This is a genomic window from Mediterraneibacter sp. HA8405 (genome assembly GCF_056148955.1).
In genome coordinates this window covers 2,361,868-2,419,538 of record NZ_CM148758.1, presented here as the reverse complement: position 1 = coordinate 2,419,538, position 57,671 = coordinate 2,361,868, and the positions used below count along the sequence as shown (strand labels likewise).

Genomic DNA, 57,671 nt, shown 5'->3' with positions numbered 1-57,671 from the left:
GAGCGGCTACGGGATTTGTACTTGAATTTCTTTTCTTTTCAGTCGATTATTCAAGAACAGAAAACGTTCAGTTTGAGGATGATGAATATTACTATTATGTAAAGGCGGTTCCGAAGGTCGGCGTGTCTGTTCCGGAGAAAAAGGTTAAGCATATTACGGAGAGACAGCCGGAAAGTATGGAGGGAGTTACAGAACAGGAACAGAATTTTTCTGCGGGGAGAATGCAGCAGCCCGGAGATGCTGCGGGGTATACCGGCACTGCGTCAGAAAGAAATACAGAGGAAATCCTTCTTACCAGAAGTCTGAGCAGAGAACTCGGACTGGATCAGACACATCAGAACGATAATAACGGACAATAGAAAATAAAGATTGTCCGGCGTGTCCCCGGAAAACGGATTTCTCCAAGCGGGGTTCCACAGAGGACTGTGTGAGTTAATAAGGCGGTGATACAGAATATGACGGACTGGATAAGAAGTTTATTCAGCAGATTTTCAAACGGCATGTATTTACCGGATATACAGATAAAGGATGTCGTTGAAATTCTGATTATAACAGTTATTGTATATGAAATTATGCTTTGGATAAAAAATACCAAGGCCTGGATGCTTCTGCGCGGAATTATCATGCTGGGACTGTTTATTTTACTGGCATGGATCTTTCAGATGCATACGATATTGTTTCTTGCGGGGCAGTGCATTAGTGTTCTTGCTACTGCTGCGGTTGTTGTGTTCCAGCCGGAGCTGCGGCGCGCCCTGGAAAAGCTGGGAGAAAAGAATCTTTTCAGCAATATTAATCTTTTTGACAGAAATAAAGAAAATCAGCGCTTTTCGGATGAGACAGCAGACGGAATCGTACGTGCATGTTTTGAAATGGGCAGTGTCTGTACAGGAGCCCTGATTGTAGTTGAGCAGGCGATCCAGCTCAGTGAGTATGAAATGACGGGAATTGAGCTGGACTGTAAAGTTTCTTCCCAGGTACTGATCAATATTTTTGAACACAATACGCCGCTTCATGACGGTGCGGTGATTATACGTGGCAACAGAATTACATCGGCAACCTGTTATCTGCCTTTATCAGATAATATGAGCATCAGCAAAGACCTGGGAACAAGGCACAGAGCCGCTCTCGGAATGAGTGAAGTGTGCGACGCTCTTGTAATTGTTGTTTCCGAGGAAACCGGAATGGTTTCCGTTGCAATGGGAGGGGCTCTTACCAGAGATATAAATGCAGAAGAACTGAGAAAATGGCTGAGCCGGATTCAGTATAGAAATTCTGAACCCAGGAAGTTTGCTATACGGAAAGGATGGCGCAGGACATGAAAAAATATAAATTTACCAGAAATCCTGGCCTGAAGCTTCTGGCATTTGTATTTGCAGCCTTCCTGTGGCTGATAGTAGTAAATATTGACAATCCGGTTTCAAGCGATACCTATCTGAATGTGCCGGTTACAATTGTTAATGAGGATATCATTACTCAGGAGGGAAATGTCTATCAGGTTGTAGGCGATCAGAGCGCAACTGTTACTGTATATGCAAAACGTCAGACTCTGCAGGATATTAATGCAGATGATATTGTTGCAACAGCAGATATTAGGGAAATGGACACAGACACCGGACTTGTTCCGATCAAGGTGACAATTCCGGAGTATGCGGGGGATTATGAGTCAGCAGATGCAAGCCCGAGAAATCTGCAGATCAGAGTAGAGAAAACAGGTAAAAAGGTACTCTCTCTGACTGTAGAGCATACGGGAACGCAGCGTAACGGATATATACTCGGTGATATGACTGTTAATCCGGAACAGGTTACTATAACCGGATCCGAGTCTATGATAGAAAGGGTGGACAGGGCGGTTGCCAGTATAAATATAGAAGGAATTTCTAAAGATTCAGATATTGAAGCTACACTGGTTCTTTATGATGCAGACGGCAATGAGGTGACAAACAGTCAGATCAGCAACAACCTGGGCGAAGACGGTATTACCGTACATGTTGAAGTACTGCCCTTTAAGACCGTGCCGGTTGTATTCAGTACATCCGGTACACCTGCTGAGGGATATCAGGTGACGGAGATAACCAGTGAACCTGAGACCGTACAGATCTGCGGAAAAAGTGAAGATCTTGCAGATGTGGCAGAAATAGTGGTCCCGGCCTCTCAACTGAGCGTTGAAGGTGCGAATGAAAGGATGGAAAAGACGGTAGATATTACGCCTTACCTTCCGGACGGGATTTCTCTGGTTGAGGAAAATGCGGGGAATGTGCTTGTTACAGTTGTAATCGAAGAGGAAGGAACCCGCTCGGTAGATTTTATGGTAAGTTCCATAAGAATTAATAATCTGGCGGAGAATCTGCAGGTGTCGTACGAACCGGACGCAGAGATTACCTTCCAGTTCAGCGGAAGCGATGAACTGCTCGATGTGCTTGATATTACCAATGCCGTGTCGGTGGATCTGTCCGGTTATACACAGCCCGGCACATATGATGTTCCGGTAGATGTCAACGTACCTAAGGGGATTACTTTGGTGAATAATGTGACGGTAAATCTTGTTTTGGAAGAAAAGCAGAATGAAACAGTCAGTGGTGCGGAAAACAGCAGCGGATAATTTCGGATATTCTTAAAAAATTGGAATAAGGAGTTGACATAGGATGATAAGCGGAAAGGTGACAATCAAGAATCCCACAGGCCTCCATCTGAGGCCGGCAGGTCTGTTCTGTAAGACTGCGATGGAATTTAAAAGTAAAATAACTGTGTACAAAAAAACACGATATGAAGATGTGACTGCAAATGCAAAAAGTGTACTCAGTGTGCTTGGCGCATGCATTAAAAGCGGCGATGAGATTCAGATTATCTGCGAAGGCGATGATGAAGAACAGGCACTTAAGACCATGATACGTCTGGTAGAAGACGGATTAGGCGAATAAGAGAGGGGAATACTATGAGCAAAGCAACACTTGTAATAATGGCTGCCGGGATGGGGTCCCGCTTCGGAGGAGGAATCAAACAGCTTGCCCCGGTAGGACCAGGCGGAGAGATTATCATGGATTACTCTATATATGATGCGATTGAAGCAGGGTTTGATAAAGTTGTATTTGTAATCCGGAGGGATCTGGAAGAAACGTTCCGTGAGGTGATTGGAAACCGGATTGAAAAACAGGTAGAAGTTGCCTATGCCTATCAGGAGACAGAAGATATTCCTGAAAAATACCAGAAGAAATTTGACGGCCGGACGAAGCCCTGGGGTACGGGCCAGGCTATTTTGTGCTGCAGAGATCTTATAGATACACCTTTCCTTGTTATCAATGCAGATGATTATTATGGAAAAGAAGCGTACAGAGAGGCGTATTCCTATTTGACAAGCGTACAGAATACTGATAAAATACAAATTTGTATGGTCAGCTTTGTGCTGAAAAATACACTGAGTGAGAATGGGGGAGTTACCCGCGGCATATGCCAGGTGGGAGAGGACGGCATGCTTGCCGGGATTACAGAAACCCATAATATAAAAAGAGAAGGTGACCACGCTGTGGCGGAGCATGACGGATACGTGAAAGTATTGGATCTGAACTCCCCGGTTTCCATGAATATGTGGGGGCTTACACCTGTGTTCTTTAACATATTGGAAGAAGAATTCGAAAAGTTCCTTTCAGAAACAGAAGAGGAGGATCTGAAAGCTGAATATTTACTTCCTGTATTAGTGGGACAGCTGCTTCAGGAGAATAAGATCTGTGTTAAAGTTCTGCGTTCGGAGGATGCGTGGTTTGGCGTAACATATAAAGAGGATCGGGAGACTGTTGTTTCTGAAGTTAACAAGCTGATAGAGAAGGGAATGTACCCTTCGGTTCTGTATTCATAATTCATAAGATAAGAAAAAGGAATTATTGCGATGTCTAAGAAAAGCAGAACAGCCGACAGGGCTGGAAGAAGACCGAAAAATACGAGAAGAAATTCCGGACGTTCAGAGCGCAACCGTTTTGGAATGTTCTGTATTATACTTCAGACAGTAGTCAGTCTGGCTTTCATGGGAGTTGTTGTACTTCTAGATATGCTACCCATGAGATATCTCGCTATGATAGGGCTGATTTTATTTTTCCTGTGGTGTATTACATTTACAAGCCAGATGGTCAGAAGAAAGAAAGGCACCCTGGGAAAACTGTTCAGTTTATTGATGGTATGTGTTCTTTCATTCGGTACATTTTATGTGGCCAGAGCCAATAATATTATCGCTATGATTACAGGAGGCAGTTATCAGATTGACAGGATGGTGGTTGCTGTCCGTTCTGATGATGCTGCTGAGGTGCTTGAAGATGCCATGGATTACAGCTTTGGCGTTCAGTTTGAGCGCGGCGGTGATAATATGCAGGCCGCGGTAACTGACATCCAGGAGGAATTAGGGACGGATATCAGCACTGTGGAATGTGCTTCTGTTCAGGATCAGGCTCAGGCGCTTGTCAACGGAGACGTTGATGCGATTATTTATAACAAAGCATATACAGAGCTGATGGACAGCGCAGTGCAGGGTTATAGCGATGACGTCCGTATTATATACGAGACGTCAATCAGAGTAGAACTGAATTTTGGAAATTCAGGAGACAGTTCATTGACAAAACAGCCCTTTACAGTATACATCAGCGGAATTGACGTGTACGGTGAAGTGACAGAGACAAGCCGGAGCGATGTGAATATTATTGCTGTTGTCAATCCGACAACGCATCAGGTTCTGCTCGTTACAACTCCGCGGGATTATTATGTGGAGATACCGGGCGTGTCCAAGGGACAAAACGATAAGCTTACCCATGCGGGGATTTATGGTATAGACGCCTCCATGGCAACACTGAGCCAGCTTTATGAGACAGATATTAATTATTATGTAAGGCTTAACTTTACTTCTCTGATTGATATTGTTGATATTCTGGGTGGAATAGACGTATATTCTGAAGTCGCGTTTACGACGGGAGATGAATCCGGCTGTATCGTAGATGTTCAGGAAGGATACAACCACTTTGACGGAGAGGAGGCACTTGCATTCTGCCGCGAGCGGCATAATCTGGCTGACGGGGATAATCAGCGTGGCAAAAATCAGCAGGCTGTCATTACGGCGATGATAAAGAAAATGCTTTCTCCGACTATGCTTTTGAAGGCAAACAGTATTCTGAATCAGGTGAGCAAGGATGTGGAGATGAATGTTTCGCAGTCGCAGATTAATTCACTGATCAGATATCAGCTTAATACAAATGCTAAATGGACGATTCAGTCTGTCGCGGCTGAAGGAACGGGCGCACAAGATTATTGCTATTCAGAACCTAACCAGCTTCTGTATGTTACAGTTCCGGATTATGACAGTGTGAACGGAATTATTGATCTGGTGAATGTAGTTGAGGAAGGCGGCACACTGGAAGATACGGAATCATTAAATTAGTTGTCGGTTAACGCTATATAGAATTTTATTGAATACTGTCGGACTAAATAAGTAGTTCGGCAGTATTTTTATGTTCTGAAAAGGGAAGGAATCGATTATTTAACATAAAATTAACATAACTCTAAATTGGATTCGATGAACAAATTCTCTGTATAACTATAATAGATATGGAAAAGATATTTACAGGGAAGGTGAGACAATGATAAAGGTGATGAGTATTTTCGGAACCCGCCCGGAAGCAATAAAAATGGCTCCGATTATACAGGAAATGGAACATCATAAAAAAGAGATAAAAAGTGTTATATGCGTGACAGCCCAGCACAGGGAAATGCTGGACTCGGTTCTGGAGACATTTCAGATTACACCGGATTATGATTTAAATATTATGAAAAAAGGACAGACACTTGATTCGGTAACGGGAACGATACTTCACGGACTTAACAGTATATTGGAAAAAGAAAAACCGGATATGGTGCTTGTTCATGGCGATACAACGACTACATTTGCTTCTGCTCTTTCCGCTTTCTATCACAAGATTCCGGTGGGGCATGTGGAAGCGGGGCTTCGGACGCATAACCTTTATTCACCTTATCCAGAAGAGGCTAACAGACAGATGGTAGGGGATATTGCGGAACTTCATTTTACCCCTACAATGCAGAGCCTGAAAAATCTGCTTCAGGAAAATAAGGATCCCGAAAAAATATATGTAACCGGAAATACTGCCATTGACGCACTTAAGACAACTGTAAAAAAAGAATATGACAGCCCGGTTCTTCAGTGGGCGGGAGACGGGAGAATTATTCTGCTGACCGCGCATAGAAGAGAAAACTGGGGTGCGCCTTTAAAAAGAATATTTACTGCAGTGAACAGAATTACAGAACAATATCCTGATGTCAGGGTAATCTATCCCTGCCATATGAATCCGGCTGTCCGGGGACTTGCTGATGAGATGTTCCGGGAAAACAATCAGGTGCGCGTGATTGAGCCGCTGGAAGTGACAGATTTCCATAATCTTATTAAAAAATCCTATCTTGTTCTTACAGACAGCGGCGGTATACAGGAGGAGGGTCCGAGTCTGGGCAAGCCTGTGCTTGTAGTCAGAGAAACGACAGAACGGCCGGAAGGCGTGGAAGCCGGAACGCTGAAGCTGGTAGGGACCTCTACAGATAATATTGTAAAACAGGTCAGCCGTCTGCTGGATGATGAAGTGGAATATGAACGGATGAGTAAAGCGGAAAACCCGTATGGGGACGGCCATGCGAGTGAGAGGATTGTTGATGCTATTCTCAGGTATTTCCGCAACAGAGTGCCGGAGGAAATTTCGGCATAGGAAAAAGGAGAAGAGACATGAAAAATACAAGTGTACTTGGAGTCCCTCTTTCGATGATAAATCGGCAGCAATTGCTTAGTGTAATAGAAGAAACCATTCAGTTACATCGCCGGATATCAATTGTTGCGATCAACGCACGAAAGATTGTGCGTATACACCGCAATCCGGAGATGAAAAGACTGATTATGGGATTCGACGTTTTCCTGGCGGACGGTTCATCTGTTGTTAAAGCTGCGGATTCGGCCGTCGAGCGTATTACAGGAATAGATCTGATGGAGGATATCTGCCGGTGTTCAAGAGAAATCGGAGCGAGGATTTTTTTCTATGGAGCATCAGAGAAAAATAATCTGGCCGCACAGAAAAAGCTGAAAGAGCTGTATCCTGAAATGATAATTGCAGGTTACTGCAACGGGTATGAAGATGCGGAGATTATGGACAAAATCCGGAGTTCGGGGGCTAATGTTGTATTTATCGCAAAAGGCACGCCGCTTCAGGAACAGTGGATCATGGAGCACGGGCAAGATACCGGCGCGAGTATCCTGCTGGGCGTGGGAGGTGCACTTGATGTTTTTGCCGGTCAGGTGAAAAGGGCGCCGGCATTTCTTCAGAATATCGGGATGGAATGGCTGTACCGGATGGTATGTGAGCCGAAGCGATTTAAGCAGATACCGGAACTCTTGGAATTCAGGAGGCTGGTAAAAAAGGAAAAAAAACAGGAATTTCAGAAGATAAATGGAGGCAGTGTATGCAGAGCAAAGAAATTACAGTAGTAGGACTTGGATATATCGGACTTCCGACAGCCGTGGTGATGGCGGGAGCCGGACATCATGTTAAAGGTTTTGATGCAAAGAAAGAAGTCTGCGAGAGCCTGCGCGGGGGCAGAATTCATATTGTGGAAAATCATCTTCAGGAAGCATTTACAGAGGTGAGAGAAAACGGATGTCTTGAGATTACAGACGAAATCTCCGCATCTGATATCTATGTTGTATGTGTTCCCACACCATTTCAGGAAGAAGAAAACGAGAAAGTGGCTGATCTTTCCTATGTAGAGTCGGCAGCAAAAGAAGTGGCAAAAGTACTCAAAAAAGGCGATCTGGTGATTCTCGAATCTACCGTTCCGCCTCATACTACTGCAATGATGACAAAGATCCTTGCAGAGGAAAGCGGACTTGAAAAAAGCGACTTTTATACAGCTCACTGTCCGGAGAGAGTTCTGCCGGGCAGGATTTTGTATGAACTCAAACACAATGACAGGATCATCGGGGCAGAAGATCCGAAAGCAGCCCAGATAACAAAAGAGCTTTATGAGACTTTTGTAGTGGAAGGACACTGCTACGTATGCGATGACGTGACTGCTGAGCTGTGTAAGCTTGCGGAGAATACATTCCGTGACATAAATATTGCATATGCAAATCAGCTTTCCATGTTATGTGAGAAGGCAGGAATTGATGTGTTCCGGCTGATCGAACTTGCAAACAAGCATCCGAGAGTGTCTATTCTCACCCCGGGACTCGGCGTGGGCGGTCACTGCCTGGCAGTGGATCCATGGTTTATTGTCGAGAAATACGGAGAGGATGCGACTCTGATCCGTACGGCGAGAGAAATCAATGAGAAAAAGCCTCTTTGGGTAAAGGATCAGGTATTAAAAGGAATCGGAAACGATAAGACGAAGAAAATCGGAATCCTCGGCATGGCATATAAACCGAATATTGACGATATGAGAGAGAGCCCTTCGCTGGCACTGGCAAAAGCTCTGGAGAGCGACGGATACAACGTATGCGGATGTGAGCCGAACAGTCACAGCAGTGAGATCAGCGGCATCCGTCTGCTTCCGCTCGACGAACTTCTGGACAGCTGCGATTACCTTGTAGTTGCACTGGCTCATGATGAATTTAAAAACGATGACGTGAAAAAGCGTATTATGGAAAAACCATACTATGACTGCATCGGATTTTTGAGGGGTTAATGGTATGGTAAGAAAGATACTTATATATGGTGACCTTGATCTGAATATCATAGACGGATCAAGTATCTGGCTGGTTAATCTGGCAAAGCTTCTTCTGGAAGACAAAGAAAATTATGTGGATATTCTGCTGAAGAAAAGAATACGCAATCATATTCTTGTCGGAGAGATTGTGAAGAGATACCGGATCAGACTTCTCTATGTGAAAGACTATATCGACCATATTACAGAGGTCGACAGCGGCAATATTGTGAAAGTGTTAAAGACCATCGACGAACTCCGGGATTATTCCTGTATGATTATCAGAGGAACTCAGGTAATGGAAAGTGTGGCCGGCTCCGGGATTATCGGGAAAGTGATTCCATATCTTACGGACTTCTGTCACGATAAAGACAAGATGCCGGATACACAGAAAAGCTTCTTAAAAGACCTGTACCGAAAGGTACAGGCATATTTTGTACAGACAGAAGCTATGAAACAATACTTAAAAGATGTACTTAACGTGGACGGAAGTAAATTCCATGTGCTTTATCCGGTCGTATTCCCGGGAAAGAAGCAGGAAAAACAGCCGAAAACGATCGTATATGCAGGCAAAATCGCAAAAGACTGGAATATACTGGAGCTGCTGGATATTATGGACCGTCTTAGGACAGAAGATCCGGCGATCCGGCTTCATTTCATAGGCAGCAAAGTGAACCGTGATCTTGCGGAACAGAAGCAGGAAATCTTCGGCAGGCTTAAGAACGCGGACAATATTATATTCCACGGAGCGCAGCCGCACAGTGAGACAGAGCGAATTACGAAAGGATGCTGTCTGGGCTATTCTTTCCGCAGCAGAGCTGTGGACCATGACAATTCGCTGGAAGTGTCTGTAAAACTTCTGGAATACTGCCACGGCGGTGTGCCGGTAGTACTCAGAAGAACAAAGATGCATATGGCGATCCTCGGGGAGGACTATCCGCTTTTTGTGGAATCAGAGGAAGAGTGTCTGGAAAAGATACTGACAGCTTTCCGTGACAGGGAAGTATGGGAAAAGGCGGAAGCATGTTTGTCCAGGTCTGCTGAAAAGTTCAGCGTAAAACATATATATGAAAATGTAAGAAAAGCGCTTCAGGTTTATCCGGAAAAAGATATGCGGCTTCTGGTCAGCGGTCATGACCTGAAGTTTTTAAAGCCGTTGTTTCCATATTTTAAATCGGAATTTGCCCTGGAGGTGCAGGAGCTGGACGAGTATATGGAGTTCTCGGCAAAAGAAGCAGCAGAATACCTGAAACGTGCAGACATTATCTGGTGCGAATGGCTCCTGACATCGGCACAGTGGTATTCAAATCATGCATATCCGCATCAGAGACTGTTCATCAGAGCACACCGGTTTGAGGTGGCGAGAAAATACGGAAATAATATAGACATTAACCGGGTTTCCAAAATAATTACAGTGTCTTATTACTGGTTTGAAGAGTTTACGAGACGTTTCCGCATTCCTGCTGAAAAGTGTACGATTGTCGACAATTTTATCGATACGAAGCGATATATAAAGGAGAAAACTCCTGACAGCCGTTTTCATCTGGCTCTGATCGGGGCTCTTCCGAAACGGAAAGGCCTGGACCGGGCAGTTGAGCTGCTGAAAATGCTCAAAGAGAAAGACCCGCGATACTGTCTTCATGTGCCGGGAAAGAGACCGGAAGAATTTCCGAACACATGGAATGTCCCGGAAGAGCGGGAATACTATGAGCAGGTTTACAGAAAAATAGAAGCGGAAGGTCTGACAGATTCTGTTACATTTGACGGCTGGGTTGAAATGACGGAATTTCTCCGAGGAATCGGATACGTGCTGTCTTTAAGTGATCCGAAGTTTCCGGAGAGTTTCCATGTGACGCCGTTTGAAGGAATGGCGTCAGGCGCTGTGACAGCAGCTCTTCGCTGGGACGGAATCGAATATATCTATCCGGAGGATGTTGTGATGGATACTCTGGAAGAAATCGCGGCATATATAGATCATCTTACAAATAGTTCGGACAGTTATGCGCAGGCAGCTGTAAAAGGGCAGAAATTTGTAAGAGATAATTATGATATTGCACCGGTGTGGGAGCAGATCAGATTACTACTGGAACTGGGAGGAGATTATGAAGAATTTTGTGATCAAACTGGTAAAGAATAATCCGGTTCTCTACCGGAGCGCCAAAAAAGTATACAGGACCTTCCAGCCGGCGAAGCCTACAGTGTACCGCAATAATGATTACAGTATCGTTTATCAGATATATTCTCCGGAGGAAATGAAAAAGGTCATCGCACATTACAACAGTTTTCGCCGGGAGAATACAAGGCTTGTGGTGCTGGTGAGAGGAAATACACTCAAGATGCATATTCTGGTGAGACAATATCCAGGAGTGATATTTTATTCGCTGGATTATTATAAGAGATATCAGAAAAGACTGTATATAAATAATATGATATTGACCGACTGCAGTCAGCAGGTGTCGGATATCATAGAATTATTATAGGAGAGATGACAATGCTGAAAAAAGTAGCAGCACATATTAAAAGATACAATCCTTATTCCATGTATGCCGCAAAATCAGAACTTAAAGGAGAGGTGGGAAGTTCATATCTGACGTGGATGTGGTGGATACTGGATCCGGTGTTGTTCATGCTTGTTTATGTATTCATCACAGTCGTTGTCTTCAGATCTCGGGGAGAATACCTGCCTGTTGTTGTGATTATCGGCCTTACAGTATGGAATTTTTTCAATAAAACTGTTATGGTTTCTGTAAAGATTGTTAATACATTCCGGGGGATCGTGAGTAAGATATATATTCCGAAATATATGCTGATCCTGGAAAAGCTGTATGTCAATGCTTTCAAGATGCTTATTTCATTCGGGATTGTGGCTGCTTTTGCAGTGGCATACCGGATACATCCGACGGTGAATCTGATCGGATGTATTCCTGTTATCCTGCTTGTTCTGCTTCTGACATTTGCGTGCAGTGTCCTGGTGGCACATTTTGGAGTGTATATCAACGACCTTTATAATGTGGTGCAGGTTATTCTGCGCTTTATGTTTTATCTGTCAGGTGTGTTCTATGATGTTAGTGACCGGCTGTCACAGACTACATTTCTTGGATTCAATGTGGGAAGAATGATGATCACGGTCAATCCGGTAGCATATGTAATTGATGAGCTGAGAAAGATTATTATATATGGACAGCCTCTCCGGTCAGAACTGTACATTTACTGGCTGCTTATTTCGTTCATTCTGCTCTTCGTGGGACTGAAGCTGATGTACCGGTTTGAAAACTCATATATAAAGGTAGTTTAAAGTAAGAATAATGAAGGATGGTAATGATTGAATGTGTGAAATTGCGATAGAAGTAAAAGATGTAAAAGTTGCATACCGGAGCATGAAATCCTTCTCCATCCGGAAAAGTTTCGGGAAGATCCGTCAGAGAAGGGATTATTATGAAGCACTTAAAGGGGTAAGCTTCGAAGTGCCGAAAGGTAAAATTGTAGGGATCATAGGGAAGAATGGAAGTGGAAAATCAACACTGCTGCGTACCATAGCCGGAGTTTTTTCTCCGGATGAAGGGACAGTCAATACATTCGGAAACCGCTTGTCGCTGCTGGCAATTGGAATTGGCTTCCAGGCAAACCTGAGTGGTCTTGAGAATATCTACTTATCAGGACTTCTGCTCGGATTTACGGAGAAAGAGATAAAAGAGAGGCTTCCGGAGATTATAGAATTTTCCGAACTTGGAGATTTTATATACAAGCCCGTGCAGACCTATTCCAGCGGCATGTATTCCAAACTGGCTTTTTCCATTACCGCGATTCTTGACACAGAGATTATACTGATCGATGAAGTATTAAGTGTTGGAGATATCAATTTCCGGGCAAAAAGTTATGAGAAGATGAAAGAGATTATAGAAGATAAAAATAAAACTGTAATGATCGTATCTCACAGTAATTCCAGCATACTGGAACTCTGCGATGAGGTAATTTGGATTCACGACGGTGTTGTAAAAGAATACGGACCGGCAGAACAGGTAGTGGAGGATTACGAGGGATTTATGAGGAGGTATCGGAAAAGACATGCGGCGGATGCAGGAGCAGGAAACAGTGATAAATAGAGAAGAACCGGGGGAGGAAAACAGGGAAAAGTGGAATAAGGAATTCAGTCTCGAAGAGAACATCGCCCGGATTTTTTCTCCCTTTGATGAAGCAGCTCTGCATCCTGAGACTCTGAAAGTGGATCTGGATAAAGAGCGGCATGCAAAGTTTCCGGATGCGTCAATTTTATCGGAAGAACCGAAAGAATTTTCCGTTGAGAAAGAGACAGAAAACCTTCCGGATACCCGTTTTTATACTCAGATCGGAAGTGCAAGGATCGAAGGATTTTTTCACCGGGGAAACATTCCTGCGTTATACGTAATGTTTGACGGAAGCCGTACACGAAAAGGGGGAAAGGCTCTTGCGCCTTTGCCGTCTTTTTCCAGATGGTCATGGTATAAAGATACAAATGCCAGTCTGGTATCGCTGGAGGATCCGATGTATTATACTTTTTCCGAGTGCACGTTGGGGTGGTATTATGGGACGAAAGACGAAGATTATCGGCAGTACTGTGCTCAGTGCATCGGAAGAATTGCGGAATTGCTGCATATAAAAAATGCAGATATCGTACTGTATGGATCGTCCGGAGGCGGTACAGCAGCCATAGGGGTATCCAGATATCTTCCGGGCTGTTCAGTGGTGGCGATTAATCCGCAACTTTTACTGGAAAAGTATCCTTATTCGGAAGATCTGGAAAGAATAATCGGTATAGGTATACGTGAAGCCAGTGATCTGTTTATACGAAATGATAATAGTAGAATTATCAGAGAAAATCCGGAGTCAGTGTATTTTTTGATTGAAAATGTCCGATCTGATGCTGATTATGTAACTCAGTTTCAGAATTTTTTTGAGCTATCTGGAATAAGCCCGGGATTTGGGATAGAAAAAAACGGGAACATTGTTACCTGGCTGTATGATGCACAGGGAGCACCAAGCGTACACTCTGCCGTTGAGAATACTGCGGTATTTAAGATGATTGATTTGTTGGTAAGGTGTGTGCGGGCAGATGGTGACGTTCATAAACTTAAAAATTTGTTTTATGTGATCAATGAATTCTGGTATGAAAGATACTCGCTTATGCGGACCAATTATTACCAGAAAAAGAAAGTTGAAGAACTGGAAACAGATAATGCAAGGATGAAAAATGAAATTGAAGGAATGAAGAAGGATCTGGAGTGGGGATGGATCAAAGTCGGGGTGAAGGCGAAAAGACTGTTTGGTAAAGTGAAAAGGAATGTGCAGAATTATGGCACCTTCAAAAAAAAGTAAAAAAAGAGCATGCTGCATAGGAAAAATTCTTCATGCGGCATGTTTTTTTGAAAAAACTTTCGAAATGTATCTTGCTGGATTAAATTGTGGAAACTTTTTCCGGTTGAATTGTATTATGGAAATTGATAAAATATAAAAATATTATTGATATGTGATATATTTTAAAAGGAGTATATAGGGTGTTCAGAAAAAGGTGGCAGAAGATAATCTGTTTATTATTGGCGTTTTTAATTGCCGGAACTAATATGCAGGGTGTGAAGGTCTATGCAGTAGAATCGAGTGTATCCAAAGGAAACATAACAGAAGAAAAGCCAGAAGATTCGGATGTAATCGCTGCCGAAAATGAAAAAGGCTTTGATAGGACAGAGAGCAGTCCTGAAGCAGGAGATCGCGCAAACAGTTGGCGGTATAAAGAAGGAGAACGGATACTTCAAAAATTTCGGTATATTCAGTATGACACATGGCCTACGAATATTGACGGGGCTGTTGCTTATGGTATTGATGTCAGTGAACACCAGGGAACCATCGACTGGTCAAAAGTAAAAGCTAACGGTGTCGATTATGCAATTGTGAGATGTGGTTATGGACAGGATTATGAAAGTCAGGACGATAAATATTGGAAGATTAATGCCGATGCATGTGTAAAATATGGTATTCCGTTCAGTACATATTTATATTCATATGCTGATACAGTAGAAAAAGCAAAGAGTGAAGCTAAGCATGTACTTCGGCTGATTAAGGGATATGATCTCTCATATCCTGTTTATTATGATCTTGAAGAGAGCAGCATTAGAAATAAATTAACCTCAACTGAGATTGCTGATGTAGCACAGGCTTTTTGCGATACTATTGAGTCTGCGGGCTACGAAGTGGCAATTTATGCTAATACAGACTGGTTTACAAATTATCTGACGGACAGCAGGTTTAATCAGTGGGATAAGTGGGTAGCACAGTACAATACAATATGTACATATGCAGGTAAATACAGTATGTGGCAGTGCTCGTCGCAGGGAAGCGTCAGTGGTATTAATGGATATGTAGACCTGAATATTGATCTGGGAGCAGGCTTAAGATCAAACGGGTTTTATCAAGCCCCCGATACTCAGGAATGGTATTATTATAAAAATGGAAAGCCAGATACCGATTGTACCGACATAATAAAAGGAACAGTGAACGGTGAATCTGCATGGTGGTATGTTGTTAACGGTAAGGTGACATTTACAGAAACAGTAGCAAAAAACAACAAGGGCTGGTGGCATATTCAGAATGGAAAAGTAAACTTTAATTCCAATACTGTTGCGAAGAACAGTAAGGGCTGGTGGGTGATCCGGAACGGCAAAGTGGATTTTACTTACACTGGTTTCGCTGAGAATAAAAATGGCTGGTGGTACTGCAAAGAAGGAAAAGTACAGTTTGGAGTGAATGATGTTATTAAGGGGACAGTTAATGGCGAGTATGCGTGGTGGCTTGTTACCGGAGGTAAAGTGACTTTTGATGAAACAGTAGCGAAGAATAGTAAGGGCTGGTGGGTGATCCGGAACGGTAAAGTGGATTTTGCTTACACTGGTTTCGCTGAGAATAAAAATGGCTGGTGGTACTGCAAAGAAGGAAAAGTACAGTTTGGAGTGAATGATGTTATTAAGGGGACAGTTAATGGCGAGTATGCGTGGTGGCTTGTTACCGGAGGTAAAGTGATTTTTGACGAAACAGTAGCGAAGAATAGTAAGGGCTGGTGGGTGATCCGGAACGGTAAAGTGGATTTTACTTACACTGGTTTCGCCGAGAATAAAAATGGCTGGTGGTACTGCAAAGAAGGCAAGGTTCAGTTTGGAGTGAACGACGTAATAAAAGGGACAGTGAAGGGCGAATCTGCATGGTGGTATGTGGTTAACGGCAAGGTGACATTTACGGAAACAGTAGCAAAGAACAGTAAAGGCTGGTGGCATATTCAGAATGGAAAAGTAAACTTTTATTCTAATACTGTTGCAAAGAACAGCAAGGGCTGGTGGGTGATCCGGAATGGTAAGGTGGATTTTACTTTCAATGGAATTGCCGGTAACAGCAAAGGCAAGTGGGTTTGTCAGAGTGGTAAAGTGAATTTTAAATATAACGGTACGTATAAAGAAGGAAATACTGTTTATAAAGTTAGCGGTGGAAAAGTGATTTCAAAAATATAAGTTCTGTTGATGTAAATTGGAGTATAGCCAGGAAATTTAATATGAAAAAAGATTGCTGAAAAAATCAGAAGAGATTTTATGAGTGGGGGAAATGTGATGATGGAGAAAAAGCAGCTTTCGTACGAAAACTTGTCAAAATACAGAAATGTTCTGATGGGGGTGCAAATTGTACTGATTATTGCCTTCCATTTTTCCGGGGATGCCTATTATGTGAGGGATTCCCGGATAATACAGCTATTCTATAAGTATATCCGAAGTTCAGGAGTTGATATGTTTTTACTTCTGTCCGGAATCGGGCTCTATTTCTCCTGGAAAAAAAGACCGGAGGCGAAGCGGTTCTATATAAAGCGATATACCCGTATATTGATTCCTTATTTTATTGTAGCCATTCCGTCCTGGCTGTGGCTTGATATTTTTTATGAACATCAGGGATGGGGAGCTTTTTTACAGGATCTTTTCTTTGTCACCTTCTTTACAGAAGGGGAGAGATGGTTTTGGTATATTGTGATGGCAGCGTTCTGCTACTGGGTATTCCCGCATATTTTTAATATCATTGAGTCAGCGGCGGACAGAGTTTCTGCACAGATGCGAATCCTTCTTTTGTGTGTTATGAGTACAGTTATACTTGTAATGCTTCAGCTGTATAATAATGAATTGTATAACTGTATCGGTATTGCACTTTTAAGAATACCGGCATTCCTTATAGGTGTATTGATTGGCAAGGCGGTATATGAAAAACAGAAAATCCTAAGAAGCCGTATCTATCTTACGGCAGTTCTGGCCATAATATTAGCATGGCCGCTTCAGTTTGTTGGTATAAAAATATTGGGTACCTATACACTGGCATATTTAAATTACGCGTTAATGATGCTTTTTATCCTGGTGCTGGAGTATCTGTCTGCCAGAAAGAGTCTGGGACAGAAGATTTGTAGAGTGATAACATCAGTTTTCGGCTGGTTCGGGAAATATACCCTTGAACTGTATTTGACACATGTGGCAGTGAGACTGGTAATGAAACGGTTTGAATTTCCGACATACCGGATTTCCGGTGAAGCATTGCTGGTGATTATTTCGATTATACTATCAATTATTATCAGCAGGATGACAGATTATATCCAGAAAAAAGTGGTGAAGTATTAAAATGATGACAGGAATTCCCCCTGATGTGATACATTGGTTTTCGTCAATACCAATGTATCACATCAGGGGGAATTCCTGTTTCCTTTTGTATTCCAATAGCTAAATTCCTGTTAATTTTATGTAAAACTTGAAAAGACATATATATTCGTTTATAATATTACAGGTTATAGGTATGTATCTGACATATACAGTTAAATTAGAAAAAGCAGGTAGATAAATACAAATGAACAGAGTAATCCGGGCGGGAATCGCTGTATTGAATGTGATATATACATTTATAAAGCTGTTTCCGACACAGAATAAGATTGTTATGCTGAGCAGGCAGAGCAATATTCCCTCGATGGAATTCAGAATGCTGAGAGACGAAATTTTAAAACAAGATGAAAAGATTAAGGTTGTCTTACTGAGCAAAATGCTGGGTGACAGTATAAGAAGTAAAGCAGGATACTGTTTGCATTTATTTACTCAGATGTATCATATTGCTACAGCTAAAGTAGTAATTCTGGATTCTTATTGTATTGCGGTAAGTGTCTTAAAACATAAGAAGAGCTTAAAAGTTATACAGATGTGGCATTCAATAGGAACAATGAAAAAATTCGGCTATTCGGCACTTGACACGGAAGAGGGAAGCGGTCATGATCTGGCATACACAATGAAAATGCATCGGAATTATGACTACATATTTGCCAGTTCTGAGGCCTATAAAGAAGATTTGGCCAAAGGATTTAACTATGGAACAGAAAAAATAATCACAATGCCGCTGCCGCGGGTTGATTTGTTAAAAAGCAGTGATTATTGTAAAAAAACAAGAGAACGGATATATTCAAAATATCCGATGTTAAAGGAGAAACCGGTTATTTTATACTGTCCCACATTCCGGAAGGATGAGAGAGACTTTGCCAGGGCACTGGACGGATTGGATAAAGCATTAAAAGGAAAAGAATATAATTTTGTGATAAAATTACATCCTCTGTCGAAGGTAGTTCCGCCTGAAGGAAGCTTTGTCGCAGAAGAATTTTCAAGTTTTGATATGCTATTTGTGGCGGATTATCTTATAAGTGATTATTCCTGCATAGTATATGAGGCGGCGGTGAAAAAAATACCTTTGTTTTTTTATAATTTTGATATGCAGATCTATGAGAAAAACCGAGGCCTGGCAATTGACTATTATCATGAACTTCCGGGAGTTATTTCAAAAGATCCGGAAGAAATTATCAGCGCAATAGAAAATCAGCAGTATGACATGGAGAAACTCCGGAAGTTTGCAGATAAATATATTGCACCTGTAAATAATGTTACAAAAGAAATTGTGAAATTTATATTTAAAATAAAAGAATAAAAGGAAGGTAATGTATCGTGAATAGAATTTTAGAGGAAGATTTGGATCAGATTATTGCAGATAATATTGCGTGGGACAAATTAAAAAATTCTGCAGTTCTGATTACCGGAGCAAGTGGAATGGTTGGCTCTTACATGATGTATGTGCTGATTCGTCTGAATGATATTTATAATTACAATATCAGAATTATCGCTATGGTCAGAAATGAACAAAAACTTCCTGAGGAGATCAGAAACAGAGAGGATGTTCAGGTTTTCGTGGGGGATGTGACGAACCCGATTGAAATTGAAGGGGATGTGACGTACATTATTCATGCGGCCAGTCCTGCAAGTCCGCTGATTATGCAGAATAAGCCGGTTGAAACAATAGCTGCAAATACAATAGGGACTTTCCATACATTAAGTCTGGCAAAAGAAAAAAACGCAGCAGGATATCTGTTTATTTCATCCAGAGAAATCTACGGACAGCCGGAAGAGGGACAGGAGTTCTTCTATGAGGATACATACGGCTTTGTTGATCAGCTGAATCCCCGGTCCTGTTATTCAGAAGGAAAGAAAGCAGCAGAGACAATGTGTGTGTGCTTTAAAGATGAATACGGATTAAATACAAAAATTGCGAGACTCGCCCATACATACGGTCCCGGAATGTCCATATACGATGGCAGAGTACAGGCTGATTTTCTGAAAAATGTCTATCACAATGAAGATATTGTGTTAAAAAGCGAAGGGACAGCTGTCCGCACTTACACCTATATAAGTGATGCTGTGGCAGCGCTGTACCGGATTCTGTTAAGCTCAGAAGATATTGTTTATAATATCGGAAATGAAGACGGAAAAGTTTCCATCAGAGAATTAGCAGAGACAATGGTAAGCATATATCCTGAAAAAGGTCTGAAATTAGTTTTTGACATTCCGGAAGGAGGAACAAAGGGAACGGCTCCATACACTCTGGGTATTCTGAGCAGTAAAAAACTCAGAAGTATCGGCTGGACACCGAAATATTCTGTCAAAGACGGATTTAAAAGAACACTGGAATACTTGGCAATTGAGAATATAGATTAAGAGGAATAAATTATGAGTAAAAATATAGGAATTATATTTGCAGGCGGAAGTGGAGCAAGAATGGGATCCGGTATACCAAAGCAGTTCCTGGAGGTGAACGGAAAACCTATTATTGTCCATACTCTGGATATTTTTGAAGAACATCCGGATATTGATGAGATTTATGTTGCCTGCCGGGAAGATTATATACATAAATTACAGAAATTAGTTAAAAGATTTATGATATCCAAGGTTATAAAAATCGTACCGGGAGGAAAAACAGGTCAGGATTCTATTTACAATGCATTATGTGCCGCAAAAGAGAATAATACAGACGATGCTATCGTTTTAATTCATGATGGAGTACGGCCATGTATTTCCAAAGAGGTCATTGATGAGGACCTGGAGTGTGTAAGGCAGAACGGTTCGGCAATCACCTGTACGCCATTATATGAGACGCCGGTAATCAGCAGTGACGGAGCTACTATAGAGGAAATACCGCCCCGCTCGAAGTTCTATACTGCTCAGGCACCTCAGTGCTTTACCTTAGGAGATGTTTTAAAGGCACATCTGAAAATGCGGGAAGAGAATCCGGAATATAAAGGAGTGGTTGACACCTGTTCTCTGATGAAAATGGAAGGATATAAAGTTACTCTTGTTGAAGGACCACGCGGAAATATTAAAGTTACAACACCGGAGGATCTTTATACATTCCGTGCCATGATTCAATATAAAGAAACAGAACAAATATTTGGCTTTGGAACAAAAGAAGTTTCTGATCGCCTGATAAAATAACAAGTACAAATCCTGACGGACAGAATATTCTGTTTTGGTGATATAAAATGAAAATATTAATAATATCTTTTGTAGATGATAATTTTGGGGATAACTTAATAAGAATATGTTTTGAATCTCTTTTGAAAGTAGTACTGCTCAATCATGGACTTACTGAAGCAGATTATTCTATCAGCAGGATGAACTTAAAGTCAATTGAAAAAGAGTCCGTTATTCATTCCGATCTTATATTTTTTGCAGGCGGAGGTCTGTTCGGATTAAGTTATCTGAACTTTTTTGATTATTTAAAACAAATAATGGAACTTGCAGAAGAACGGGACATCCCTGTAATTTTTTCATCAATAGGAATGAATAATATGGATGCCGATGAAGAAGGCGAGAAAGCTCTGGAGGATTTTTTTGAATACTCCTGCATAAAAGCAGTAGCTGTACGTGATCATGCAAAACTGTTTGAGCAGTATACGAAGAGCCGCAGCTTTAACATTGAGGAGGTTTGTGATCCTGCAGTCTGGACAAAGTATGTGTATAATATCAGGCCTGCAGCTGATAAAAAAAGCGGACTGATCGGAATCAATGTTGTACGGGGCGGCCTCTTTAAAGATAACGGCCGGGACTGGAAACTTGCAGATGAACTGAAATTTCTTAAGCAGCTGAGTGAACTGTTGGACGAAGCGGGATTCGAATACAGATTTTATACGAATGGAAGTATTTTAGATAACAATGCGTTACATTACTTCGTACGGGAATATGGTATTGAAGAAGAAAAATGTATATTTCCGCATACGACAAGGGAAGTTGTGTCCGCGGTCAGTACTTTTGACGCTGCAGTAACATTCCGCATGCATTCGTCGATTATAGCATACTCATTTTCTGTTCCGTCGGTTTCACTTGTATGGAATGATAAAATTCCCTTCTTTTATAAAAAGACAGGATATCCGGACAGGGCATTGGATTTTGACAAATGGGATGCAGCGTATGTGTTCGATCTGCTGAAGAAATCAATTGATGATAAGCCAAAGCCGCAGCAGACGGATGAATATAGTGAATATTTAATGACGGTGTATCGCTTTTTGTATCGGACGTTGTCTGATTTTCTGGATAAAAACAGCTGGAATAACATATTTGATTTTGATACAGTTGCCGCATGCCTGGAAAAGTACGAACCGGGCATTTATGAGGATTTGCTTCATATGCGTTTCAAATTAGGAAAAGCAGAAAAACAATATCTGGCAAGATTTCTTGATATCAAGGAAAAAGATAAATCAATAAAAATGTACAAAAAAGAACAAAAAGAGTTTGAAACAAAAATAAAGAAACAGAAAAAAGAAGCTGACACACTGGCGGCCAAGAATATCCAGCTTAAGAAACAGATTGAAAAAGAGAAAGAGGAATACGGCAAAACAATCCGGGAGCAGAAGAAAGAAATAGAGTTGCTTCAGAAAAAATTTGGCGTGAGAGTAATAAACTTTTTAAAAAGAAAAATAAAACATCAGGTATGAATACAATGGAAGTTATGAATCAGAATTTATCAAATCAAATCCAGATTACTGACATGTACTGGGACAGGATATATCTCCATGTGAAAATTGAAGGGACCGGTATTGAGAATTACAGATATGCGCTGGTTAACAGGAAAAGTGGGTGTGTATATTCTGTAAAACCGACGGGAGATAAGAATGAATTTGTGATTAATATAACAAATGTCGGAAATCAGGAGATGCTCGAAAACGGACAGTGGCATATAGCTTATTTTCATTCTGACGGGAATGGTTCACTTCTGCTGTCCGACGGCACGGATGATAAGACACAGGAATGGGCAGACATTCCGGTCAGTATTGAAACCTGTTATAAAATGAAGAAGATGGATAAAGTTTACCGGTATTCCGACGATAGTTACGCGTACATCGTTACATTTATGACAGGCAAAGAAGAAGACAATCTGATATGCAAAATTAATTGTACTTTTATGATGAAAGATAATTCACCTGAAAAACGGCATTTTTCGGCTGAAAGCAGTAAAATGTCAAAAAGATGGATAAAACGGGTGATTTATTTTTTAGAAAAATTTATAAACATTATCTATCAGATTGTATCGCATTTAACGCCTAAAAAAGGCAACAGAATATTGCTGATGTCTGAGACCAGAAGTATGGGAGGCAATCTGCAGGCATTGGATGAACGGCTGAAAGTCCGGGGACTGGATAAAAGTTTCCGGATATCATACTGTTTCAGCAAGACACTGGAACGGTCAAAAATCAGGATCCTTCTGATCTGGTTAAAACTGGCATTTATGACAGGAAGGCAGGATTTTATTTTTGTAGATGATTATGTCCCTTTTTTCAAATATATCAACGTCCATCCTAAAACAAAACTGATCCAGGTCTGGCATGCAGGGGTAGGATTTAAGAGTGTAGGGTATGCCAGATTCGGAGAAAAAGGTTCTCCCTATCCATATGCTTCATCACACAGGAAGTATGATTATGTAATTGTGGGAGGGGAAGCTTTAAGAGATGTTTATGCTGAAGTGTTCGGAGTAGACCGGGAGAAGTGCCTTCCTTATGGTCTGATGCGTATGGACGGATATCTGGACCAGGATAAAATAAACCGTTTTAAAGAACAGTTTTATCAGGAGTATAAACACCTGAAAGGGAAAAAGATTATATTATTTGCGCCGACGTTCCGGGGGAACGGACAGCGGAATGCTTACTATCCCTTTGAGATTTTAGAGCAGGACAAGATATATGAGATGTGCGGCACAGAATATGTCTTTTTAATAAAGATGCATCCGTTTGTTACAGAAAAAATCGAAATAGCACCTGAATATCAGGAGCGTATTATAGATTTTTCAGCATTTCCGGATATTAATTCACTTTTTTATGTTACTGATATTCTTATTACGGATTACTCATCAAACATATATGAGTTTTCAGTGCTGAATAAGCCAATAATTTTTTTTGCGTACGACAAGTATGAATATGAACTGATCCGGAGCGTACACAGAACACTGGAGAAGAACGCGCCGGGAAAAGTCTGTCAGACCTTGGATGAGGTTGTAGATGCAATTGAAAATCAGGATTTCGAATTAGAAAAACTGCAGAAATTCGTAAATGAGAATGTCGATAATCTTGAAGGGAATTCATGTGATAAAGTTATTGATAATATTTTGCTTGCCGGCAAACCTGATTAATTTAGAGCATAATAAATGCCTGTGACAAAGGAGGAGTTCAGATGAACATATTGACACTGAATATATTGGTGGACAATGTTGAGGAGTTTGCAAGTGAAAACGAGAAAGAATTAAATCGTATCAGATCGGTAAAAAATCTTGCGGTTAACATAGAACCTGTTCAGAATTCAAAGTTTGACGCGTTTATTAAAACGTTGGAACGGACAAATTCAGAGTATGTTGCTTTTTATGATGACGAAAATGTACTGAATTATAAAGAGATGGAATATTTAGCTGATAAATTGTCAACATGTGAAGCACCTGTCATTTCACAGAGACTTTCTTTTGAAAACATCCGTAATAAAGATTTCTTTCTGACTGGTGCAATGAGAAAAAACAATCTGTATTTTAACCGGTATATATTTAAAACCGATGTATTAAAAGCGATCGGACTCAGCCAGGCAGATAAATATTTCTATGAAGAAAAAATAATATTGGAATTAACGAAAGATACAGAAGACATCCTGCTGTTTGGGCATACAAATCTGGAAACAAACGCTGCGATGGAGCTGAATGTAAACTTATATACAAAGCAGTTTATGTATGAATGGTATATTCCGTTTTTTGAGGACTTTCTGCTGCCATATGTTCAGGAAAATAATCTGACAAAAACGCAGCAAAGATATATCGTCTACTTTATTATGCTCAGATTCTATCTGAATACAAATGAAAGAAATAAGCATGTATTAGAGAACGAGCAGGTAGACCGGTTTTTTGATCTGGTCAGAAAAGTTTTACAGTTCATTGATGATGAGTATTTATATGAGATAAAGAGCCGGGGAATGGTGCATCAGTATTTCGCATATCTGATGCTTAAAGAAAAACATCAGGAGGTAAATACTGAAATCGTACCGGCCGGGAAGCAGCTGTTCTATTATATTAATGGCGTTGAATATGGCGAAAAGGTTGTAAAAGCCCGGATTGCATTAATAGAATATAAAGAAAAAAAATTAATCATAGAAGGAGAAATCGTGGGGGACTATTTTCTGAAAGGCGTTGAAAATAGTCTGAAAATATATGTAAATAAAAAAGAAGTTCCCTTTGTGAAAACGGAAAGATATAATCTGAGCCAGGCATTTGGAAGATCAATCTATCGCTATTATCCGTTTAAATGTGAAATTAAAAGATCGGAACTGGAGAAGAAATCCAAAATTCAGTTTAAAATAGCTACAACCGGCGGATGGGTAAAAATACCTCTGGAATTTGACAAAGTGTCATCCCGTCTTGTACGCAGTCACTGGTCCTATTATCTGTTTGATAATAAAATGATAACGTTTTCTGACGAGAACCTGATTGTTACTGATGCAAAACCGACAAAAACTGCGTTATTTGAGACCGCAATGATGCTTAAAACAATTAAGAATGACAAGAACAAAAAACGTGCATTTAAAAATGTGGGACTTAAACTTCTGTACTGGATAACAAGGTCTCATTATACGAAAAAACCCATTTGGATTTTTTACGATAAATTATACAAGGCCGGAGACAATGCGGAATATTTATTCCGATACTGTATGGAAAATCACCCCGAAGCGGACTGCTACTATATATTAAATAAGACAGCAAATGAATATCATGATTTACGGAAGAAATATGGAAAGCATATTGTGGTATTTGATTCTGTACGTGACAAACTGGCTGTCCTGAATGCAAAGATTATTTTTGCAACACATGCAACGGTCTGGGGATTCTGCGGTTTTAATGCAACTCTTCGCAGGCAGTTCAAGCATTTATTAAACGCGGATGTGGTTTGTATACAGCATGGACTGACAATCCAGAATATTGCCCAGTACCAGAATAAATTGAAAGATAATACACAGCGATATTTCTGCGCATCAAAATATGAGATAAATAATTTAAAAAGACCGATCTACGGATACAAAGAAGAAGATCTGTGCCTGACAGGAAGTCCCAGATATGACGGATTGGTAAACAATGATCAGAAACAGGTTCTGATTGCGCCGACCTGGCGGAGAAATATTGTTATTACCGGGAATAAGATGGGCACTGCCAAGGAATACAATCCTGAATTTAAGCATACAAAATATTTTGAAATTTATAATCGGCTTATTAATGACAGGAGATTGCTTGAAACGGCGAAAAAACACGGGTACAAAATCGTATTTCTGATTCATCCGACTTTGAGTTCACAGGTGGATGATTATGATACAAACGAATATCTTTCGATTATTCCGGCTGTTTCTGATGTATCTTATGAGAAGATGCTGACAGAATCAAGTGTTATGCTGACGGATTATTCAGGTATACAATTTGATTTTGCATATATGAAAAAACCAGTGTTATATTATCAGCCGAAAGAGCTGCCGCCGCAGTATACAGAAGGATTTTATCATTATGACACGATGGGATTCGGACCGATTATTGAGGAATATGATGAAATTGTTGAGATGTTATGCCAGTATATTGAAAACGGATGCAAAATGGAAGAAGCTTATCAAAAACGAGTAGATGATTTCTTTGAATTTACCGACCACTCAAACTGCAGGCGAATCATGGATGAAATCATGAAGTGGAGATCCAAGACTGATAAGAAATAGACGCGGAGATTCAGAAGCGGCGTTTCTCACTAATTTTATCTGTGGCATGGAGGGAATGGATTAATATTATGAAAAGAATTTTCTATTGGGACAATCTAAAAGGAATCTTGATTTGTCTGGTTGTCTGCGGGCATTTATGTGAAAGGTACATTGATGATTCATATTTGTTAGAACATATCTGGACTTTGATTTACAGTTTCCATATGCCTTTGTTTATTTTTATAAACGGTTATTTTGCCCGGTTATCTTCAAAGCCGGCCGAAATGAAGAGCCTGAAAATGCTGGGATATTATTTGATGATGCAGGTGATTTTTGTTATTGGAAATACCCTGATTCTCGGGAAAGAGTTTCAGATTTCAATTCTGGCAAATCCGTCATACTGCTGCTGGTATCTTCTGTTTCTGGTTTATGCATACCTTGTTGCCAAGTTCTGGCCCAGGGACATAAACAAATTAAAACAGTGGCTCATAGGCAGTTTGATTTTGAGTCTTCTTGTCGGTTTTGATACATCCATCGGACACATTTTTGCAGCATCAAGAACATTTTATTTTATGCCGTTCTTTTTGCTCGGAGCAGTTGCCGCAGAGACAAAGTTCAGACAGGCAGTGGTGGAAAATAAATATTCTATATGGAAAAAAGTCCTCGCTTTCCTGATGGTGCTGGTAATATTTGCAGTATTGTGGAAACTGGTAGATATGGAATGGTTTAATCGCAGAATATTTTCAGGACGCTGGTCATATGATGCGCTGTATCCGGATCATATCGGTCTTGCTCTGGCAGGCAGAATTATGGCGTATGCTTTAGCCGTTTTAATAGGGTATATAATCCTGGTGCTTGTACCCCGGGACAAGACAATTATTTCTTTGCCGGGAAGGCATAGTCTTCTGATCTATCTGGTACATATATTTGTACTGCCGATGGAGTTTCATCTGATTAGTGATATACAGTTTGTTGCAGGAAAAGAAATGAATTCTGCAGTGATATTATTGATTTTGGCAGTAAGTTCTGCCATAATATGTTGTATAATTTCTATATTTTACAGATTTGTAATATTAAATATTGTTAATTCTGTAAAAAAGAAAAAATTATCGTAGAAAGGGGCAGAGGAAAATGCGGGGAAAAAGAGTCAGAGTGCTTTTGGCAGCAGCTGTAGTATGTTCCGGTCTCTCGTTGCTGCCTGTATCGGCCGAAGAACAGCAAACACCGGTAAATTCTCAGATTGAACTGGATTCCGGGGCAGAGGAAAACGATATTCCGGACTCGGAATACGACACAGAAGAAGGAATAACTGAAAATGCGGCGATTCCGTCCAATGAGGCTGGTGCTTCGGACCAGGAAACTATAACTTCACCGGATAATACTCAGGCAATACCTGTGACAGAAATTATACTTTCAACAGATGCTTTGCAGATTTCTGCTCTGGAAACAGAATACAGAGTTACGGCATCGGTAAATGATGATGCGACTGACAAGACTCTTTCGTGGGAATCCAGTAATCCGGATGTCGTGTCTGTAGAGTCTGAAGATTCTGAGGGGGCTGTATTAGTTGCGCATGGTCCGGGGGAGGCGGTTATTACAGTTTCAGCAAATGACGGTTCCGGCGTGTCGGAAGAGCTGACCGTGACGGTATCCGATTTATTAAACGGCCTGCATGTTGATCCGTCCGGCAAGACCAATGATACATATTATTTTGAAAATGGTGTGTTACAGAATGTGACGGATGTAAAGAAGATAGACGGAATCTGGTATAATCTTGTAAACGGAAAAGTCCAGGGAAATACTGTCGCAGAAAACATCCATGGCTGGTGGTATATTGATTCGGAAGGAAAAGTTGATTTTGACTTCAATGGAACGGCACAGAATAAAAACGGCTGGTGGGTCATTCGCAACGGCGAAGTGGATTTTTCAATCAACAGTGTTATAAAAGAAACAGTAAATGGAGAATATGCATGGTGGTATGTTAAAAAGGGAGAAGTCCAGTTAGACTATACCGGAATAGCCAAAAATGAAAAGGGCTGGTGGCGTATTGTCGATGGCAAAGTTGATTTTAACTGCAACAGTGTAGAAGAGAATGAAAAAGGCTGGTGGTACATCCGAAACGGCAAAGTTGATTTCGGTTATACCGGAATAGCCAAGAATTCGAACGGCTGGTGGCGCATTGTCAAGGGCAAGGTTGATTTTAAGTGCAACAGTGTAGAGAAGAACGAAAAGGGCTGGTGGTATATCCGGGATGGCAAAGTTGATTTCAGTTATACCGGAGTAGCCAGAAATTCAAAAGGCTGGTGGCGGATTGTCAATGGAAAAGTCGATTTTAAATGCAACAGCGTAGAGAAGAATTCAAGCGGCTGGTGGTATATCCGAAACGGCAAAGTTGATTTCAGCTATACCGGAATAGCCAAGAATTCAAAAGGCTGGTGGCGTATTGTCAAGGGTAAGGTTGACTTTAACTGTAACAGCGTAGAAAAGAATGAAAAAGGCTGGTGGTATATCCGTAAGGGTAAAGTCGATTTCGGTTATACCGGAGTAGCCAGGAATTCAAAAGGCTGGTGGCGGATTGTCAATGGAAAAGTCGACTTTAAATGCAACAGCGTAGAGAAAAATTCAAGCGGCTGGTGGTATATCCGAAACGGTAAAGTAGACTTTGGTTATACCGGAGTGGCAAAAAATAAAAACGGCTGGTGGCGGATTGAAAAGGGAAAGGTTAACTTTAACTTTAATGGAGTTGGCACGAATTCCAAGGGATCCTGGTATATCCGAAACGGCAAAGTAGACTTTACATATAACGGCAAAGTGTCCTGGAAAGGCCAGACTTATAAAGTGAAAAATGGAAAAGTCCAGATCAGTTCGAACAACGCAATGTATCAGAAAGCGCAGAATATGAGCAGTAAAACGAAATGGCTGATCCTGGTAGATACCAAGCTGAATAAAGTGGCAATTTATTATGGCTCGAAAGGAAACTGGACAGAAAAGAAGTACTGGAGCTGCACAACAGGAGCGGCAGCGACCCCTACTGTAAAGGGATCATATACTGTTCAATCCAAGGGCCTTGCATTTGGAAGTGGATATACGTGCTGGTATTATACACAGTTTTACGGAAACTATTTATTCCATTCAATCTTATATAACCCGGGAAGTAAAACGAGTATACAGGACGGACGGCTGGGAATTAATGCTTCTCATGGCTGTGTAAGATTAAGTCTGGCAAATGCAAAATGGATTTATGACAATATTCCGAGAGGAACAAAAGTTTATATTTATTAAATAAAAAAACAGGAACTTTGACATGAAAGTTTTGTGTCAGAGTTCCTTGTCTGTATAGGACGGAAATATACCGTAAGGGATCTGGATTAATCGCAGAATTATTTCAATATAAAATGATCCGTTTTTTCGAAATTGAAGCTTGCATATGAAAGGCAGTAAGGAGACAGCATGGCAATTGAAAATCAGCAGTCAAATCTGATTCGTAAAAGAAAGAGTTTTTCTGAGCATTCAAAAAAAATATTAAGTTATATTATTGCAGGAATATGTGCAGTTATAATCTGCGGATTCGCATGTTCTCCCATGAATTTTCAGGCCGCGGAAGTTGCTGGCAGCGCGGATCGGGGAACAGAGCAGGAAAACATAAACGGGCAGAATCCGAAGGGGAAAAATGAAAAGATTCTGCGGCAGTGGGATGTCACGGAAAAAAATCTGATTTTATATTATGATGACAGATATTCTGTTACGGATATCGGAGAAGGATGGGCGATTGCATCCATTGAAACAAAGGAAGTATATTCCTATAAAGTTGCATCGGGGGAAAAGACAGAAGAATATGACAGCAATGTTATAATACAGGATGATAAAGATGAGAAGAAGATCATTGCTGCCGGCGTAGGTGAGGCAGAGCTGCTTCTTGTGCCCGAAGATAAGCTGGAGCCGGCGAAGGCGGTTTTGTCCGGCGATGAAGCAACCGGAGAGAACAGTGCTTCTATAGACGCTGTCAGAATAAATGTAATGGTGAAGCCGGCACCACTGACAATAATGTATGTGGCAGGACAGAGCAATGCGGAAGGCTGGTGTTCTGCAAATACAGGATATCGCCGGAATGAATCTGTTGCCTGTACAGAAGGAGAAGTATATTCAACCTATGCACCGACATCTAAGTCAAAGGCTGTTACGGGAATTTCTTTTTCAGGTAATTGTACGGAGAAAAACGCAGCAGATTTTGTTGCGGAAGCGCTGGGAAGCAGCAGAAGCATCTCCGGGATAAATTTGGAGTATTCTCTGGATACGCTGACAGAAAGCGGGAATGGAAAAACCGGCCTTGACAGCGGGCTGGCGTACGAATGGAACCGTCTGACAGGGAATAAAGTATGGGTTGTAAATACAGCCTGGGGCGGAACCTCTATTAATACATGGGTTCCCGGAGGGAAACATTATGAACGGTCTGCCGCTGTCAACCGACTGGTGAAACAGACTTATCAGGCCGAGATAAATGCAGGACATTATACAGAAGGCTCCAGCCTGTTATTCTGGCTGCAGGGAGAAGCTGATAAACGGAAAGGCGCCCGGGAATATTATGATTCTTTTGAAATGATGTATAATGCAATGAACCGGGAACTGGAGCTGGATGGATTTGGAATTATATCTGTCCGCTCGGATGAGGGATCCCGGACAAATGCAGATGATATCAGTATGTCGGGACCACGTATTGCACAGTATGCTGCAGGAAGCAGCCAGGGGCTGGAAAAGGCGTATGTAGTAAGCAATGTAAATGAGCAATGGGTATCGGATGCTCAGGTGAAAAGATATTTTTCCGGAAAATATCCCCAGGGGTATCTGACATATCCTGTACAGAACGGCGAGGCAGATGTGCCTGTTTCTGTATCGGATGTACATAATGATATTCATTATTCCCAGATTGCTCATAATGAAAATGGAATAACTGCCGCTGACGGTATGTATGCTGTTTTATCTAAAAGCGGAGAAGCCGGGAATCTGGGAGTTTCCTGGAGGGACAGAGCCGGTGCGGATATCAAAGAGCTGACGGTGGACAAGGATGAGGAAGAAGTATTGGTTCCGGTAGTTATTCCTTCGTACTATGCAAAGCAGGTATATTATTATACCGATGATAAGACGTTATCATTTACTGAAAAAACAGGAACAGTTACTGCAACAGCAGCGGGGAAAGCTGCTATATCAGCCTGTGACAGTCAGAATAATATATTATCAGCATTAGAGGTAAATATAACAGATACCGCCGACATGACAGAAATAGCCGGAGATGATTATAATGGACTCTTCCGATATAACGGTATCTGGTGGTATCTGAAAAACGGCTATGTACAGAAAGAATATGTAGGTGTTGTCCGCAACGAAAAAGGCTGGTGGTATGTTGAAAACGGCAAAGTAGATTTCAGTTATAACGGCTTTGCAAAAAACAGCAACGGCTGGTGGTATATTGAAGACGGTAAGGTAACGTTTAAAAGAACAGATATTCTCAAAGGCACAGTAAACGGAGAAAGCGGCTGGTGGAGAGTAGAAAACAGTAAAGTGAATTTTGCCTGCAACAGTGTGGAAAAGAACTCAAAAGGCTGGTGGTATATCCGGAACGGCAAGGTGGATTTCGGTTATACAGGAGTAGCAAGAAACGCGAAAGGCTGGTGGCGGATCGTAAACGGTGAGGTAGACTTTAACTGTAACAGTGTAGAAAAGAATTCAAAAGGCTGGTGGTATATCCGGGACGGCAAGGTGGATTTCGGTTACACAGGAGTGGCGAGAAACGCAAAGGGCTGGTGGCGGATCGTAAACGGCAAGGTAGACTTTAACTGCAACAGTGTGGAAAAGAACTCAAAAGGCTGGTGGTATATCCGGGACGGCAAGGTGGATTTCAGTTACACAGGAGTAGCGAAGAATTCGAAAGGCTGGTGGCGGATTGAAGACGGCAAGGTGAATTTTAATTTTAACGGCATCGCAAAAAATTCGAAAGGCTGGTGGTATATCCGCAATGGAAAAGTTGACTTTACATATAACGGAAAGGTTATCTGGAACCATCGGACATACGTAGTGAAGAATGGAGCAGTTCAATATTAGACTGCGGATGTCTGTAAGAAGTATAATATTAGGCAGAAAGAGATTGTTCGGATATGATGAATAATCCTGGAGGAATACTGTATGCAGGAAAAAAGCAAATTTTATTTTGAAAATTTATCAAAGTACAGAAAAGTTCTGATGGGACTGCAGATTATTCTGATTATAATTTTCCATTTCACAGAAGACTGTAAAATTTATGACGTCCGATTTTCGGGGATAATAAGTTTGTTTTACAGATATATCCGTAGTTCGGGAGTGGACATGTTTTTACTTCTTTCAGGACTTGGACTTTACTTTTCGTGGAAAAAGAAGCCTGAGCCGGGGGTGTTTTATAAGAAACGGTATATGCGTATCCTGATCCCTTATTTTATAGTAGCAGTTCCGGCCTGGATATGGCTTGATATATTTTGGTTGGACAAAGGCTGGGGCGCTTTTTTCAAAGATCTCTCATTTATATCCTTTTTCTTTGAGGAGACAAGATGGTTCTGGTACATCCTGATGATCGGAATCTGTTATTGGATCTTTCCGTACATTTTTACTGTTTTTGAAACGGCTGCCGACCGGGCCACAGAAAAAATGAGAGCTTTGATACTCTGTACATCAAGCACCCTTCTGCTGGTGATGCTGCAGCTGTATCATAATGATCTTTACAGCAATGTGAGCATTGCTGTTTCCAGAATACCGGCATTTGTTATCGGAGTATTAATAGGAAAAGCTGTATATGAGAAGCGGGAGATGCCCAGGAAGAATATCGGGATTCTTTTGGCTCTGGCAATTGTCATAGCATGGCCTTTGCAAATGGCCGGGAAAAGTATAGTGGGCGTATATTCAAATGCATTTCTTAATTTCGCATTTTCTCTGCTTTTTGTTTATATACTGGCTACTTTATCTGAAAGCAAAAACAGAGGGATCGCAAAAGTTCATGCATTTATCACGTCTGTAATTGGATGGTTCGGAAAGTATACTCTGGAGCTTTATCTGGTACATGTTATGGTCAGAAAAATTATGAACACACTGGGATATCATACTTACCGGCTGTCATATGAAGGGATAATGGTTATTGTTTCAATTATTCTTTCTGTGGCTTTGAGCAAATTAACAGATTATGTCCATGAGAAGTTGTGGTAATCCTTGCAATAATATGTCGATTCGTATATAATGTTACGGGTATATTAAAAGAATGTTATATTTTACCACAGTGACGGGTAAGTGAAAAGGCATTTGCGCAGATTTATAAATAATGTGTTGGAGGAAAACAGGGTGTTTACCAGTATTAAATATGTATTAACGGAGAATTTCCAGAATGTATATCGTATTTACTGCATTGCAAAATACGAACTTCTGGCCGATATGCGTGACTCAAAATTCGGTATTTTCTGGAATTTTGCATCCCCGGCGATTCAGGTACTGACTTACTGGCTTATTTTTGGTATTGCATGGAAAAGAAAACCGGTCGGGGATATTGAATATCTGCCGTGGTTGGTTGTAGGGTACGCGGCATGGTGGTTTATTCAGCCGTGTATTCAAAGCGGATGCAATGCGGTATTTTCAAAGACCAGTGTAATTACGAAAATGAAGTTCCCGGTCAGTGTTTTACCGGCTACAATCTGTGCAAAAGAATTTTTTAATCATCTCTGTATGCTGGTGATTGCTTTTGTCACTCTGCTTGTGTGCGGCTACAGACCGAATTTATACTGGCTCGGTCTGATATACTATGCTCTCTGCGCATTTGTTTTTACGGAGTCCGTATCCCTGATTCTTTCCGTACTTACCATGCTGTGGAGAGACGTGAAAAAGCTGGTGACATCTTTGATGAGAATGCTGATGTATTTTTCACCGGTAATATGGGAATGCCATTTCAGCAATGATGTTCCGTATCATAATGTACTGAATTTTATAATGAAATTAAATCCTGTTTACTATATTGTGAACGGATACAGGGATTCGGTGTTCTACAACACCGGATTCTGGGAACATCCGGCGCTGACAGTGTATTTTTGGATTGTTGTTGTATGTCTGTTTGCAGTAGGATGTATGCTTATGTACAAATTTAAACGTAAGTTTATTGATTTGATCTAGAGGGAATAGTATGGAGTCATCAAGATATGATAATAGCAAATATGCCGTAGAACTTGAGCATGTTTCTAAAATATATAAATTAAAGAAAAAGGACGGAGAGCCGAAGGGATCCGAGAGCTTCTATGCGTTACGGGATATCACTCTCAAGATCAGGAGAGGAGATGTGGTAGGCATTCTTGGGACAAATGGTTCCGGTAAGTCTACTCTGTCCCTAGTCCTTTCAGGAATTTCAGATATTGACGAGGGGAAAATGACTGTAAACGGGGAACAGGCTCTGATCTCAATTAATACAGGATTAAATAATCAGCTCACAGGTCTGGAGAATATTAATGTGAAAGGAGCTCTTCTGGGATTTAATAAGAAAAAGATACAGCAGATGACAGAAGGGGTTATTGAATTTGCCGAGTTGGGAGATTTTCTGTATCAGCCGGTGAAAAAATACTCAAGTGGTATGAAGTCAAGGCTGGGTTTTTCGATTTCTCTCGCGCTTGATCCGGATATTTTTATTATTGATGAGGCTTTGTCTGTCGGAGATAAAGGGTTTGCGAAGAAATGTCTTGACCGAATGATGAAACTGAGAAATGAAAAAGATAAGACAATTCTGTTTATTTCCCATTCCCTTCCTCAGGTGAAAGGGTTCTGTAAGACAGGACTTTGGATTGAGGGCGGGAAACTTATGGAAATGGGTCCAATTGACGAAGTGTGTGACCACTATTCAGATTATGTGGAAAAAATGAATTCCATGCCTAATAAAGAAAAGAAAAAAATGCTGGATGAGAAATTCAGAGAGCGGCTTATTATAAATGAGAAGAAGAGTTTTTGGTCAAGGTTATTTGGCTGAGTGCGAAAAGATCTGTAGGGAAGGAAAGGAAAAAATGAAAAAGTATGATTTTCTTATTGTAGGAGCAGGACTTTACGGAGCCGTTATGGCGCACGAACTGGGAAAACAGGGAAAAAAGTGTCTGGTGATTGACCGCAGGGAGCACATCGCAGGCAACATCTATTGTGAAGACATTGAAGGAATTCATGTTCACAAGTATGGCGCGCATATTTTCCATACATCTGATAAAAAAGTATGGGATTATATCAATCAGTTTGCAGAGTTTAATAATTACGTTAATTCTCCGGTTGCCGTATACAAGGACGAGCTTTACAATCTTCCGTTTAATATGAATACATTCAGCAAAATGTGGGGGATCCGTACTCCTCAGGAAGCGAAGGATATTATTGAAAAACAGAGAAAAGAGACCGGCATAACGGAACCGAAAAACCTGGAGGAGCAGGCGTTGTTCCTGGTAGGAAAAGATATCTATGAAAAACTTGTGAAAGGGTACACGGAGAAGCAGTGGGGCAGGCTGTGTACAGAGCTGCCGGCATTTATTATTAAAAGACTTCCCTGCAGATTTATCTATGATAACAACTATTTTAATGACAGATATCAGGGCATTCCAATTGGCGGTTATACGCCGATTATAGAAAAAATGCTTGCGGGCGCGGATGTACGCACAGGCATTGATTTCTTCGAATTCAGAAAAGAAAATCCGGATATTGCGGAGAAAATTATTTTTACAGGCCAGATTGACGAATATTTTGAATATAGACTTGGCGCACTTGAATATCGTTCTGTCCGGTTTGAAACAGAGGTACTGGACTGTGAAAACTATCAGGGAAATGCAGTAGTTAATTACACGGACAGAGAAGTGCCCTATACCCGTGTGATCGAACACAAGCATTTTGAGTTCGGCAAGCAGGATAAAACTGTAATTTCGCGGGAGTATTCTTCTGAATGGAATGTGGGAATGGAGCCGTATTATCCGGTGAATGACGAGAAAAATAATCAGCTTTACCAAGAGTATAAAAAACTGGCTGATCAGGAGAAAGATGTCATCTTCGGCGGCAGACTGGGAGACTATAAATACTATGATATGGATAAGGTTATCGCTGCAGCCCTTGATCGTCTGGAAGATCTGTAACAAGAAAACTGTGAAGTAATGGTGAAAATTCATTTAAGAAAGTTTTAATTGTACACAGCCGGGGTGTGAAAGCAAAGGATATTCTTGAAATAATATGTCGATTCGTATATAATGTTACAGGTATATTAAATAAATGTTATATCAATAAACTTCGGTGGTGGGTAAATGAAAAAACATTTACACAAATTTGAGTCTACACTCTGGCTGGCAATAAAATTTGTACTTTATTTTTTATTATTATCGATTTTTATTATTGTGCTTGGAAAAGAAAACAGTGGACTGACCCGGCTGTCAAGAATGCTTGGAACTACTATTTTTGTATTCGTAGTTGTAGGGCTTCTGCTGCTGTCGGTTTATGGAACGTTTGATGTAGGCAGAAGGAAAAGCAAGCCTATAATTTATTCGTTGTCTCTTGCTGTTATCTGCACAGATGTGATTGCGTATCTGCAGGTTATGATAATGAGGACGAATACGGACATTCATGAATTCCGGCTTCGGGGCGGTAAACTTCTTGTTCTGGCCATGATTTTGCAGATATTGATTATTATTATTTTCACCTACGCGGGAAATGCATTATTTTTTGCGATTCATGAGCCGGAAAAGTGCTGTGTTATCACATCATGCCAGGAAAGTCTTGATACAATCGCCTATGCCATAGGCAGGTTCAGGAAGCAGTACAGGATTGATTCGATTGTGGATTACCGGTGCACAGATATAGAACCTTATATAAAAGGTTCAGATACAGTATTTATATATGACATACCTGCGGAGCGCAGACTGATGATAATGCGGCTGTGCTACAAGCATAAAGTTAATGTATACTTTAATCCGTATCTGGAAGATATTATGGAAGTTAATGCAAAACATTATGTGCTGGATGATGTGTATCTTTTTAATAAGAACAACAAGACACTGACCATGGAGCAGAGGATTATAAAGAGATTGCTGGATATTGGTCTTTCGCTGTTCCTGGGAGTATTGACATCTCCTTTGTGGATCTGCGGGGCGATTGCGGTGAAACTTTATGACGGAGGCCCGGTATTTTTTAAACAGAAAAGAGCGACAATCCACGGCAAAGAATTTGATGTGTATAAATTGCGCACAATGAAGGTGAATGTGGAAAACTATTCTGCAAAAAAAGATGATGACCGTATTACAAAACCAGGCGCTATCCTCAGGAGAACCCGGATTGACGAGCTGCCTCAGCTTCTCAATGTGCTGAAAGGAGATATGACTTTTGTCGGTCCCAGACCGGAAATGATCAAAAATGTACAGAACTACACGGCTGAGCTTCCGGAATTCCGGTATCGTCTTCGTGTTAAAGCAGGACTTACAGGATATGCGCAGATTTCCGGAAAATATAATACGACGCCCCGGGACAAGCTGATAATGGACATGATGTATATCGAACAGTTCAGCGTGCTCAGAGATATACAGTTGATTCTGCAGACAGCAGTAGTTCTGCTGAAGTCGGACAGCACAGAGGCATTCGGAAAGAAAAAAGAATCGGGATATGTATTTATTCCCGCTAAAGAGCAGGAGGATGAAAGTTAGTCTCCTGCTTCTTTTACATTATTCTGGACTTTTTCCTGCAAAAAGTGTATGATAGTAAACGAGTAAGTCTGACGAAGATATGTCGGCTATGAAAGTAATCTATCACAAAAGAAGGGGTATTTACATGAGAGCATTGAAAAAAGCAGCTGCAGCATTACTTGCAGTATGTCTTATGGTTCCGATGTTCAGTCTGGTCGCTTTCGCGGCGGACGGCAGACTGATGTTTTCGGATCCGCAGACTAAAGTTGGAGAAAACGTAAGTATTGATCTGGTGGTCCAGAGTCAGGGAAACACGATCGGTGATGTCAGTGTAACCATGAATTACAGTACGGATGACCTGGAGTTCGTCAGCGGAGACGGTTTTGAGGCAGATGGATCCGGGACACTGACGTATACCGGAACAGGGAACAGCAGTGAACTCCGTTCAACAGTCGAGTTCAGAGCTCTTACAGCAGGAGAAACACAGATTACTGTCAGTGACAGTACAGCAGTGATTTCTACGGGAGAGGATCTGAATCTTACAGAGGGTTCCTCGACGGTCACAATTGCGGCAGCGGATGACGGAACTACTTCCGTAGAGCCAACGTCCGGCTCCGATACGGAAACCGTGGGAGAAACTACAAATATTGTAGTAACTGTAAACGGGAATGATTATAATTTTTCAGAAGCGTTTACTACATCAGATATTCCCGCCGGATACTATGAGGCAAATCTTACATTTGAGGGTGCGGAGCACAGATTTGTTGCAAATGATGCAGGCGTTTATCTCGGATATTTAGTAGATGCTTCCGGAGCGGGCACCTTTTTCCTTTATGATTCAGATAATTCAGAATTTGTTCCCTATGTGGAACTGAATATTTCTGATACTACATCAATTATTCCTCTGGCAGAGCCGGAAGGCCTGACGATGCCTGATGGATATCAGCAGGTCAATCTTAATCTGACCGGTATGGAACAGCAGTATTCGGCATGGTCAAATCCGGAGACGGACAGATATTATCTGCTTTATGCTTTGAATACACGTACCGGTGAAAAGGGACTCTATCAGTACGATACAGAGGATGGGACATATCAGAGTTATACCCTTCCCGCTGATACAGAGGAGGAAGCAGCCGGCAGCGTCCTTTCCGGCGGACTGGGCGATTTTGTAAAGGAGCATGCCCTGGTTATATTTGTGATAGCTGCAGTAATAATTTTTCTTCTTCTGATTCTTATGATTGTATTTGCCGTGAAGCTTGTACATCGAAATCAGGAACTGGACGATCTGTATGAGGAATACGATATTCCTTATGAGGAAGATGAGCCTGAGGTCGAGAAAAAATCAAAGAAGCAGTCCAAGAAACAGGCTGCTCTTCAGGATGAAGATTCTCTTGACAGTTATGAAGACGAGGAAGACGAAGAAGATTTTGACAATTATGTCGATGATGACGATGAGTATGATTCGGAGTATGACTCTGACGATGATTATGAGGACGATGATTACGACGATGACTATGATGATAGTTATGACGATGATGATGATTATGATGATGACTACGATGACTTTGGCGAAGAGACGGACGACCAGGATCAGACAAAAGATATGAAAGGCAGAAGAAGAGGAAAATCCCGGGAGGAAGATGATTACGAGATTGATTTTATTGATCTTTAATTAAATTGCAGGAAAAACAGATGAAAGAGGCACAGATACCGGTTATGGCAGCTGCGCCTCTTTTTCCGTTTCAATATTTGTTAAATGAATAAACACAGTTTTATCACATTCCCGGTATATTATGTAGTCATAAAAAGAAAGAAATTAAGAAATATATATTAAGAAAGAGGGCAATTTTTATGGAGAATCAATACAATTATTATAATCCAAATGAAATGAATGGGAACTATCAATATGGAGGATATGGCACAAATTCACAGCCGGAGCCGGAGAAACCGGATAAGAAGAAAAAAACTGGAAAATCTGTTCCAAAAGCCGTGGCAGTGGGAGGACTGGCTATTCTGTTTGGCGTAGTATCCAGTGCTGTTTTTCTTACATCCAATGTTGTGGGAACGAGGCTGCTGGGTCTGGACTCAGGCACTTCTTCTGTGTCAACGTCATCAAGAACGGTGGGGAACTCAACGCCTCTTTCTACAAGCAGCAGCGTGGTTACGTCGGACGTATCCGGCATTGTAGAAAATGTAATGCCGTCAATTGTGTCAATTACAAGTATGTCGGTAGAAGAAGTACAGAGCTTCTTTGGCGGCACATATCAGCAGCAGACGGAAGGCGCGGGCACAGGAATTATTATCGGCCAGAATGATTCGGAACTTTTGATCGTGACAAATAATCACGTTGTTGAAGGAAGCAATACGCTGACGGTTACTTTTAATGATGAGTCCAGCGTGGAAGCAAACATTAAAGGAACAAATTCTGATTATGATGTGGCAGTAATTGCGGTGCCGCTGGAAGATATTTCTGATGATACGATGGAGGCAATTTCGGTTGCAACGCTTGGAGATTCTACGGAACTGAAAGTCGGCGAGCCTGCAATAGCAATCGGAAATGCCCTTGGATATGGCCAGTCTGTTACAACAGGTGTAATCAGCGCTCTTGATCGTTCTGTCAGCACGACAGACAGTCAGACCGGCCAGACAGTGGAAAGCAGCGTAAAGCTGATTCAGACAGATGCGGCAATTAACCCCGGCAACAGCGGCGGAGCTCTTGTTAACGCAAATGGTGAAGTTGTAGGAATTAACTCTTCCAAGCTTGTAGGTGACAGCGTAGAAGGTGTAGGCTATGCGATTCCTATCAGTGATGTAAGTGATCTGATCGAGCAGCTGATGAACCAGGAAACAAGAGAAAAAGTAGCTGAAGCGGATCAGGGAGCTCTTGGAATCAGAGGCATAAGTGTATCGGATGCATTTTCCGAACAGCTGGAACTTCCGCAGGGAGTTTATGTATCAGAGGTGACTTCCGGAGGCGGCGCTGAGGCAGCAGGTATGTCCAGAGGCTGCATTATTACAGCGATTAACGGCACATCAATCAGCAGCATGGAAGGCCTGCAGGAGCAGCTTCAGTATTATGCAAAAGGCGAAACGGTAACCCTGACGATTCAGGTGCCGCAGACGACCGGTGACTATCAGGAGCAGACACTGGATGTTACTCTCGGTGAAAAACAGTAATATTTTTCCTAAAAACCACAGACATGATGAAGGGGCTTTGTTCAAGCCCCTCTTTGTTTTGGGTGATTTCTGCCGGAAATTTATTTATCAAATTCAGGATTGAAAGCATAAAAGTTCCGGCTGTCCAGTTTTTCCTGTACAATACGCAGACTTTCGCCAAAACGCTGATAGTGTACGATTTCCCGCTGCCTGAGAAAACGGATCGGCTCACACACTTCAGGATCTTTTACAAGGCGGAGAATATTGTCGTAGGTAGTACGCGCCTTCTGTTCTGCGGCCATGTTTTCGTGAAGATCTGTGATGGGATCTCCTTTTGACTGGAAAACGGTTGCAGTCCAGGGCATGCCGCTGGCAGCCTGTGGCCAGAGGGCAAGAGTATGATCTACATAATAAGGTCCGAAACCGGAGCACTCGATTTCTTCCGGAGTCAGATCCTTTGTAAGCTGATAAACGATTGCGCAGATCATTTCCATATGGGCAAGTTCTTCCGTTCCGATGTCTGTCAGTATGCCGGTGACTTCTTTATAGGGCATGGTATATCGCTGAGAAAGATAGCGCATGGATGCGGCCAGCTCACCGTCAGGGCCTCCAAACTGTGAAATAATAATCTGCGCGATTTTCGGATTTGTCTGGGTTATTTTTACAGGATATTGCAGTCGCTTTTCATAATTCCACATAAATCAGCACCCTCCTTCCTGCCATGGCCACGGCTCGTTGATCCAGTTCCAGTGTTCATCGCAGGAACGATCTGCGGTGTCAACAGTAAGCGGGCCATATGCAGATGCATATTCCTTTAGTGCTACATTTCTCTGGCGGCTCATTTCCTGATAGTAGGACAGTGCTTCTCTGTCGCAGGGGTGTGTATCCAGATAGAGTTTTACTTCGTCTACTGCAAAGCTGACATGATTAATATGTGTCAGAAGATCTTTTCGGTTTACAGGTCTGTTCATCGGCATCGGCCTCCTTTCCAGAGAAACGGTTTGTCGAGTTCTCTGAAGATTGTTCCATGCGAAAAGCCCATACCCGGTTCGTAGATTTCACGCCACTGCTGCCAGGGGACATAGGCCATAGCCAGTGGTGTTCCTTCGAGAAAGTCAGTGTTTGTATTAGGACATCCTTCTATGTTCCGGCTGCGGGCAACCGGAGCAGAAGACATGGTCTGCCTGCGCGGACAACGCATATTGTTCTGACAATTTGCCATTTTCGGCGGCTCCTTTCATATATTTCCCCTCTGCCGGGAGAGGGGGGGATCTTCATAATTATAGTATGGATAAAAATAAAAAAATGTTCCGCTTTACATTTGGAGAAAAATTATATATAATGTATAAGTCAGCGGGGTGTGGCTCAGTTTGGTTAGAGCGCACGGCTGGGGGCCGTGAGGTCGCAGGTTCGAATCCTGTCACCCCGATAGATAATTTTGCAGGAGGGATCAGGCCGGCAGTCATTTACCGGAGTCTGGTTCCTTTTATTTTATTCAGATCGGCATGTTTCAGCGGAGGGGAAGCAGATGAAAAGCAGAACAGTGCAGCCTATCAGGCGGCAGAGCAAAAAGTCAGGCCGCAATAAAAACAGAAAAAGTTCGCATAATTTTGGCGATACACAGCCAATGCGCCCGATCCGGGACGAACAGCGTCCGGACCTGTCAGATACACAGCCTATGCGTCCCATAGGAATACGGGCCGGTTACAGAGAATATCAAAAAGTGATCGACCGGAGAAGAGAAGTGCTGAAAGCGCCGAAGCCGGTGCCGGATAAAAGGTATTCCCGGCGGGAAAAGCCTGCGAAGAGCTGGACGCCGGGAGCTCTCCGCAGGGCATTGGGAAAAAGTATTGCAAAGGGAGAATATTTCGATTTTGATATGTTATTCGTAATTGTTTTCCTTATGTGTTTTGGTCTTGTAATGCTGTACAGTGCCAGCGCTTATGAAGCCCAGGTTGATGTACAGCTTCAGGACGATATGTACTATTTCTCAAAACAGGCTCTGATTGGAGTGGCCGGAGTTGTGGTAATGTTTCTCGTTTCAAGAGTTGACTATCATATATATGGAGCCTTTGCTTTCGAGATATATGTGATTTCCATGATTTTAATGGCGCTGGTCCGGTCACCTCTTGGCGTAACTTTAAATGGAGCAAGAAGATGGATTCGTCTTCCGGGTAATCTTACTCTTCAGCCGGCTGAGGTTACAAAGATTGCGGTGATTTTATTTATTTCCTATGAATTGTGCCGCCTGGGAAAAAAGGCAAGTAAAACGCCGGGAATAATCCGGGTGCTTGCTTTCGGAGCCATAGCGGCGGGCGGAGTCATGTATTTGACCGATAATCTCAGTACAGCAATTATTGTTATGGCAATTACATGTATTCTGATTTTTGTTATTCATCCGAAAACCAGACCGTTTCTGATCATAATCGGCGTAACAGTGGCCGTAGCGGCAGTATTGATTGCCATTCTGGCGGCGACTGCAGCCGACAGCGACAACTTCAGAATTCAGAGAATTATTTCATGGCTGAATCCGGAAGCTACGGCAGATGATGGAAGTTTTCAGGTGCTGCAGGGGCTTTATGCTATTGGAAGCGGAGGATTTTTCGGAAAAGGTCTGGGGAACAGTACGCAGAAACTGGGAGTAATACCGGAGGCTCAGAATGATATGATCCTGGTGGTTATCTGCGAAGAGCTTGGAATATTTGGCGCAATTATAATTTTTATTCTCTTCGGTCTTTTGCTTTATCGCCTGATGTTTATTGCGAAGAATGCGCCTGATCTCTATGGTTCACTGATTGCTACGGGAATATTTGCCCATATTGCGCTGCAGGTCGTTTTTAACGTGGCTGTGGTTACGGGGCTTTTCCCCACTACCGGTATTACGCTGCCCTTTATCAGCTACGGAGGAACAGCAATTTTGTTCCTGATGGCGGAGATGGGGATCGCTCTGGGAATCTCGAGGAGAATAAAACTGGAGGGAGAATAGGAAAAAGACTTTTCTTCTTCGGGAAAGTATGGTATATTTTAATATGGTATTCAAAACTACTTATACTGGAAATGCAAAATATACTTTACGGTTTCGGAGGAGTTGTTATGAGTTATAGAATAATTGTTGACAGCTGTGGAGAACTTACGGATGAGATGAAGAAAAGCGGCATGTATAAGTCTGCGCCTTTAAGTATGGAGGTAAATGGTACACATGTTGCAGATGACAATACGTTTGATCAGGCCCGCTTTCTGAGGCTGGTTGCAGAAAGCCCTCATTGTCCCAGGTCTTCCTGTCCTTCTCCGGAAGAATATATGTCACTTTATGACTGCGGCGCTGACCGGGTATATGTGGTGACATTGTCCTCTGAACTGAGCGGATCATATAACAGCGCAGAACTGGGAAGAAAACTTTTCGAGGAAGAGCACAGCGATAAAAAGATTTATGTGTTCAATTCACGGTCTGCATCTGTCGGTGAGACACTTATTGCAATGAAGATCCGGGAATGTGAAGAGCGTGGCATGGATTTTGAAGAAGTAAAAGAATGTGTTGAGTCATACATCAAGGGGCAGAACACATATTTTGTCCTTGAAAATCTCGACACACTGCGGAAAAACGGGCGGCTGACCGGAATTAAATCTTTGGTTGCGAGCGCGCTTAATATAAAGCCCGTTATGGGCTCTACGCCTGCCGGAACAATCTGTCAGCTGGGGCAGGCCAGAGGAATAAAAAGAGCGCTGGATAAGATGACAGATCATATTGTTCAGAATGCGGAATCACCGGAGGAGAAAGTGCTGGGAATCGCTCATTGTAATTGCCCGGAACGGGCAGAAAAAGTCAGGGAGATATTGCTTGGAAAGCTGAAGGTAAAATCAAGTTTTATTGTAAATACAGCCGGAATCAGTACGATGTACGCGAATGATGGAGGAATTATTGTTGTACTCTGACGCAGGTTGTGTTAAACTGTCAATAGTGTGACGAAGGGAGCGATACAAATGAGTCAGGAAAAAGTAGATCGTTATAAACAGGACAAAGCGAATAGAAAACAGATTATGCGCAAGCAGAAAATGAAGGGTGTTGTCCGTAAAGCGGTCGTTTCACTTGCAGCACTTGCGCTGGTAGGATGGCTGGGATATTCAGCCTGGGAGACATATAATTCCAATAGGGTACGGCCTGTTGCTGAAGTAAATTACGATTCGGTTTCAAATTATCTGAATACCCTGTCCGCATCAGAGACAGAGTAAAAAAACGGATACAGCAGAGATTTTTATTTGCCGTACAGGAAAAATATCAAGAACAAAATAATGGCAGACACTACATATGGGGTGCAGGGATTTCCTTGCACCCCATATGTTTGTTTGGGGCTGAAAAGGGCAATTCCCGGGGCTTTTTCAGGATTAAAAAAAATAAAAAGGGGGTTGAAAAAGGGAGGACTGTGGTTTAAAATGGAGTCAAGTGGTAACAAGTGGTGGAAAGTGGTATAAAGTGGGGAGCGATGTGGAGGCTCACATTAAGAGAAAGGGTTCCGAATGTTATTAGGAGAGTTTAACCATAGCATTGATGAAAAGGGCAGACTGATCATCCCGGCAAAATTAAGAGATGATCTGGGCGACAGTTTTGTAATATGCAACGGACTGGAAGGCTGCCTTTTTGTTTACTCTCAGGAAGAATGGACCAAATTTGTCTCTGAACTTGAAACCTTACCACGAATGAACAAGGATGCCAGAATTTTTAAGCGCTATTTTTTTGGCAGTGCTTCTGAGGGCAGTTTTGACAAGCAGGGGAGAGTGCTCGTCCCGCCTTCACTCCGCAAAGCGGCACATCTGGAAAAAGACGTAGTCCTGGTGGGAGTTCAGGACAGGGTTGAAATCTGGGATAAAGCTCTCTGGGAGGAGAGAAGCCAGGTGAGCGAGGAAGATCTGGATGCGATCGCAGAGCGTATGGAATCTATTGGAATCCGTATTTAGCAGGGAGGAAGATTATGGCATTCGAACACACAACAGTTCTGCTGCATGAAACAGTGGACGGGCTTAATGTAAGACCTGACGGCATTTATGTGGATGCCACACTTGGAGGAGGAGGACATGCCTCTGAAGTGTGCAGGCGGTTAAGCGGCACGGGGAGATTAATAGGTATAGACCAGGACGCCGACGCCATAGAGGCTGCCGGGAGACGCCTGGAAGGCTTCGGGGAGAAGGTCACGATAATCAGGAGCAATTACCGTGATATGAAGCCAGAGCTCCACAAGCTGGGCATTGATGGTGTGGATGGTATTACACTGGATCTGGGAGTTTCTTCTTATCAGCTGGATACAGCAGACAGAGGATTTTCCTACCGCATGGACGCACCACTTGACATGCGGATGGATCAGAGGCAGAAAATGACGGCAAGGGATATCATCAATGGATACAGCGAAGCGGAACTTTTTCGTGTGATTCGCGACTACGGAGAAGACAGATTTGCAAAAAATATTGCAAAACATATTGTCGCGGAGCGCGAGAAGAAACCAATTGAAACGACAGGACAGCTGAATGAAATCATACGGCATGCCATACCGATGAAAATTCAGAAAACCGGTGGCCATCCGTCCAAACGGACATTTCAGGCAATACGGATTGAGCTGAATCATGAATTGGAAGTGCTTCGGGATTCGCTGGATGAAATGATCGATATGCTTCATCCGGGGGGAGGATCTGTGTCATAACATTTCATTCCCTGGAAGACAGGATTGTAAAGAGTGCATTTCGCAGAAATGAGAATCCGTGTACCTGTCCAAGTCACTTTCCGGTTTGTGTCTGTGGAAAAGTATCAAAGGGGAAAGTGATTACGAGGAAACCGATTCTTCCGTCAGAGGAGGAAATGGAATCCAATCCTCGTTCAAAAAGTGCAAAATTACGTATTTTTGAACGGGCAGAAGCAACAACATAAAGGGAGTATTTAAAACATAGTCAACATATGCGGCAGCGGCGGCACAGGAGAATTTGCATGTATGGAATAGGACTTTTGTGCTGCCGCAGCTACAGCGCATATCGTACAGCGCGGGGCATGTGAGACGTTGCTCCGACGGGAAGGGGAGAGCCCGGAGGAACAGGATAAAAAGGAAAGGAGCTTTAGCAGATATGGCATCAGGCAGATATAGTAGAAACAGACGGCATTATACAGCAGGCGCAGGTCAGGAACGGTTCTATGTATATGGCAATGCAGTGCGCAGAGCTGAGGCGGTTCCGGTACGGAATCCGCAGTCACGTCCGCCGCAGCCGAAACGGACAAGCCGCCAGGTGAGAAAGAACAGAAACCGCGCAATGAGTATCAGTCCGGCTTATGCAGTATTTCTTGCGGCAGCCGCTGTCTGTGCAGTGATACTCTGCATGATGTACCTGAAGCTTCAGTCTGATGTGATGAACCATTCTAAAAATATAACGGCACTTCAGTCAGAACTTGCAGACTTGACAGAAGCAAATGATACGGCATATAATGCAGCTGTGGATTCCGTTAATCTGCAGGAAATTAAAGATAAAGCCATGAATGAGATGGGGATGGTTTATGCGTCAGAGGGTACTGTAATCGAATATGACAGCCCTACCGGCAGTTATGTAAAACAGTACAGTAATATCCCGGAAGACGGGATTCTTGCACAGTCAAAGGATGTATCAGAATAGGAATTAAGGTATGGCTGGAAGAAGAAAAAGAAAAAAAAGCAGATTTGAATTTTTGACAAAAAAATTTCCAATCAGAATGCAACGGAAGCTGGTAATGCTATTTATGGCAGTTATACTGGCTTTTGTTGTTCTTGTCGGACGTATTGTCTGGATTAATGTTACAAAAGGAAGCTCATATACCAGGATTGTACTGGATCAGCAGAATTACAACAGCCGGGTGATTGCATACCAGCGGGGAGATATAGTTGACCGGAACGGTACACGGCTGGCTACCAGCGAAAGAGTGTATAATGTAATTCTTGATGTAGTAGTAATGACGGACAGGGATGAATACATTGAGCCGACAAAAGATGTGCTCAAAGAGTGTTTTGGAATAGAGGGCAGTACAGTAGATGCGCTGATTGAGGAAAAACCGGACAGCCAGTATGAAATTCTGGCCCGGGGAGTCGATTATGAAACAGCCCAGAAATTCAACAAAATTGATGACGATGATGAAAACTATCCGAATGTACGGGGTGTGTGGCTGGAAGAAGATTTTGAACGGACATATCCCTATGGAAGTCTTGCCAGTGATGTAATCGGCTTTACTTATTCGGGAAATCAGGGAGCAACCGGAATTGAAAGCGCCTACAACAGTGTACTTAACGGTACGGATGGAAGAGAGTACGGCTATTTTGATTCTGAATCATCGATGGAGCGGACGGTAAAAGCCGCCAAGGATGGAAATACGGTTGTTTCTACTATAGATGTTACTTTACAGGGGATTGTGGAGGATTGTATAAAGGAGTTCAACGACGAACTCGCTGAAGACGGAGAGCTGGGCAGCAAAAATACGGCAGTTATTATTGCGGATCCGAACACCGGAGAGATTCTTGCCGAAGCGTCCTATCCGGGGTACGATCTGAATAATCCGTGGGATCTTTCTTCACTTTATACAGAAAAAGAAATCAAGGCGATGTCAGAAGAGGAACAGCTGGAAGCCCTTAACAGTCTGTGGCGCAATTTCTGTGTGAGTGATGCGTATGAGCCGGGCTCTACTATTAAACCATTTACAGTTGCTACAGGTCTGGAATCTGGAGCTCTTACCGGAGACGAAAACTATTATTGCGGCGGTTCGCTGCAGGTAGAAGACTATACAATCCGATGCAGTATGAGATCAGGACACGGTGCAGAGACTACCCGGGATGCAGTGGCCTACTCCTGTAATGTGGCTCTGATGGAAATGGCGGAGAAAATCGGCGCGGAGGACTTCAGCAGATATCAGCATATATTCGGATTCGGCGAATATACAGGGATTGATCTTCCGGGAGAGGCTGCCACAGAAGCGCTTCTTTACACAGCGGATAATATGGGCGAAGTTGAGCTGGCTACCAATTCTTTCGGACAGGGATTTAATGTAACCATGACTCAGATGGTAGCGGCCTTTTCTTCCCTGGTTAACGGCGGATATTATTATGAACCCCATGTGGTAAAACAGATTCAGGATGAAAATGGAAATGTCATAGAAACAAAGGATCCGGTTCTGCTGCGCAAGACTATTTCCGCTGAGACATCGGAAAAGATAAAAGAATATCTGGGGGCTGTAATGGATTACGGTACAGGTAAGAGCGCACAGGTAGAAGGATACGATATAGGCGCGAAGACAGGAACTGCCGAGAAACTTCCGAGAGGAAACGGAAAATATCTTTTGTCTTATCTGGGATGTGCTCCTCAGAATAATCCGGAGGTTGTAATCTATGTGGTAGTTGATGAACCGAATACAGAAGCTCAGGATGACAGTTCTCTTGTACGCAGACTCGCAAAAAGTATTATGGAGGAAGCGTTCCCTTATCTGGGAATTACTACGATTGAGGCTGAAGAAAAAGCAGCGGCTGAAGCCGCCGCGGCAGAGAACAGTATTACCGGAGATGAAGAGTATACGGATTATAATGAGGACTATGACGATACTTATGATAAGCCGGACGGAGAATATATCGACGAAGATTATAACCCGGATCTGGATGACTGGACACAGGGAGAGTGAGAAAACCCTCGGACAGTCCTGCGGATTTTGGTGAAAAACAGGCTGAATTTTTTTGGAATAACCCTGCAGAAGATGTAATAAGCTTTAACAACATCTTTTGCAGGGTTGTTTTATATGAAGAATAAAACATACAATAAGAAAAAAATACTTGTTGTTTTTTTGTGTGCCACAATAATGATTTTCGGCCTTATCGGACGTCTTATCTATCTGATGGTTTTTGACGCAGAATATTATCAGGAGCTGGCTGAAGACCTTCATGAAAGAGAAAGAGAGATCAAGGCTGCAAGAGGGGAGATTGTGGACAGGAACGGAGTTGTCCTTGCAACAAACAGGACTGTCTGCACGATTTCTGTAATCCACAGCCAGATAGAAGATCCGGAGACAGTCATCCGTGTACTTTCCGATGAACTCAAGATGGATGAGGCGGATGTGAGAGAAAGAGTGGAAAAAGTATCCTCCATGGAAAAAATTAAAACAAATGTTGAAAAAGACACAGGCGACAAAATACGGGAATATGATCTGGCCGGCGTTAAGGTGGACGAGGATTATAAAAGATATTATCCATATGATGAGCTGGCTTCAAAAGTGCTGGGATTTACAGGGGGAGACAACCAGGGGATTATCGGTCTTGAAGTAAAATATGAAGAATATCTCAAAGGAACCAACGGAACGATTCTGACGGTAACAGACGCCCGGGGAATTGAACTGGAGGGCGTGGCTGAGGACCGCATTGAACCGGTTGCGGGAGAAACTCTAAAAATCAGTCTGGACTATAATATACAGGAATACTGTGAACAGGCCGCTCTGAAAGTTCTGGAAGAAAAGCAGGCGGACAGCGTGTCTGTCCTTCTTATGAATCCGCAGAATGGGGAAATTTATGCCATGGTAAATGTGCCGGAGTTTAATCTTAACGAACCTTTTGAGCTGAATACAGGAGAGGAAGCCTCTCTTTCGGATGAAGAGCTTCAGGATGCACTGAACCAGATGTGGAGAAACGGCTGCATCAACGACACTTATGAGCCCGGTTCCACTTTTAAGATTATTACTTCCGCAGCATGTCTGGAAGAAGGAGTGGTAAGTCTTGACGATACATTTGTGTGTCCGGGTTACCGGATTGTTGAGGACCGGAAGATCCGATGTCATAAGGTGGGCGGACACGGAACAGAAACTTTTGTGGAAGGAATACAGAATTCATGTAATCCGGTCTTTATGGATATCGGCCTGAGGCTGGGAAGTGAACGGTTTTACGATTATTTCGAACAATTCGGACTTCTGCAGCTGACAGGAGTGGACCTTCCCGGTGAAGCGGGTACAATTATGCATAAAAAGGAAGATATTGGAACAGTTGAGCTTGCTACAATGACATTTGGCCAGTCTTTTCAGATTACACCTATTCAGCTGGCAACTACAGTGAGTTCCATAGTAAACGGCGGAAACCGGGTGACGCCGCATCTGGGTATGGCAGTACTGGACGGAGAAGGCAATGTGATCGAAGAGTTTGAATACAAAACAGAAAAAGGGATTGTTTCAGAAGAAACATCTGAGACAATGCAGATGCTGCTGGAAAGTGTTGTTTCAGAAGGGTCCGGAAAAAATGCTTATATAGACGGCTACTCGATCGGAGGAAAAACAGCTACATCCCAGACTCTGCCCCGAAGCGCAAATAAATATATCGCTTCTTTCCTGGGATTTGCTCCGGCGGATGATCCCCGGATCCTTGGTATGGTTGTGATTCATAATCCCCAGGGAGTCTATTACGGAGGCACGATAGCGGCGCCGGTTCTGAGAACAATTTATGACAATGTCCTTCCGTATCTCGGGATTGAAAAAAATTAAGCGATAGGTTATACTGTATAAGATGTTCTGGAAGAGAAGTTTTCTTCCGTGGAAACAAAAGAGAGGAAGAGGTGGATTTATGAGCAGCCATATTGTGATTCCGGTGCTGATATCATTTGCAGTCAGTCTTGTACTCGGCCCGGTTGTCATTCCGTTCCTGAGAAAACTGAAAATGAAGCAGACGGAGAGAACAGACGGGGTACAGTCCCATCTGAAAAAAGCGGGAACTCCTACAATGGGGGGGATTATTATTCTGATTTCCGTTATTGTGACGTCGCTTTTTTATGTGAAAGATTATCCGGCTATAATACCGGTTTTATTTCTGACCGTGGCCTTTGGGCTGATCGGCTTTCTGGACGACTATCTTAAAGTTGTGCTGAAACGGTCGGATGGTCTGATGCCTATGCAGAAGATGGCTCTTCAGATTGTAGTAACGGCAGTGTTTGCCTTTTATCTTGTAGAAGTGGCAGATGTACCGCTTACGATGCTTGTACCCTTCTCGGACGGATATTATCTTGATATTGGCTGGCTGGCTGTTCCGGTTCTTTTCTTTGCCGTAATCGGTACAGTGAACGGCACGAATTTTACAGACGGTCTTGATGGCCTGGCTTCCAGTGTCACCGTACTGGTAGCAACTTTTTTTACTGTTGTTGCCGTTGGAACAAAAAGCGGCGTGGAACCTATTACCTGCGCGGTAGTGGGTGCGCTTTTAGGCTTTTTGCTCTTTAATGTGTATCCGGCCAGTGTGTTTATGGGAGACACAGGTTCTCTCGCTCTGGGAGGCTTTGTGGCAGGAACGGCATATATGATGCAGATGCCGTTGTTTATTATCATTGTCGGTTTTATTTATCTTGTAGAAGTGGCGTCTGTTATTATTCAGGTCACATATTTTAAAAAGACAGGCGGAAAGCGGATTTTTAAAATGGCGCCGATCCATCATCATTTTGAATTATGCGGCTGGTCAGAGACACGGGTTGTAGCTGTATTTTCAATCATAACTGCTCTTCTCTGTCTGATTGCTCTGATGGGGGTGTAGGATAAATGGATTTAAATGAAAAAAACGTACTTGTATTTGGCGCCGGCATAAGCGGCGAGGCGGCGGCGGGCCTGCTGCTTCGTCAGGGGGCGCGGGTTATTCTTTACGATGGAAATAAAAATCTTGATCTGCAGTCTGTAAAAAGCAGGATTGCAGACAGTGTCCGGGATATGACGGACAGGCCGGAAGAAAATCTGAAAATTGTGTCTGGAGAGTTCCCGGAGGAAGTAGTGAAAGAGCTTTCCCTGGCAGTAATCAGTCCTGGTGTACCGGCTGATCTCCCGGTTGTGGAACAGATGAGAAATCTGGATATTCCTGTTTGGGGAGAGATTGAGCTGGCTTATGCCTTTGGCAGAGGGGATGTTCTTGCAATTACCGGAACCAATGGAAAAACTACAACTACAGCTCTGCTGGGCGAAATAATGGCGAATTATAAAGAGAGCGTGTTCGTGGTCGGAAATATTGGAAATCCATACACCAGCATAGTCCCCCGGACAGAGGAAAGTTCGGTAATTGTAGCGGAGATCAGCAGTTTTCAGCTCGAGACAATACATACGTTCCGGCCGAAAGTCAGCGCTGTTTTAAATATTACACCGGATCATCTGAACAGACATCATACGATGGAGGCATATGTAGCCGCAAAAGAGCGTATTGCTGAAAATCAGACAAAAGAAGATGTCTGTGTCCTGAATTATGAAGACAAACTGCTGAGGGAATTCGGTGAAAGGACAAAAGCCGAAGTTCTATATTTCAGCAGCAAACGTAAACTTAAAAGAGGAGTTTATCTTGACAGCGGTGAGATTATTATTGATCTTGGAGAGAAAATTTCTCTGTGCAGTGTCGACAGCCTGCATATTCTTGGAACCCACAATTACGAAAATGTAATGGCAGCGGCAGCGATGGCATATGCTTATGGAGTGCCCGCGGAGGTAATTCAGAAGACGGTCTGTCAGTTCCGCGGCGTAGAACACCGGATTGAGTTTGTGGCAGAAAAAAACGGAGTTGCTTTTTATAACGATTCCAAAGGCACAAATCCTGATGCGGCAATCCGCGGCATCCAGGCTATGAACCGTCCTACTGTGCTGATCGGAGGCGGTTATGATAAAGATTCAACCTATGAAGAATGGATCAATGCTTTTGACGGAAAGGTGAAAAAGCTGGTGCTTCTTGGAGCTACCCGTGATAAGATAGCGGAGACGGCAAGGAGACTCGGATTTGAAGATATTGTAATGGCGGATTCATTTGAGGAAGCTTTTGATAAATGCGTAGAGTATTCCCGCCCGGGCGACGCGGTTCTGCTTTCCCCGGCCTGCGCAAGCTGGGGAATGTTTAAAAACTATGAAGAACGCGGAGATAAATTCAAAGAACTTGTAAATCAGCTTTAAGGAGTGAATTTATATTGGAGCGTTCCGATAAGAAACGGACATATGATGATACGCTTCTTGTTGTTGTACTGATTCTTGTAGGAATCGGTCTTGTACTGCTCTACAGCACAAGCGCATACAATGGCAGAGTAAAATTCCACGACTCTTTCTATTATCTGAAAAAGCAGGGATTCGCCACGCTGGTAGGGCTTCTGGGTATGGTGATTATTTCCAGAATTGATTATCACAGATGGGTCCCTTTTGCCATACCGGGTTATCTGATGGCTATTTTCCTTTCTGTCGCGGTTATGCTGTTCGGAGATGAGTATAACGGGTCCAAAAGATGGCTTTCTTTTGGACCTTTTTCTTTTCAGCCGTCGGAGTTCGCCAAGGTAGCCGTGATTCTTTTTCTGGCCTGTCTTGTGAGCAGAAATGTAAAGAAAATGGGGCGGTTTTCTGCCCTTGTTCTGATGATGCTCCCCGTTCTGCCGATTGCGGCCCTCGTAGGAGCCAGTAATCTGAGTACTGCTATTATTATCCTGGGAATTGCTGTGGTACTGGTTTTTACTGCCAGTCCGAAATACTCTCAGTTTATCTGGATGGGAAGCGCGGCGGTGGCATTTATGGCGGTTTTTCTTGCTATGGAAAGCTATCGTCTGGAGCGGATTGCAATCTGGCGCAATCCGGAACAATATGAAAAGGGGTATCAGACACTTCAGGGACTGTATGCCATCGGAAGCGGAGGATTGTTCGGAAGAGGTCTTGGCAACAGTGTGCAGAAGCTTGGCTTTCTGCCCGAGGCACAGAATGATATGATTTTTTCAATTATATGCGAAGAGCTGGGACTTGTGGGCGCTTCTATTATTATTCTTCTCTTTCTGATTCTGATCTGGCGCTTTTTTGTAATAGCTACCAGAGCGAAAGACTTGTTCGGCGCTCTTATTGCTGCAGGTGCCATGGCTCATATGATGATTCAGGTGATCCTGAATATAGCGGTGGTTACCAACACGATTCCGAATACGGGAATAACACTGCCCTTTATCAGCTACGGAGGAACGTCGGTTGTATTTCTGCTCTTTGAAATGGGGCTTGTGTTGAGTGTGTCCTGTCTGGTAGAATAGGGCGTAAGGAGGAATTTGGATGAAAGAAAAAAAGCACAGAAAGAGAAAAATACTGCCAGTACTGCTCGGGACTGTCGGTGTACTTGCGCTTGCAGGACTGATTGTTGTTTTCGGATTCCGCGTACGGTCTGTTGAAGTGGAAGGAAATGAGTATTACAGTGACAATTCCATAATCAGCTGGATTAATAATGATGATCTGGCGGTAAATTCTCTTTACATACTGATCCGTTATAATCTGACCAGTCCCGAAATGCCAACAGCAGTGGAACGAATGGAAATTTCTCTGAAAAATCCCTGGACTGTGCATGTTCAGGTGAGAGAAAAGCAGATGGTCGGATATGTAGATTATGATGATTCTTATCTGTATTTTGACCATGAAGGAACTGCGTTGGTCCGGAGAAAAAAGATCGTGGAGGGAGTTCCGCATGTGGAGGGCCTTGCCTTCGATGCCTCCGGGGTGGTACTTGGAGAAACTCTTCCGGTAGATGATGAAAGTATTTTTGAGAGAATTACGGAAGTTTCCAGAGGACTGGAAAAATATAAGCTTACGCCGGACAGGCTTTCCTGTGCGGACGGGGAGATAATTCTTACCTTCGGCAGAATACAGATTCTACTGGGAAATGACAATTATGATGAAAGACTGGCCCAGATAGATCCGATACTTGAAAAACTGGATGAAAATTATCCGGACACTTCAGGAACGCTTCATTTGGAAAATTTTGACGGTACTTCAGAAAACATTCCTTTTGTGCCGGATAATAATGAATAGATTTCAGCATGGCTGAATAGTATAAAAAATCTGAAAAATAGGAAAAAATGTATTGATTATTTGCGGAAAAGACTTTATTATATACTTATTGAATTGGATTGTTCAATAAAAGGGATGTATAAGAAATTAATAAGACGACAAAGGAGGAAATACTCTTGTTAGAAATTAAAACCAACGAATCAGAAGCGGCCGCAAGAATAATTGTTGTCGGAGTAGGCGGCGGTGGAAATAATGCCGTTAACCGGATGATTGACGAGCAGATTGCGGGTGTGGAATTTATTGCAGTGAATACAGATAAACAGGCATTACAGCTTTGTAAAGCACCTACACTGATGCAGATTGGTGAGAAGCTTACCAAGGGACTTGGCGCCGGAGCTCAGCCTGAGGTAGGAGAAAAAGCGGCAGAGGAAAGCTCTGAGGAGATTTCAGCAGCTCTCAAAGGTGCAGATATGGTATTTGTAACCTGTGGTATGGGCGGCGGAACCGGTACAGGAGCAGCGCCGGTTATTGCGCGTATCGCAAAAGAGCAGGGAGCTCTGACAGTCGGTGTCGTAACAAAACCGTTCCGTTTTGAATCCAAGACAAGAATGCAGAATGCTCTTACTGGAATTGATAAATTAAAAGAGAATGTTGACACGATTATCGTGATACCGAATGATAAACTTCTGGAAGTAGTGGACAGGCGTACAACAATGCCGGAAGCTCTGAAAAAGGCAGACGAAGTTCTGCAGCAGGGTATCCAGGGTATTACTGATCTGATCAACGTGCCGTCACTGATTAACCTTGACTTTGCAGATATCCAGACAGTTATGAAGGATAAGGGCATAGCTCATATCGGTATCGGTGCCGGACGCGGTGATGACAAAGCACTTGAAGCTGTTAAGGAAGCGGTTGCAAGTCCGCTGCTTGAGACAACAATTCAGGGAGCTTCCAATGTTATTGTCAATGTATCTGGTGATATTACCCTTATGGATGCGTCAGACGCAGCTGACTACGTACAGGAACTCGCGGGAGAAAGTGCAAGCATTATCTTTGGTGCCATGTATGATGACACGAAGTCTGATGAATGTACTATTACAGTCATTGCTACAGGTTTACATAATGTGGGAGGCAGTGCATCCAAACTTAAAGCAAGGCTGGAAGGACAGCAGAAAAAAGTGGGATCCATTCTTCCGTCCGGGGATTCACCGGTTAGAAGCCATTTTGACAGTGAGGGAAGAACTTCTTCCAGCAGGCCGCAGGGAGGTACAATGCCTACACTTCAGCCGAGAACTCCGTCAAGCAAGGTAAAGGAACAGTCAATTAAGATTCCGGATTTCTTTAAGAAATAATTATATAAATGACAGAAGACTCTGCAGAGCCATTGCGTTTGCCGTGGTTTTGCAGAGTTTTTTTATTGTGTTTTTTACATGTCTGAGAAAGATCTTTCTTTTCTATGAAATAAAATCGCATCAATATTGAATTATTCTGTTTATTTTTCCGCAAGTATGTTATACAGAGATGTCGAAATATAATTCGGATTATCCGTCATCTTCTGACAAATTTCCTGAGGGTGCAGGTTTATAATTTCTAAGAATCTGGTGGGAGATAAAAAGTTTTCTCTGAAACCATACAAAGGAGAAAGAAGGTGGGGCATGTACTATGAACTGTACATAGATGTGTTTTTTCTGGAAAATTTTATGATTGACAGTCTGCTTCTTCTTGCGG

General features: G+C 42.4%; 48 protein-coding genes, 1 tRNA gene and 1 pseudogene (2 of these 50 only partly in view). 47 read left to right on the top strand and 3 right to left on the bottom strand.

All coding sequences use genetic code 11. The annotated features are described in order from the left end of the window. The 32 genes from AC0QUU_RS11370 to AC0QUU_RS11215 form a co-directional block, all read left to right on the top strand. A protein-coding gene (locus tag AC0QUU_RS11370; protein WP_474542888.1) for a DUF2062 domain-containing protein crosses the window boundary here: on the top strand, positions 1–359 show its 3' end. Its footprint begins 760 nt before the window's first position; the window shows 359 of its 1,119 coding nt (coding positions 761–1,119); its start codon lies off the left edge, out of view; the stop codon is at positions 357–359. Positions 360–455: 96 nt separating this feature from the next. Beyond that, positions 456–1,319, top strand: a complete 864-nt coding sequence (gene cdaA, locus AC0QUU_RS11365) for a diadenylate cyclase CdaA (RefSeq protein WP_474542887.1) — start codon at positions 456–458, stop codon at positions 1,317–1,319. Then, positions 1,316–2,599, top strand: coding sequence for a CdaR family protein (locus AC0QUU_RS11360; RefSeq protein WP_474542886.1), 1,284 nt, complete (start codon positions 1,316–1,318; stop codon positions 2,597–2,599). Before cdaA ends, AC0QUU_RS11360 begins: the two co-directional genes overlap by 4 nt. 43 nt (positions 2,600–2,642) lie before the next feature. Further along, entirely contained in the window at positions 2,643–2,918 is a 276-nt protein-coding gene (locus AC0QUU_RS11355) for an HPr family phosphocarrier protein (RefSeq protein ID WP_474542885.1), read from the top strand. 14 nt (positions 2,919–2,932) lie between these two features. Continuing rightward, a complete protein-coding gene (locus tag AC0QUU_RS11350) occupies positions 2,933–3,850 on the top strand; it encodes a nucleotidyltransferase family protein (RefSeq protein WP_474542883.1) in 918 nt (305 codons plus the stop codon). Between the two features lie 123 nt (positions 3,851–3,973). Then, on the top strand, positions 3,974–5,413 hold the full coding sequence (locus tag AC0QUU_RS11345) for an LCP family protein (RefSeq protein WP_474542882.1): 1,440 nt from the start codon (positions 3,974–3,976) through the stop codon (positions 5,411–5,413). Positions 5,414–5,612: 199 nt separating this feature from the next. Next, positions 5,613–6,743: a non-hydrolyzing UDP-N-acetylglucosamine 2-epimerase gene (wecB, locus tag AC0QUU_RS11340; protein WP_474542880.1), complete on the top strand. Its 1,131-nt coding sequence runs from the start codon at positions 5,613–5,615 to the stop codon at positions 6,741–6,743. A 17-nt stretch (positions 6,744–6,760) separates the two neighbouring features. Next, entirely contained in the window at positions 6,761–7,513 is a 753-nt protein-coding gene (locus AC0QUU_RS11335; RefSeq protein WP_474542879.1) for a WecB/TagA/CpsF family glycosyltransferase, read from the top strand. Then, positions 7,489–8,709 (top strand): nucleotide sugar dehydrogenase, encoded by a 1,221-nt coding sequence (locus AC0QUU_RS11330; RefSeq protein ID WP_474542878.1) that lies wholly within the window; start codon positions 7,489–7,491, stop codon positions 8,707–8,709. Before AC0QUU_RS11335 ends, AC0QUU_RS11330 begins: the two co-directional genes overlap by 25 nt. Before the next feature lie 4 nt (positions 8,710–8,713). Next, complete coding sequence (locus AC0QUU_RS11325) at positions 8,714–10,864, top strand: glycosyltransferase family 4 protein (protein WP_474542877.1); 2,151 nt, start codon at positions 8,714–8,716, stop codon at positions 10,862–10,864. Continuing rightward, positions 10,830–11,207 (top strand): hypothetical protein, encoded by a 378-nt coding sequence (locus tag AC0QUU_RS11320; protein WP_474542876.1) that lies wholly within the window; start codon positions 10,830–10,832, stop codon positions 11,205–11,207. The genes AC0QUU_RS11325 and AC0QUU_RS11320 overlap by 35 nt, the downstream gene beginning before the upstream one ends. 11 nt (positions 11,208–11,218) lie before the next feature. Continuing rightward, the gene (locus AC0QUU_RS11315) at positions 11,219–12,022 is read left to right on the top strand and encodes an ABC transporter permease (protein ID WP_474542875.1); all 804 of its coding nucleotides are present in this window, start codon (positions 11,219–11,221) and stop codon (positions 12,020–12,022) included. 31 nt (positions 12,023–12,053) lie between these two features. After that, on the top strand, positions 12,054–12,830 hold the full coding sequence (locus tag AC0QUU_RS11310) for an ABC transporter ATP-binding protein (protein ID WP_474542874.1): 777 nt from the start codon (positions 12,054–12,056) through the stop codon (positions 12,828–12,830). After that, on the top strand, positions 12,820–14,079 hold the full coding sequence (locus AC0QUU_RS11305; protein WP_474542872.1) for a hypothetical protein: 1,260 nt from the start codon (positions 12,820–12,822) through the stop codon (positions 14,077–14,079). Before AC0QUU_RS11310 ends, AC0QUU_RS11305 begins: the two co-directional genes overlap by 11 nt. A gap of 218 nt (positions 14,080–14,297) precedes the next feature. Next, entirely contained in the window at positions 14,298–16,256 is a 1,959-nt protein-coding gene (locus AC0QUU_RS11300; RefSeq protein WP_474542870.1) for a glycoside hydrolase family 25 protein, read from the top strand. 78 nt (positions 16,257–16,334) lie between these two features. Continuing rightward, on the top strand, positions 16,335–17,396 hold the full coding sequence (locus AC0QUU_RS11295; RefSeq protein WP_474542868.1) for an acyltransferase family protein: 1,062 nt from the start codon (positions 16,335–16,337) through the stop codon (positions 17,394–17,396). Positions 17,397–17,619: 223 nt separating this feature from the next. Then, positions 17,620–18,735: a CDP-glycerol glycerophosphotransferase family protein gene (locus AC0QUU_RS11290; protein WP_474542866.1), complete on the top strand. Its 1,116-nt coding sequence runs from the start codon at positions 17,620–17,622 to the stop codon at positions 18,733–18,735. Positions 18,736–18,752: 17 nt separating this feature from the next. Further along, positions 18,753–19,796 carry an NAD-dependent epimerase/dehydratase family protein gene (locus AC0QUU_RS11285; protein WP_474542864.1) on the top strand — a complete coding sequence of 348 codons (1,044 nt, stop codon included), beginning with the start codon at positions 18,753–18,755 and terminating at the stop codon, positions 19,794–19,796. Between the two features lie 12 nt (positions 19,797–19,808). Next, entirely contained in the window at positions 19,809–20,570 is a 762-nt protein-coding gene (gene ispD, locus AC0QUU_RS11280; protein WP_474542862.1) for a 2-C-methyl-D-erythritol 4-phosphate cytidylyltransferase, read from the top strand. A gap of 47 nt (positions 20,571–20,617) precedes the next feature. Beyond that, positions 20,618–22,069, top strand: coding sequence for a polysaccharide pyruvyl transferase family protein (locus AC0QUU_RS11275; RefSeq protein ID WP_474542860.1), 1,452 nt, complete (start codon positions 20,618–20,620; stop codon positions 22,067–22,069). Further along, the gene (locus tag AC0QUU_RS11270; RefSeq protein ID WP_474542858.1) at positions 22,066–23,757 is read left to right on the top strand and encodes a CDP-glycerol glycerophosphotransferase family protein; all 1,692 of its coding nucleotides are present in this window, start codon (positions 22,066–22,068) and stop codon (positions 23,755–23,757) included. Before AC0QUU_RS11275 ends, AC0QUU_RS11270 begins: the two co-directional genes overlap by 4 nt. Positions 23,758–23,798: 41 nt before the next feature. Further along, positions 23,799–26,354, top strand: a complete 2,556-nt coding sequence (locus AC0QUU_RS11265) for a CDP-glycerol glycerophosphotransferase family protein (RefSeq protein WP_474542857.1) — start codon at positions 23,799–23,801, stop codon at positions 26,352–26,354. A 68-nt stretch (positions 26,355–26,422) separates the two neighbouring features. After that, on the top strand, positions 26,423–27,448 hold the full coding sequence (locus AC0QUU_RS11260) for an acyltransferase family protein (RefSeq protein WP_474545572.1): 1,026 nt from the start codon (positions 26,423–26,425) through the stop codon (positions 27,446–27,448). Between the two features lie 16 nt (positions 27,449–27,464). Beyond that, the gene (locus tag AC0QUU_RS11255) at positions 27,465–29,615 is read left to right on the top strand and encodes a L,D-transpeptidase family protein (RefSeq protein WP_474542855.1); all 2,151 of its coding nucleotides are present in this window, start codon (positions 27,465–27,467) and stop codon (positions 29,613–29,615) included. A 168-nt stretch (positions 29,616–29,783) separates the two neighbouring features. Then, positions 29,784–32,429, top strand: a complete 2,646-nt coding sequence (locus tag AC0QUU_RS11250; RefSeq protein ID WP_474542853.1) for a sialate O-acetylesterase — start codon at positions 29,784–29,786, stop codon at positions 32,427–32,429. Positions 32,430–32,510: 81 nt separating this feature from the next. Continuing rightward, positions 32,511–33,557 (top strand): acyltransferase family protein, encoded by a 1,047-nt coding sequence (locus AC0QUU_RS11245; RefSeq protein WP_474542851.1) that lies wholly within the window; start codon positions 32,511–32,513, stop codon positions 33,555–33,557. A 132-nt stretch (positions 33,558–33,689) separates the two neighbouring features. After that, positions 33,690–34,508, top strand: coding sequence for an ABC transporter permease (locus tag AC0QUU_RS11240; RefSeq protein ID WP_474542849.1), 819 nt, complete (start codon positions 33,690–33,692; stop codon positions 34,506–34,508). Positions 34,509–34,518: 10 nt separating this feature from the next. Next, complete coding sequence (locus AC0QUU_RS11235; RefSeq protein ID WP_474542847.1) at positions 34,519–35,349, top strand: ABC transporter ATP-binding protein; 831 nt, start codon at positions 34,519–34,521, stop codon at positions 35,347–35,349. A gap of 34 nt (positions 35,350–35,383) precedes the next feature. After that, positions 35,384–36,481, top strand: coding sequence for a UDP-galactopyranose mutase (gene glf / locus AC0QUU_RS11230; RefSeq protein WP_474542846.1), 1,098 nt, complete (start codon positions 35,384–35,386; stop codon positions 36,479–36,481). Positions 36,482–36,646: 165 nt separating this feature from the next. Then, entirely contained in the window at positions 36,647–38,035 is a 1,389-nt protein-coding gene (locus AC0QUU_RS11225; RefSeq protein WP_474542845.1) for a sugar transferase, read from the top strand. A 124-nt stretch (positions 38,036–38,159) separates the two neighbouring features. Further along, positions 38,160–39,686 (top strand): hypothetical protein, encoded by a 1,527-nt coding sequence (locus tag AC0QUU_RS11220; RefSeq protein WP_474542844.1) that lies wholly within the window; start codon positions 38,160–38,162, stop codon positions 39,684–39,686. 179 nt (positions 39,687–39,865) lie between these two features. Then, the gene (locus AC0QUU_RS11215) at positions 39,866–41,191 is read left to right on the top strand and encodes a S1C family serine protease (RefSeq protein ID WP_474542843.1); all 1,326 of its coding nucleotides are present in this window, start codon (positions 39,866–39,868) and stop codon (positions 41,189–41,191) included. Positions 41,192–41,271: 80 nt separating this feature from the next. Here the strand turns inward: AC0QUU_RS11215 and AC0QUU_RS11210 are convergent, their stop codons facing one another. The 3 genes from AC0QUU_RS11210 to AC0QUU_RS11200 are packed head-to-tail and all read right to left on the bottom strand — an operon-like array spanning position 41,272 to position 42,260. Continuing rightward, positions 41,272–41,868, bottom strand: a complete 597-nt coding sequence (locus tag AC0QUU_RS11210) for a manganese catalase family protein (RefSeq protein WP_474542841.1) — start codon at positions 41,866–41,868, stop codon at positions 41,272–41,274. 3 nt (positions 41,869–41,871) lie between these two features. Further along, complete coding sequence (locus AC0QUU_RS11205; RefSeq protein ID WP_474542840.1) at positions 41,872–42,147, bottom strand: spore coat protein CotJB; 276 nt, start codon at positions 42,145–42,147, stop codon at positions 41,872–41,874. Beyond that, complete coding sequence (locus AC0QUU_RS11200; RefSeq protein ID WP_474545571.1) at positions 42,138–42,260, bottom strand: spore coat associated protein CotJA; 123 nt, start codon at positions 42,258–42,260, stop codon at positions 42,138–42,140. Before AC0QUU_RS11200 ends, AC0QUU_RS11205 begins: the two co-directional genes overlap by 10 nt. Positions 42,261–42,524: 264 nt before the next feature. Between AC0QUU_RS11200 and AC0QUU_RS11195 the strand changes: the two genes are divergently transcribed. The 15 genes and pseudogenes from AC0QUU_RS11195 to AC0QUU_RS11125 form a co-directional block, all read left to right on the top strand. Further along, positions 42,525–42,599, top strand: a tRNA-Pro gene (locus tag AC0QUU_RS11195). 99 nt (positions 42,600–42,698) lie between these two features. Further along, entirely contained in the window at positions 42,699–44,156 is a 1,458-nt protein-coding gene (locus AC0QUU_RS11190) for an FtsW/RodA/SpoVE family cell cycle protein (protein ID WP_474542838.1), read from the top strand. A gap of 107 nt (positions 44,157–44,263) precedes the next feature. Next, positions 44,264–45,103, top strand: a complete 840-nt coding sequence (locus AC0QUU_RS11185; RefSeq protein ID WP_474542836.1) for a DegV family protein — start codon at positions 44,264–44,266, stop codon at positions 45,101–45,103. 48 nt (positions 45,104–45,151) lie between these two features. Continuing rightward, a complete protein-coding gene (locus AC0QUU_RS11180) occupies positions 45,152–45,400 on the top strand; it encodes a hypothetical protein (protein WP_474542834.1) in 249 nt (82 codons plus the stop codon). Between the two features lie 285 nt (positions 45,401–45,685). Further along, the gene (mraZ, locus tag AC0QUU_RS11175) at positions 45,686–46,123 is read left to right on the top strand and encodes a division/cell wall cluster transcriptional repressor MraZ (RefSeq protein WP_474542832.1); all 438 of its coding nucleotides are present in this window, start codon (positions 45,686–45,688) and stop codon (positions 46,121–46,123) included. Positions 46,124–46,137: 14 nt separating this feature from the next. Further along, positions 46,138–47,084 (top strand): annotated as a pseudogene (rsmH, locus tag AC0QUU_RS11170) (16S rRNA (cytosine(1402)-N(4))-methyltransferase RsmH). A 191-nt stretch (positions 47,085–47,275) separates the two neighbouring features. Continuing rightward, the gene (locus tag AC0QUU_RS11165; RefSeq protein WP_474542831.1) at positions 47,276–47,815 is read left to right on the top strand and encodes a hypothetical protein; all 540 of its coding nucleotides are present in this window, start codon (positions 47,276–47,278) and stop codon (positions 47,813–47,815) included. A gap of 10 nt (positions 47,816–47,825) precedes the next feature. Next, entirely contained in the window at positions 47,826–49,838 is a 2,013-nt protein-coding gene (locus tag AC0QUU_RS11160) for a peptidoglycan D,D-transpeptidase FtsI family protein (RefSeq protein ID WP_474542830.1), read from the top strand. 114 nt (positions 49,839–49,952) lie between these two features. Beyond that, complete coding sequence (locus AC0QUU_RS11155) at positions 49,953–51,674, top strand: peptidoglycan D,D-transpeptidase FtsI family protein (protein ID WP_474542828.1); 1,722 nt, start codon at positions 49,953–49,955, stop codon at positions 51,672–51,674. A 79-nt stretch (positions 51,675–51,753) separates the two neighbouring features. Beyond that, positions 51,754–52,710, top strand: a complete 957-nt coding sequence (gene mraY, locus AC0QUU_RS11150) for a phospho-N-acetylmuramoyl-pentapeptide-transferase (RefSeq protein ID WP_474542827.1) — start codon at positions 51,754–51,756, stop codon at positions 52,708–52,710. Positions 52,711–52,715: 5 nt separating this feature from the next. Continuing rightward, the gene (gene murD / locus AC0QUU_RS11145; protein ID WP_474542826.1) at positions 52,716–54,095 is read left to right on the top strand and encodes a UDP-N-acetylmuramoyl-L-alanine--D-glutamate ligase; all 1,380 of its coding nucleotides are present in this window, start codon (positions 52,716–52,718) and stop codon (positions 54,093–54,095) included. Between the two features lie 14 nt (positions 54,096–54,109). Further along, a complete protein-coding gene (gene ftsW, locus AC0QUU_RS11140; RefSeq protein WP_474542825.1) occupies positions 54,110–55,195 on the top strand; it encodes a putative lipid II flippase FtsW in 1,086 nt (361 codons plus the stop codon). 19 nt (positions 55,196–55,214) lie between these two features. Further along, on the top strand, positions 55,215–55,964 hold the full coding sequence (locus AC0QUU_RS11135; protein ID WP_474542824.1) for a cell division protein FtsQ/DivIB: 750 nt from the start codon (positions 55,215–55,217) through the stop codon (positions 55,962–55,964). A 155-nt stretch (positions 55,965–56,119) separates the two neighbouring features. Further along, positions 56,120–57,295: a cell division protein FtsZ gene (gene ftsZ, locus AC0QUU_RS11130; protein ID WP_474542823.1), complete on the top strand. Its 1,176-nt coding sequence runs from the start codon at positions 56,120–56,122 to the stop codon at positions 57,293–57,295. A gap of 303 nt (positions 57,296–57,598) precedes the next feature. Continuing rightward, positions 57,599–57,671: the beginning of a sigma-E processing peptidase SpoIIGA gene (locus tag AC0QUU_RS11125; protein ID WP_474542822.1), read on the top strand. 713 nt of this gene lie beyond the right edge of the window; the window shows 73 of its 786 coding nt (coding positions 1–73); the start codon lies at positions 57,599–57,601; its stop codon lies beyond the right edge, outside the window.

Bases quoted from the DNA above. Each gene is read 5' to 3' on its own strand.
- cdaA (WP_474542887.1), top strand. From the start codon at position 456: ATGACGGACTGGATAAGAAGTTTATTCAGCAGATTTTCAAACGGCATG.
- AC0QUU_RS11360 (WP_474542886.1), top strand. From the start codon at position 1,316: ATGAAAAAATATAAATTTACCAGAAATCCTGGCCTGAAGCTTCTGGCA.
- AC0QUU_RS11355 (WP_474542885.1), top strand. From the start codon at position 2,643: ATGATAAGCGGAAAGGTGACAATCAAGAATCCCACAGGCCTCCATCTG.
- AC0QUU_RS11350 (WP_474542883.1), top strand. From the start codon at position 2,933: ATGAGCAAAGCAACACTTGTAATAATGGCTGCCGGGATGGGGTCCCGC.
- AC0QUU_RS11345 (WP_474542882.1), top strand. From the start codon at position 3,974: ATGTTCTGTATTATACTTCAGACAGTAGTCAGTCTGGCTTTCATGGGA.
- wecB (WP_474542880.1), top strand. From the start codon at position 5,613: ATGATAAAGGTGATGAGTATTTTCGGAACCCGCCCGGAAGCAATAAAA.
- AC0QUU_RS11335 (WP_474542879.1), top strand. From the start codon at position 6,761: ATGAAAAATACAAGTGTACTTGGAGTCCCTCTTTCGATGATAAATCGG.
- AC0QUU_RS11330 (WP_474542878.1), top strand. From the start codon at position 7,489: ATGCAGAGCAAAGAAATTACAGTAGTAGGACTTGGATATATCGGACTT.
- AC0QUU_RS11325 (WP_474542877.1), top strand. From the start codon at position 8,714: ATGGTAAGAAAGATACTTATATATGGTGACCTTGATCTGAATATCATA.
- AC0QUU_RS11320 (WP_474542876.1), top strand. From the start codon at position 10,830: ATGAAGAATTTTGTGATCAAACTGGTAAAGAATAATCCGGTTCTCTAC.
- AC0QUU_RS11315 (WP_474542875.1), top strand. From the start codon at position 11,219: ATGCTGAAAAAAGTAGCAGCACATATTAAAAGATACAATCCTTATTCC.
- AC0QUU_RS11310 (WP_474542874.1), top strand. From the start codon at position 12,054: ATGTGTGAAATTGCGATAGAAGTAAAAGATGTAAAAGTTGCATACCGG.
- AC0QUU_RS11295 (WP_474542868.1), top strand. From the start codon at position 16,335: ATGAGTGGGGGAAATGTGATGATGGAGAAAAAGCAGCTTTCGTACGAA.
- AC0QUU_RS11290 (WP_474542866.1), top strand. From the start codon at position 17,620: ATGAACAGAGTAATCCGGGCGGGAATCGCTGTATTGAATGTGATATAT.
- ispD (WP_474542862.1), top strand. From the start codon at position 19,809: ATGAGTAAAAATATAGGAATTATATTTGCAGGCGGAAGTGGAGCAAGA.
- AC0QUU_RS11275 (WP_474542860.1), top strand. From the start codon at position 20,618: ATGAAAATATTAATAATATCTTTTGTAGATGATAATTTTGGGGATAAC.
- AC0QUU_RS11270 (WP_474542858.1), top strand. From the start codon at position 22,066: ATGAATACAATGGAAGTTATGAATCAGAATTTATCAAATCAAATCCAG.
- AC0QUU_RS11265 (WP_474542857.1), top strand. From the start codon at position 23,799: ATGAACATATTGACACTGAATATATTGGTGGACAATGTTGAGGAGTTT.
- AC0QUU_RS11260 (WP_474545572.1), top strand. From the start codon at position 26,423: ATGAAAAGAATTTTCTATTGGGACAATCTAAAAGGAATCTTGATTTGT.
- AC0QUU_RS11255 (WP_474542855.1), top strand. From the start codon at position 27,465: ATGCGGGGAAAAAGAGTCAGAGTGCTTTTGGCAGCAGCTGTAGTATGT.
- AC0QUU_RS11250 (WP_474542853.1), top strand. From the start codon at position 29,784: ATGGCAATTGAAAATCAGCAGTCAAATCTGATTCGTAAAAGAAAGAGT.
- AC0QUU_RS11245 (WP_474542851.1), top strand. From the start codon at position 32,511: ATGCAGGAAAAAAGCAAATTTTATTTTGAAAATTTATCAAAGTACAGA.
- AC0QUU_RS11235 (WP_474542847.1), top strand. From the start codon at position 34,519: ATGGAGTCATCAAGATATGATAATAGCAAATATGCCGTAGAACTTGAG.
- glf (WP_474542846.1), top strand. From the start codon at position 35,384: ATGAAAAAGTATGATTTTCTTATTGTAGGAGCAGGACTTTACGGAGCC.
- AC0QUU_RS11225 (WP_474542845.1), top strand. From the start codon at position 36,647: ATGAAAAAACATTTACACAAATTTGAGTCTACACTCTGGCTGGCAATA.
- AC0QUU_RS11220 (WP_474542844.1), top strand. From the start codon at position 38,160: ATGAGAGCATTGAAAAAAGCAGCTGCAGCATTACTTGCAGTATGTCTT.
- AC0QUU_RS11215 (WP_474542843.1), top strand. From the start codon at position 39,866: ATGGAGAATCAATACAATTATTATAATCCAAATGAAATGAATGGGAAC.
- AC0QUU_RS11210 (WP_474542841.1), bottom strand. From the start codon at position 41,868: ATGTGGAATTATGAAAAGCGACTGCAATATCCTGTAAAAATAACCCAG.
- AC0QUU_RS11205 (WP_474542840.1), bottom strand. From the start codon at position 42,147: ATGCCGATGAACAGACCTGTAAACCGAAAAGATCTTCTGACACATATT.
- AC0QUU_RS11200 (WP_474545571.1), bottom strand. From the start codon at position 42,260: ATGGCCTATGTCCCCTGGCAGCAGTGGCGTGAAATCTACGAACCGGGT.
- AC0QUU_RS11190 (WP_474542838.1), top strand. From the start codon at position 42,699: ATGAAAAGCAGAACAGTGCAGCCTATCAGGCGGCAGAGCAAAAAGTCA.
- AC0QUU_RS11185 (WP_474542836.1), top strand. From the start codon at position 44,264: ATGAGTTATAGAATAATTGTTGACAGCTGTGGAGAACTTACGGATGAG.
- AC0QUU_RS11180 (WP_474542834.1), top strand. From the start codon at position 45,152: ATGAGTCAGGAAAAAGTAGATCGTTATAAACAGGACAAAGCGAATAGA.
- mraZ (WP_474542832.1), top strand. From the start codon at position 45,686: ATGTTATTAGGAGAGTTTAACCATAGCATTGATGAAAAGGGCAGACTG.
- AC0QUU_RS11165 (WP_474542831.1), top strand. From the start codon at position 47,276: ATGGCATCAGGCAGATATAGTAGAAACAGACGGCATTATACAGCAGGC.
- AC0QUU_RS11160 (WP_474542830.1), top strand. From the start codon at position 47,826: ATGGCTGGAAGAAGAAAAAGAAAAAAAAGCAGATTTGAATTTTTGACA.
- AC0QUU_RS11155 (WP_474542828.1), top strand. From the start codon at position 49,953: ATGAAGAATAAAACATACAATAAGAAAAAAATACTTGTTGTTTTTTTG.
- mraY (WP_474542827.1), top strand. From the start codon at position 51,754: ATGAGCAGCCATATTGTGATTCCGGTGCTGATATCATTTGCAGTCAGT.
- murD (WP_474542826.1), top strand. From the start codon at position 52,716: ATGGATTTAAATGAAAAAAACGTACTTGTATTTGGCGCCGGCATAAGC.
- AC0QUU_RS11135 (WP_474542824.1), top strand. From the start codon at position 55,215: ATGAAAGAAAAAAAGCACAGAAAGAGAAAAATACTGCCAGTACTGCTC.